The organism is Martinezella calliandrae (assembly GCF_030272695.1).
Taxonomy (GTDB): domain Bacteria; phylum Pseudomonadota; class Alphaproteobacteria; order Rhizobiales; family Rhizobiaceae; genus Rhizobium; species Rhizobium calliandrae.
Genome location: NZ_JARFYN010000014.1, coordinates 55,204 through 111,518, shown reverse-complemented (window position 1 = coordinate 111,518; position 56,315 = coordinate 55,204). Strand labels below are relative to the sequence as shown.

Here is a 56,315-nt window from a genome sequence, read left to right as displayed (position 1 = left end):
TCTTCCAACGCCCGCTCGAACTCGTCGAATTCGTCGGCAGGCTGTTTGGCTGCCACCGCGGCCGGCTTTGCCGCAGCATTCTTGGACCAGGATGCGGCCATGGCGGCGCCGCCGAGGGCGGCTGCGGCGGCCGCCTTGATCGGCTCGGGAGCCGTTTCCTTTGGCGTGCCGAACAGGCTCGCCATTTCCGAGTCGATGTCAAAATCATATTCCGGCGGAACCACGATCGGCTGTTCCGGCTCGATGGGCGGCAGACTTGGAACATGCGAGCCTTCGAAATTCTCGACGCGATCTTCCGTGTCGGAGATTTCGGCAGGATCGAAAGGCAATGCCTGATCGGCATCAAAAACCGGCGCAGCCTTGCGCGCTGCCGGTGCCGCGGCAGTTACGGGCGGCTGAACCGGACGATGAGGAGCCAGCTCTGGACGCGGAGCCTGTCTGACTTCAAGAGCAGCGGCCATCGGGGCTGCGGCGATCGGAGCAGCCGGAGGCTGCGCTACCGGCGTCGCCCGAGAAACGATCGGAGATGTTTGCGGCGCGGCCATCGGAGCGGGCGCTTGCGGCGTGATCGGAGCAGGCTTGCTCGTTTCGGCGAAATCGAGCTCGGCAAGTTCCATTTCGATATCTGCAAGATCGAACTCGAAGTCCTGGCCGGCGAAGGGATCCTCGGCTTCCAGAACAATCGGCTTCGGCTCCTCGCGGTACGGAGCCTTCGCCGTAACAGGAGTAGCTGTAACAGCAGCAGGAGCGCTGACATTCGGCGCAGACGGCGGCGTCAACGGCTGAGACCCGAAAATATCGAAGTCCGGCTCTACCTTGGCGTCTGGCACGACGCCTCTGACAGGAACGGGATAGCGGTCGACATCGGCCAGTAGATCATCGATCTCGGCGGAAAGGGCCGCAGTATCCAGACGGGCCGGCTCTATCGGCTCCGGCGCTCTGGCGATCGGCGCTGCTGGCGGAGCAATAATAGGCTGGGGCTGAGATGGTTGTGGCCGCGGCGCGTCCGGCATCATCGGCAAATTGAAATCGGGCGCCGTTTCGATGGGCGGCTCGGCCTGAACAACGTGCGGGGCGACCGGAGCCTGAGCCGCAGGCGTTGCCTGTTCGCGCACTGGCGGCGGCGTATTCACAGTGAAATTGGCAAGCGGCAACCTGACGGTGGCGGCAGCAGACTGCGGCATCGGCGTCACGATGGGCTTCGGAGCAGGAGCATCCGCCTGCGGCGCAGGGACAGGCTGCGGAGCCCGCACCGGCTGCAAGCTGGGCGCGATCGACATTTCGAGTTCGTCGATCAGATCGCGCGCACCGGCAGCCTGCCTCACTGAGGGCACCGGTTGCGGCAACCCTTCAAACCGAGGTTCGGCGCGCGTCTGTTCGACCGGAGGCGAGAGCTGGGCTTCGCCGGCAAAAGGCTGATCTTCCGGCGAGACCGGAATGTCATCAGCAGGACTCAAACGTGGCGCATCATAGCGCTCGAATTCCCGTAAGAGCTCGTCTTCAAGATCGAAGGCCGGCTCTTGCCGTGGAGCGGGCGCCGCCTGGGCGGCGGGCCGCGGCTCGAAACCGACGATGCGGGCGAGTTCGGCAAGCGGATCATCATCCGCAAAGAACTCGTCGTTTCCGCTTGCGCGATACGCCAATTGTTTTTCTGCCATCACCCAATCCACTCGCAAACGCTACAGTTAATTGCCAGTGCAATGTGGGCAAATGGTGACGTTTATCGCATTTCGTCTGGTGCAGCGGTCCCGGTTATACCAAGGCCCGACTTCAAAACCGACGCGACAGCGTACACCAGCCCAAGTCTGGCAATGCTTAATTCTCGGTTCTTATCGTTAACAAATCGTAATTCAGGTAAATCTTTACCTTTATTCCAATGTCCATGGAAGGAACTTGCCAAATCGTAGAGATAAAATGCTATGCGGTGAGGCTCCTGCGACTGGGCTGCAGCCTCGACGATTCGCGGGAATTCCGCAATCTTTGCGATGAGCTGTAATTCGGCCGGATCAGAGATCGCACCGACGACCGCATTCGCCAGATCCAGCGAGGCAATATCGAGATCCGGGAAGGCTTCCTTGGCCTGGCGAAAAACCGACATGCAGCGCGCATGCGCATATTGCACGTAGAAGACCGGGTTGTCCTTGGACTGTTCAGTCACCTTGGCGAAATCGAAGTCCAGCGGTTCGGAACTCTTCCGGTAAAGCATCATGAATCGCACGGAATCGCGGCCCACTTCGTCGACCACGTCACGCAGCGTGACGAAGTCGCCCGAGCGCTTCGACATCTTCACCGGCTCACCATTGCGAAACAGCTTGACCAACTGGCACAGCAGCACCGTCAGCTTCGCCTGGCCATCCGATATGCTGCGCGCCACAGCTTCCAGCCGCTTGACGTAGCCACCATGGTCGGCGCCGAGAATATAGATCATCTCGTTGAAGCCGCGGTCGAACTTATTCTTGAAGTAGGCAACGTCGGCCGCGAAATAAGTATAGGATCCGTCGGACTTAATCAGCGGACGGTCGATATCGTCGCCCACTTCGGTCGAACGGAACAAGGTCTGCTCGCGATCTTCCCAATCTTCCGGCAACTGGCCCTTCGGCGGCGGCAGAGCGCCCTTGTAGACATATCCCTTGAAGGTCAGGTCGTTGATGGCGGTGCGGATCAGGGCCGCGCCGTTGGCATGCAGCGTCCGTTCCGAGAAGAAGATGTCATGATGGACGTTCAACGCATCCAGATCCGCACGAATCATTGCCATCATCGCGTCGATGGCACGTTCCTTGATGATCGGCAGCCACTGATCTTCCGGCATGCCGCGCAGCTTGGTGCCGAATTCTCTCGCCAACGCCTCGCCGACCGGAACGAGATAATCGCCGGGATAGAGACCGGCGGGAATGTCGCCGACCTGCTCGCCGAGTGCCTCGCGGTAACGGAGGAAAACCGACCGCGCCAGCACATCGATCTGCGAGCCGGCGTCGTTGATATAATACTCCTTGGTAACGTCGTAGCCGGCGAAGCCGAGCAGGTTCGCCAGCGCATCGCCGACGACGGCGCCGCGGCAATGGCCGACATGCATCGGCCCCGTCGGATTGGCGGAAACATATTCAACGTTGACCTTCTGGCCCGCGCCGAGCGTCGAGCGGCCGAATTTTTCGCCTTCCGAGATCATCATCGCCAGTAGGCGCTGCCAATAGCCGACTGAAAGACGAATATTGATGAAACCGGGGCCGGCCACCGAAACCTCGGCAACATCAGCATCTTCGCGCAATTTGGCGATGATGATCTCAGCGAGCGCACGCGGGTTCGTGCCGAGCGGCTTGGACAGCACCATGGCGGCATTGGTGGCGACATCGCCATGGCTGGCGTCTCTCGGCGGCTCCACGCCTATACGGCCGAAGTCGAGTTCAGATCGCTTTTCCTTCACAATATCAATTTGCTCAAGGGCGTTCTTAATTCTGACTTCGAAATCGGTGAAAAGATTCATCATATTATCCACGCATAGCTCGGCCGGGCCCTGTCGGCCCGACGCCGCCGCTGCCTACCGCAAATCGGGAGTCTGGTCAAACAAACGCCTGTGGGCGCTGATCGCATAGGTATCGGTCATACCCGCTAAATAGTCGCCGACATGGCGAGCTTTGGCGGCAACGGCGAGGCCGGCGATATGATCGACCCAATAATGGCTCTGCATCTCCTTGGGATTGTCCATGTAGGCCTGGAACAGATCAGTGACGATCTGTGCGGCCCCGGCGCGGATGCGCATGATATCCGGATGGCGATAAATTCGCTTGAAGAGCATTTGCTTGATCTGCTTGTCGGTCTCGGCCATCTCAGGCGAGAAGGTAGCCATGATGCGGCCGGCCGCGCGAATGTCGGCGACATTGTCGGGCCTGACCTCGTTCAGCGCTTGCTGCGCAACGGAGATCACATCCTCCACCATGCGGGTGATCTGCCGGCGCATGATCTCATGCGTGAAACGACTCGCTTCCAGATGCGGATAGCGTCCCCTCACCTCGGCCATCAACCCCGAGAGAAATGGAATTTCTTCCAGCATGTCGAAATTCAGATAGCCGGAGCGCAGTCCGTCATCAATGTCATGGGTGTTGTAAGCGATATCGTCCGCGATTGCCGCCACCTGTGCCTCCAGGCTGGCAAAGGTCGCGATCTCCAGATCGTGGATTTCACAATAATCGAGGATTGGCTGCGGTACCGGACCGCGCGTGCTTTTGCCATCGGGCGTTAGAAGCGGACCGTTGTGCTTGACCAGTCCTTCCAGCGTCTCCCAGGTGAGATTTAAGCCATCGAATTCGGCATAACGCCGCTCGAGCTTCGTCACGATGCGCAGCGACTGCGCGTTATGGTCGAAGCCGCCATAGGGCAACAGCATCTCGTGCAGCGCGTCTTCGCCGGTGTGGCCGAAGGGGGTGTGGCCGAAATCATGGACGAGCGCCACGCCTTCGGCGAGATCTTCGTCGAGCTTCAGCGCACGCGCCAAAGCCCGGGCGATCTGCGCCACCTCGATCGTATGCGTCAGGCGCGTACGGTAGTGATCGCCATCCTGCGCGATGAAGACTTGTGTCTTATGCTTCAGCCGCCGGAAAGCGGTCGTGTGCACGATGCGGTCGCGGTCGCGCTGGAAATCCGAGCGCGTTGGGCTCGATCCCTCCTCGTAAAGCCGCCCACGCGATTCCCAGGGATTGGTCGCATAAACAGCCCGCTCACCATAACCGAAACCCAATGCATGCCTATCGATCGTCATTCTTTATCCATTCCGGCGTTAGAGCGCCACACGTTCGACTGAGCGCGCAAAGCTCGCCCTAATTCTTCTAATCCAGAGCATCTTCTCCGCATTTTGATGATGCCATTCAAATGCGGAATGCTCTGGCCCATTGACGCCGCTTCACGGCCTTCATACCTATACCAATGAAGAACAGTAAAATGGTGCGTGGTTCGGCCATATAACCATTGCTGTCATCGGACGCACTTTCATGATAAAGGCTATGAATATCAGCCGTTTGAAAGTCGGACGGCCCATTGGTTCTCTCCGGATCTTGACCCCGGCAGGAGGAAGGCATGACTGACACAAGTGTAACCCTATCGGACGCAGCAGCAAAGCGAATCGCCGCGATCGTTAGCGCCGAGACCGGCAAGCGAGCGCTTCGCGTCGCCGTCGAAGGTGGCGGCTGTTCCGGCTTTTCCTACAAATTCGATCTCGCCGACGGCCCGCAAGACGATGATATCGTTGTTGAAAAGGGCAACGCTACAGTATTAATCGATCAATTGTCGCTGGTCTATATGGCCGGCTCCGAGATCGATTTCGTCGACAATCTGCTCGGCCAGTCCTTTCAGATCAAGAATCCGAATGCGGTCGCAAGCTGCGGCTGCGGCACGAGCTTTTCGATCTAGCGTACGTGCTTTTCCACAGATTGATTACCGGTCGCAAGCTGTTGGTTGCGGCCGGTTTGCATTTTGACGGGTGGCCAAGGCCGTTTGCTGCGGATAAAAAGAAAGCGAAAGCAGAGGAGCCGCCCTTTCATGAAAATCGCCACCTGGAACATCAACGGCGTCAAAGCGCGTATCGAGAATTTGTGCCAGTGGCTGAAGGACTCCGATCCCGATATCGTTTGCCTGCAGGAGATCAAAACGATCGATGAGGGCTTTCCGCGCTTCGAGATCGAAGCGCTCGGCTATCACGTCGAAACGAATGGGCAAAAGGGTTTCAACGGCGTGGCGATCCTATCCAAGATGAAGCCCGACGAAGTGACCCGCGGCTTACCAGGCGACGATGCTGATGAACAGGCGCGGTTCATCGAAGCGGTCTTTTCCGTGCCGGAGCACGGAGCGCTTCGTGTTTGCTGCCTCTACCTGCCGAACGGCAATCCCGTCGACACGGAAAAATATCCTTACAAGCTCGCCTGGATGGAACGCCTACGGAAATTCGCGGCCGGCCGGCTGGCTCTGGAAGAGCCGACCATCCTCGCCGGCGACTATAATGTCATCCCGGAGCCCCATGATTGTTTTGATCCGAAGGTCTGGGAGAATGATGCGCTGTTCTTGCCGCAAACCCGCCGGGCTTTTCGCGCACTCGAGCATCTCGGCTTTACCGACGCAGTGCGTGCCACGACGGACGCGACCAAGCTTTATTCCTTCTGGGATTACCAGGCCGGCGCCTGGCAAAAAAACAACGGAATCCGCATCGATCATCTGATGCTATCGCCGGAAGCGGCTGATCGCCTGACCGCGGCGGCGATCGAAAAACATGTGCGCGCCTGGGAAAAACCATCCGACCACGTTCCAGTGATCGCACATTTCGATTTTCAGGCCTGAGATCGGGGATTATTCGGGGCCGGCGACATCCAGTTGATGCGCCATGGAGACGGCGACGCGACGGTCGTCTTCGTTGGCGATTGAGAAGGCCTGTTCCTGAAGATCCTCCATCCACGGACAGTCCTTTGGCTTGCACTTGTCGAGCGCAGCCGTCATGAAGGCGAGACCACGTACGGACTGGCCCTCCTGAAAGAGAATATTGCCGAAAACAGCCATGGCGCCGGGATGGCCGCTCTTACGGGCCTGGTTCAGCCACTTCTTGGCCTGCTGCACATTGGCCGCGCCGCCCTCACCCGCCAGCATCATTTGCGCGAGCTGAAACTGTGCCTCGGGAACGCCGAAGGTCGATGCGACCTGGAAGTAGAGCTGACGTGCCTGATTGAGATCGATCTTGACCGGGCTATTTGCGATGCCGGTCTTGTAATAATTGGCGAGTGCGAGCAGCGCGTTGATGAAGAAGCCGGTATCCTCGGAACCGGGTTCCACACCCTGCTGGGCGATCTCGCTGTAAATCTTGAAAGCCTCGAAATCGTCCTGCGTTACGCCATCACCGTCCGCATACATATTGGCCAGCGCCCAACGCGACCCCGTATGCCCCTTCTCGGCTGCGTAACGATAAGCTTCAACAGCCTCTTCCTTCTGGCCGTTCTTATAGGCCCGGAAGCCGAATTTGAAGAGATCAAAAGGCCCTGACTCCTTGGTGACACCCGCATTGATATCAAATGCCAAGGCCTGGCCTGCGAGTGCCACTGAGGTGGCAAGCGACAGGCTGAGCATCATCATTCTCGCTGATATGAACTCGGACTTAAACATAACAGTCGATTTCTTTCGCTCCATCCGCATTCGCTACAGCGATCCCATCTCCACCATGAGACCTGCGAATGTATTCTCTACCGGCGCGAGAACCCGCGAGATCTCCCCTTAGGGAGGTTCGCGGGGCACCAGCACAATGCCGTTCGCCACAATTCCGAGGGTAGTCTGAAATTATGTCCAAACCAGCATCCACGCTGTTGCGATCGCATGTCACCCTCGAAACAACCCGCCGCTTCGCTGCCCAAAGAGAGAGATTCGAGAAAGACGGTTTTCGGATTCCCACGGGAAATAATGCCTTTCCGGCTGCATCGAGAACGTCGCCGTTCCGATCCCGGATTGCTTTTTCTGCCGAAGTGGAAACTGACCCATCAACCGCTAACGCACTTTCTACCAAGGCCTACCCCGTTGCCCGTATAATCGCTGCTCCCCATTTGTGGCGGGAAATGGACAAATTGGGCGCCGAACACACGCCTGTAATCTGTTGAAATAAAGTGTTGCTGATTCGTCACAAAGAGATTGCCGATCTTGAGGTTTCGTTAACCACGAATCCGTTATGCGAGATGATTTTGCGGGTCGTATCTAAAAATGGCTTGGCGCTAATTTGGCATCAAAACGCCGCAAGACCGAATGAGGGCTCGCGGCGCGGGAATCACCTGAAGCGACGGGAACGGGACCTCAGATCCTACTTGAGTTCAATGGGTTGCGCTCAAAATCTGACTTTCATCGACGTCGACAATGCAGCGACCAGATCGTTGCCGAAGCTATAGGTGGCGTCATTGCCGTAGATAATGCCGTTGGAGGTGATCTCGCCGGATTTGCCGCTGGTCAACAGACCCAGCGCGCCGGCGAAAGTGAACTCCACATGTTCCGTCGCCTTGTAAGAAAGGCCAGCGCCGAGCGTCCAGGTATCCGTGCTCAAACCGTAGCCCTGGCTGGTGCCGCGGTCCCAGCTCAAGCTGAGCGCGCCGCTCCATTTGTCGCTGAACTTGTGGCCGACGCCGCCGGTGATCGTCCAACCATCCTGATAAAGCAGATCGAGCGAGGTGAGTTCGGTCGCGCCGCCCGAATGGCAGGAAATGCCACGTGTGGAGGTCGGACAAAGCGCGATGCTCTGCAGCACGCTCCAATTGGTCCATTTGACCGAACCGAAGGCCAGCCAGTCCGGTGCAATGCCGGTCTGCACCTTCCATTCCAGCGAGTCCGGTGCATCGGCCGAACCGAAGACGGAGGTGGCACGGCCGAAGAACGCGCGGACGGGCGGCAATTCCGTCAAATCGACAGTGCCCTTAAGGTTGTCGTATTTGACCCGGCTATTATAAACGAGACTGGTGCGGAGGGCATATTCGGGGATCTCATAAGCAAGACCCGCACGCCAGCCCCAGCCATGACCGTCGACATCCAGCGAGCCGACACCGTCATAGACGGCGGAAAACGGAGGGGGAACGACGGAGACCAGCCGGGACTTGAAGCCGCTGACTTCTTGGTAGAAACCACCGCCGATCAGGCGCAACTGACCCGGACCGGCATCGAATTTGTAAGAGCAGGTCGCCGCATAATTATGCGTGCGAACCTTCGTCTCGACTTCACTGTTAGCGCCAGCCCAGTTCAGGCCCGGATCGGTGTGACCGCCGAATGGCTCGGAGTAGTCGGCCATGCAGTCGATGGCATCAGTAACGCCGATCTTGAAGCCGATATAGGGGACGGCATAGTTTTCGGTCGCATCGGCCGAGTGCGGGCGGCCATTGAGATTGCCGTCGGTCGGATCGATATCCTTGGCATTCTTCAGTTTGCGATCGGGCATCACGTAGGTGACGCCGGAATCGAAAACATAACGCCCCTTATCGAAAAGCAGATCAATATCGTAGCCGGCGCGATCAAGCCCGCCCGCAAAAGCGGCGCTGGCGAATGATGCGCTCATAATGAATGAAAATGCGCCCCTCAGCGCAATGCGAAATGCCATTGTGTTCCCCCACCTGCGTATTCATTGATCCAATTGTTGCGACGATCACCCGAATTGGCAATGCGACGCCGGCGATCCACAAGGCTGTGGCGTACTGACCGACTTACGTAAGAAAATGATCCGCACGGCAAATCGCAGCCACGTTTAGGCATTTATTTCTTCTCTAATGTTCACCAGAGGCACAGAGTAGATTTTCATTCCTCATAGCAACAATTCTGTTACAATCTGACAACAGTCCTGGTTTTCAAGAAATACTACCAATTTAGGGGTAACACCTCTCGCCTGCGCGAAGCTGGCGAAGGCCGAAAATCACTGGTGTTTTTTGTTGCTCACTATCGAATCAGCGGCGTCCAAAGAAAAAGGGGCACGCAACCTTCGTCGCGTGTCCCTTAAACTCACGTTGTCTGCAATCTCAGCCGGCTTCGCTGACCCTGTCAAGCGCCACCTTAAGACTGGTGAGCTGACCTTCGAGTTCGCTCAAGCGCTCGCGTTCGGCGGCTACCACGTCCGGATTGGCATTGGCGACGAACTTCTCATTCGAGAGCTTGCCGACAATACGGGCGGTCTCCTGTTCGTTCTTGGCGATCCCCTTTTCGAGGCGTGCCTTTTCGGCACCCAGGTCGATAAGGTTGCCGAGCGGCAGGCAGGCGGTCGCTTCGCCGACGATGATCTGCGCCGCGCCCTTCGGCGCGGTGTCAGCGAATGAAATCTCCTCGACACGAGCCAACCGCTTGATGGCCGCATCATGACGAAACAGACGTTCGCGCGTCAGGCTATTGGCACCAACGAGCACCAGCGGCGCAGTAGCAGCCGGCGGCACGTTCATTTCCGAACGGACGGAGCGCAAACCGGATACGAGATCGATCAGCCAATTGATCTCATCGGCAGCGACATCGTCCGCATAGGAGGGTGCCGGCCAATCGGCATGGCAGATCAGACCGTCGCGCTCCCTGCCCTCGCCTGCCGTATGCGCCCATAACTCTTCCGTCATGAAGGGCATGAAGGGATGCAGCAGCTTGTAGGTCTCTTCGAGGACGTATGCCGCACAGGACTGTGCCTCCGCTTTGGCGTTCGCGTCTTCGCCGTTGAATACGGGCTTCAGGAGTTCGAGATACCAGTCGCAAAACTGGTTCCAGATGAAGCGATAGAGCGAGCCGGCGGCATCGTTGAAGCGGAAGGCTTCCAGCGCTTCGGTGACGTCCCGCTCCGTGCGTGCCAGTTCCGTCAGGATCCAACGATTGATGGTCAGTTCGGCTGCTTCCGGCACAAAATGCGGATCGCTGGCTGCGCCGTTCATCTCGGCGAAGCGCGTAGCGTTCCAAAGCTTGGTGCCGAAATTGCGATAGCCGGCGATGCGGGCCGGATCGAGCTTCACGTCGCGGCCCTGCGCCGCCATGATCGCAAGTGTAAACCGCAGGGAATCGGCGCCATACTGGTCGATCAGCTCGAGCGGATCGATGACGTTGCCCTTGGACTTCGACATCTTCTGCCCGTTCTTGTCGCGCACCAGGGCGTGAACATAGACCGTGTGGAAAGGCTCGACGGGATCGCCGTTTTCGTCCTGCATGAAATGCAGACCCATCATCATCATGCGGGCGACCCAGAAGAAGATAATATCAAAGCCGGTGACGAGCACGTTGGTCGGATAGTAGCGCGCCAGTTCGGGAGTCTCGTCCGGCCAGCCGAGCGTCGAGAACGGCCAGAGCGCCGAGGAGAACCAGGTGTCGAGCACGTCTTCGTCGCGCGTCAGGATTTCGCCCGGCTTGAAGTTTTCCAGCAAGTCTTCGACATAGGCCTTCATCGGCCCTTCATGGGCAAGATAGTGCTGGATGGCGGCCTGCAGCGCTTCTTCTTCGCTCTTCTCGACGAACACCTGACCGTCCGGGCCGTACCATGCCGGAATCTGGTGGCCCCACCAGAGCTGGCGGGAAATGCACCAGGGCTGGATATTTTCCATCCAGTCGTAATAGGTCTTGTCCCAGCTCTTTGGAACGAGCTTCGTGCGGCCCTCGCGAACGGAGGCAATCGCCGGTCCGGCGAGCGTCTTGGCATCGACATACCATTGTTCGGTCAAGCGCGGTTCGATCGGAACGCCGCCACGGTCGCCATGCGGAACCGTATGCTTGTGCGGCTCGACCTTATCGAGCAGGCCACCCTCCTCGAGAATGCGGACGATGATCTTGCGGGCTTCGAAACGATCCTTTCCCTCCAGCTCATCCCAGGCGCCGTGCAGCGCTGCCGGATGATCGAGGCCTTCGAGGAAATCCTCATTGTCCTTGATGGTGATGCGGGCATCGGGCGTCAGGACGTTGATCACCCGCAGGCCACGGCGCTTGCCGACTTCGAAGTCGTTGAAATCATGCGCCGGCGTCATCTTGACGGCGCCCGTGCCCTCCGTCGGATCCGGATATTCGTCGGCAACAATCGGGACGCGCCGGCCGACGATCGGCAGGATGACATGCTTGCCGACAATTGCCTTGTAACGCTCGTCGCTCGGATGAACGGCTATGCCGGTATCGCCGAGCATGGTCTCCGGGCGGGTGGTGGCGACGACGAGATAGTCGCGCGTTTCCCATTCCGTCGGCTTGCCTTCTTCATCGAAGGCGACCGGGTGCTGATAGGTGACGCCTTCTTCGAGCGGATAGCGCAGATGCCAGAGATGGCCATTGACCTCATGCTGCTCGACTTCGATATCCGAAATCGCTGTCAGCATTTTCGGGTCCCAGTTGACCAGCCGCTTGTCGCGATAGATCAGGCCTTCCTTGTAAAGCGTGACGAAGACTTCGAGAACGGCCTTCGTCAGGCCTTCGTCCATGGTGAAGCGCTCACGCGACCAATCGCAGGAAGCACCGAGGCGCTTCAACTGGTTGAAAATCAGGCCGCCCGATTCGGCCTTCCATTCCCAGACCTTTTCGATAAAGGCGTCGCGCCCCATGTCGCGGCGACCGGGCTGCTGCTTCTCCATGAGCTGGCGTTCGACGACCATCTGCGTGGCGATGCCGGCGTGATCCATGCCCGGCTGCCAGAGCACGTCCTTGCCGCGCATACGCTCGAACCGCACCATGATGTCCTGCAGCGTGTTATTCAGCGCATGGCCCATGTGCAGCGAACCGGTGACGTTCGGCGGCGGGATGACGATGGCGAAAGTTTCCGCGCCTGGCTTCGCGTTGGCACCGGCGCGAAAGGCGTCGGCCTCATCCCATTTCTGGGCGATCTTCGGTTCGACGGTGGCAGAATCATAAGTTTTGTCGAGCATTTGGGGACCGGATCTGGAGGGTTCGGTGATGCGGGTTGTAAATAGGATGGGCGCGGGCAAGTCAATAAAAAAGCCGCCCCGTAAGCCGGAGCGGCGGATCGTCTACCCGAAGCTCAGGCTATTAGCGGCGGGGGCCGCGAGCCACGCGTTCGATTTCTTCACGCACGAGACGCTCGACCAAAGTCGGCAGATTGTCGTCCAGCCATTCCTGCAACATCGGCCGCAGCATCTCTTGGGCGATATCATCGAGCGACCGGCGCTGGCTGCCGTCGACGGCTGCGGCGAGTTCGCCGAAGGAGCGGGCTACCTGCGCACCGGCGGCGTCCGACATCAGCGACGCCGTAAGCTCAGCCTGCACTTGCGGCAAGTAGCGATCGGCGGCGGCCGCAGCTGGCTGCTGTTGCGGTTGATTGAAAATCGGCATTTCGGCCGGAGTGGGCGCCGCGGGAGCCCGCCGCCCCTCCATCGGTTCGGCCTTCGCGACCGGCACAGCAGCCTCGGCAAGAAGAGCAGCCGCGGGCGGCGCAACAACGGGCGCCGGCGCTTCGGCGATAGCATTGCGCAATGGCACATCAGCGACCGGCTCGACTCGCGCCTCGGCGAAACGTGCCGCCATGGCCGGCGGCAATTCGCGCGGCTGCGGCGCTTCGCGCGCCGGGTTTAGCTGCGCAGCATTCCGTTCGGAGGCGGCGCGAACGCGCGCTGCAACGTCGGCAAGCGACATGGTGCGGGCGGGCGATTCCGATTCGCGCATCGGAACCTGCGTATTGGCTGCTACGAAGCGCGGCTCGGGGACAGCGGCTGCTGCGGGCGGTACGTCATCCAGTTCAGCAGCAGCAAATTCCTCGTCGACCGTCAGGTGGATATCACCATCCTGCTCATCGTCGGCAACGGTATAAACCGCTGGCAGGGAAGGCGAAATAGACTTGCCGGCGCCGGGTTCGTTGCTTTCGATAATCCGGCGGATCGACGCCAGAATCTCTTCCATGGACGGTTCACGCACTACACTTGGCTGAGCCATATTCATCCCCGTTTTCCCAGACAATGACCGGATTCCCGCCAAAGCAGCGCCCGAATCAGCGCCACCCTAGAATACTACCCGTGGGAAAAAAATCACCGCGATAGCACTAAGCTACCTGATGCACAGTTTTGTTACGGTGGCTGCGAATCATCTGATATTGTGGACTTTCTTATTCACATGGCCAATGAAAAACGGGCGCTCGAAGCGCCCGTTTTAAAAGGATCGTTCAGCCGTTTGATCGATCAGAACACGAATTCCGCAGCCTTGGTGAAGCCCGGCAGCGGCTTGATCGAAGCATTGAAGAAGACGTTTTCCGAAAGAGCGCTACGCTCCCGAATAAACACGGTGGCGCGGGCAGCATGCCCATAGCCCAGCACGACGATCAACCGGCCGCCTTCAGCAAGCTGATCGAGAAGCGCCTGCGGCACCTCCTGGACTGAACCATTGACGAAGATGACGTCATAAGGACCGCTGCCGGCATAGCCCTTTTCCAGCTCGCCGGTAACGATGGCTACGTTTTCCTGGCCGAGCGCGGCGAGATTGGCCTTGGCTTGTAAGGCTAGCGCCTCATCGGATTCAAGCGCGACGACCGAGCCGGCAAGGATCGACAGGAGCGCCGAGACGTAACCGGTGCCGCAACCGACATCGAGAACCTTGTCTTCCTTGGTGATCTCACCGAGCTGCAGAAGCTTTGCGAGCGGCGAAGCTTCCATCAGGAAGCGCCCCGGCTTGCCGGAGGCGGCCGGGCTGATCTCAATGTCATTATCGATATAGGCCAGGAGCTTCGACTTTTCCGGCACGAAATTCTCGCGCGGCACCATCAGAAACGCATTCAACACGGAATGGGAGGTGACATCCGTCGTGCGGATCTGGTTCTCGACCATCTTCACGCGTGCTGCTTCGAAATCCATCATATCCTCTCGCGCCCAAAGGCAAAGCCGGGGTTGTTGCTATGCTCAGCGTGTCTTAATCGCGTGCGGCTGCGCTTTCAAGGCGTTGCAGCGGCGGGCGCCTAAATTCGTGATGATACGTCGCCGGGCAACAACAGCCGTTTCTTTCAAACACAGATCAAACCGCCTTCCTTTCGGCGACATCGGCGGGCTCAGCTGCAACGGCAGCGCTCTTGCCGAGATTGCGGCCGAACTCGTGAAACGGCTTCTCAATATAAAGATAGGACAGCCGGGAGACGACGAGCGTGCCGAGGAGGGTCACCGCCAGGAGATAGGCCGCCTGCGCCCATGGCGAGGAAAAGCCGAGGCTTGGGAGCGTGTCGAGCGCAAAAAGCAGAACCAGCATATGCGAAAGATAAAGTGAGTAAGCCATCCCGCCCAGCCACTGTAGCGGCCGGCTGCAGGCAATGGCAGACAGCCGCGCATAGATGTAGCCCCTGTCCTCGCGCGCCGAAACGATTACCAGGATCGCCGTCAGCCAGATGGCAAGCGGCAGATAGGCGACGGAACGCTGTGATATGCACAGGATGATCCCGATCAGCCAAAGCTGCGGCAGCGGCAACGCTTTGACGAAAGGCTCGCCGAGAAAACGGTACTTCATGAAATAGAAGCTGCCGATGCCGATGCCGAAATCGACTAGCCATTTGCCGAGAAAGCTTTGCGGCAGCTTCGGTGAAACCGCAGCGACGACAAGCATGAGAAGAATGAGCGTCAAGATTCGCTGCCAGGACACCGGCCTGAGCGCCAATCCGATCACCAAGGGCGCAACCAGATAAAATTGCCATTCGAGCGAAATGCTCCAGGCCTGGCCGAGAAAGGCGTAGTCGGTCGACGGCAGGCGATCCGGCGGCACCAGCCCATGCAGGCCGGTCAGATGCGCCAGGAGATGCCAGGGCCAATAGGCGAGTGTGTCGGCGGCAATGCCGATGCGCGCAGCTTTCATGGAACCATCGGGAGAATTCATCCAGATGTGCAAGGCTGACGTCGCGACTGCTGCGGAAATGACCAAATAAAAGAGGTAGGCTGGAAAGATTCTGAGCGCTCGGCGGGCGATATAGAGCCGATAGGGCTCCGGCCGCTTGTCAATCAAAGCGGTGATGGCGAAGCCGCTGAGGATAATGAAAACATCCACCGCATACTCATTATAGAATCGCTCCTGAAACAATCGCCCGTGAATGGTGACGGCCGAAGCGACATGGCCAACGAGAACCCAGATCGCCAGCATGCCCCTGAGGGCCTCAAACTCCCTAACGTATTTCATGAACTACCCATCAGCTCGACCAACACGAGCGGGACATAGGGGAGCGATCGGTTTCTGCAATGCAGCAATTCGCTGCAAATGCATAGTTGCGACGTTCGGCTCACAAGGGAGGCGAATCTATTCCGCCGGCGGCGGAAAAAATCTGCAATTTCAGCGACAACCAATCGGTTGTCGCGGACATCATCAGCTTCTGTGGAAGGGAATTTTGGAGGCCTCGCCCGGAATCGAACCGGGATTCAAGGATTTGCAGTCCTCTGCGTAACCACTCCGCCACGAGGCCATCCGATTTGTATAGGCGGGTGATGGCGGGCGTTTAGAACGAATCTTATTGGAGCGCAAGACCTAACGCGGTTGATCATCAAATAACTTGGCTTCCAGCTCGCGGACGCCGTCAAAGCGCCGCAAACCTTACCATTTTATTGACACCTATGAGGCACCCATGGCCCACCACCTGGCGAATTGCGTCATTTTTGCAACAAGGCCTTTTTTTCAAGTAGCGTGCGTATAGTTCGCTAACCTTAGTATATTGTCAAATTAGCGAGACAGGTAAGAGACGGGCCGGCTTTCCCTGCCGGGCTCCCCTTCTATATTGGCCCCTTTTCCATGTGAACGCACGCTGAGCGCATACGGTCTCGCTCATCCCCCTCCCTGGCACAGCCTGTTGCACCATGTTAGGCAGGCAGCAACTCCCTTGAATCTCGCTGTCGCCGTCGTTCAGCGTGTTGCCACGGAAGCCCAGGTCACGTTGAAGGGGAACATTGCCGCCGTCGCAGCGTTGAATGTCGGCAAGGGACGCTGTTGTTCCAACAAAGGAGTCGGTGCTTTGAAATACATTGCTTTGATGGCCCTGGCCGCCTCACTCATCATGGGAACAGTGCTGGCCGCCGTCGTTCCAGCAACGGCAATGCCGTTGACGAATTCGCCCTCGCCTAGCGCTTCCGGTATCGTTCTGGTTCAGGAGCACGGATCCCGGCGAGACCCGAATTGGGACTATGGGCGACGGGAATATTGGCGCAACCGCCACTATCATGACCGCTATTGGCGCGATAGCCGCTGGGACCGCCGCCATTACTATGATGATGACTGGCGCTACGGCCGTGGCGACTACCGTCCGCACCGCGGAGGCGTCTACTTCGAATTCAGGCCGTAACTCCAAGCGGCAGGCGGTGGTCGTTTAGGCGCATCACACCCAGCCTATCATGAAAACGGTCTGGTGCTCATACCCCTAAAACATTCCGGCCGTTGCCGAACAATATTCGGCAACGGCCGGCTTATGTTGCCGGCGACAAGGGCCACCGGTTTGAACCTGTTACAATATTAACGGCAAACGCGTTCCTTGCGGACGACCCAATGACCGTTAACGTGATGGCGCAAGGTCTTCACGACGCAATGGTGATGATGATCGTCCACATGCACAATCGTTGCTGCTTCGGACTGCGTGCTCATGCCGACAAAGGAAGCCAGAGCAACGGCGGAAGCAAGAATCAGGTTTTTCATTTTTGAATCTCTAAAGCATTTGGGGAATATGCTGCGCCAACAGCGCACGACAGCTGACGATGACCTCGGAAGAGCTGGCAAAGCGGGCTCGACATCGTGGGCAAAATGCCACCGGCCTTGGTGGAGAAGATTGGAAAATGAAAAAGCCACATTCCCGATAAGAAGAATGTGGCTCTTGAAAACTGGCTCCCCGGGCCGGATTCGAACCGGCGACCTGTCGATTAACAGTCGAATGCTCTACCGCTGAGCTACCAGGGAATACCGCTTGGCGCGGTGTGAGCGGGGTAATACAAATGCTTTCCCGATTTGCCAAGCGGTTTTTTCAAAAAAATCCATTTCCCTTGTATTATTTCGTCGCCTTACCATCTCCTGTGGATGACTGATCAGGGCAGAGCCGAAAAAATCGCCGATCGCAATGGCAGCGAAAACGCTAGGCGTTTCGGGATAGATCATACCTCGCGCTCGCTCGTCATCGGCTCCATTCGCATTCCCCTTCCGCGGTCAAGACTGGCTCGCCTTGGTATCGGCCTCGCACTGATCTTCGGCGGCTGTCTCGGGTTCCTGCCCGTCCTCGGCTTCTGGATGCTGCCGCTCGGCTTCATTGTATTATCGCATGACCTGCCACTCGTACGGCGCTGGCGGCGGCGCCTTGCCGTGTGGTGGACGAGACGGCGGCGGCCGGCGGACTAGCCTTCTAGCCTATTTGCTGACCAAACGCCTCGCGGGATTGCCGACCACGGTCGCGCCTGCCTCCACATCCTTGGTAACGACTGCTCCTGCGCCGACAATCGCGCCATCGCCGATGGTCACGCCGCCAAGGATGATGGCGCCGCCGCCAATCCAGACATCCCTGCCGATCTCGACCGGCCGCGCAACCTCCAGCCCGGCGCGCCGCTCCGCCAGATCTTTATGGTGTTCGGCACAATATATATGAACGCCCGGCCCGAGCATACTGCCTTCTCCAACGCCGACTGTCGCGGTATCGAGAATGATGCAGCCGGCATTGAAATAGACGTTTGGGCCGAGAGAGATGTTCATGCCATAGGTGCAATGAAACGGCGCTTCGATGAACACACCCTGCGCCACGCGGGCAAATAGCATCGACAGGGCGGGACCGACATTGCCACGCTCGCCGGGCGACATCGTGTTGTGCTGATGCACGGCCTCGCGGGCAATTGCGCGCAAACCATCGAGCTCTGGATCGATGCAGCAATACCATTCCCCTGCTGTCATCTTCTGTCGCTCGCTTTTGCCCATCGTCCGCTCTCCTCCCGAGACTTCTGTCGGTTTGTCGGGACGATCATGCACAGGACATGGGTGGGCGGCAAGGAGAACGTCCGCGCCCTTCAATACGCGGCGATCAAGAGCGTCAACGGGCGAGCGCAGACAGAGTGAGGACGGCTGTGATCAGAAGCAATTGCTTCATTACATAGCGCTCCATCCTGTTGAGGCGCCGGGGCGATGACTCATGCGCAGCTCCTCCCGATATTCAAAATTTGGATAGACCTTATGTTGCACATATAGCGCTGTCTTCTCCTACTTTCAGATGAATCCGCAATAGCCCTTTGAAAGCGTTTGCAGAGACGCGAAACCGCCCGTTGACAAGACATTTTTGCCCCCAACAAACTGTCACACAGCTTGTCTATAACGCCGCAGCCGCGGACTTGCGCAAGACCATCGGTTCCGAGCTTTCAAAAGGAAATAGGGATTATGTCGAAACTTAAATACTGCATTTCGGCGGCTGCCGCCGGCGTCATGAGCTTAGCGCTGGCCCTGCCGGCTGCTGCTGCTCCGATCAAGTTCGATTTCTGGTTCGGCCTGTCGGGCGATCTGGAGCGTGTCGTTCAGACCCTGTGCACGAACTTCAACAATTCACAGACCGACTATCAGGTCGTCTGCACCAGCCAGGGCAACTACGACGCCGCTCTGCAGAACACCATTGCCGCTTTCCGTGCTGGCAAGCAGCCGGCGATCGTGCAGGTTTACGACGTCGGCACCGCAACCATGATGCTTTCGGGCGCCTACTATCCGGTCAGCAAGCTGATGTCGGAAAACGGCTACAAGGTTAATTGGAACGACTATTTCCCCGGCATCGCTCGCTACTACGCTACGTCGAAGGGCGAACTGCTCTCCTTCCCCTTCAATTCCTCGACCGCCCTGCTCTACTGGAACAAGGACGCCTTCGCTAAGATCGGCAAGACCGCCGCTCCGAAGACCTGGGAAGAAGCCGCCGACGACATGAAGGCGCTGAAGGGCGCGGGTTATGATTGCCCGATGGCCATCAACATCTCCGGCAACGAAAGCTGGCAGCTGATGGAACAGTTCTCGGCTATCCACAACGAGCCGGTCGCTACCCAGAACAACGGCTATGACGGCCTCGACGCCCGCCTGACCGTCAACAAGACCAAGTTCGTCAAGTACGTTACCGATCTTAAGAGCTGGTACGACCAGGGTCTCATCAAGATTAAGTCCAAGGACCTCGGCCAGGATATGGTTCAGGCCTTTGCATCGGGCGATTGCCAGATGATCATGACCTCGGTCGGCGACCATGGCACCGTCAGCAAGACGCAGAAGGCCGGCATGAACTGGGATGTTGCTGAACTTCCGGTCTATGCCGGTACCGAGCGGAAGAATTCGCTCGTCGGCGGCGCTTCGCTCTGGGTTCTCGCTGGTAAGTCTTCTGACGAATACAAGGGCGCAGCAGCGTTCCTCGACTTCATCGGCAAGCCGGAGACCGCTCTGTTCTGGTCCACCAACACCGGCTACATCCCGGTCAAGAAGTCCGGCTTCGACTTTATGAAGTCCTCCGGCTTCTACGATAAGGCTCCCTATAAAGGCCGCGAAGTCGCAATCGCCAGCCTGACCGCTTCCGAGCCGACCCCGATCACCCGCGGCGTTCGCCTCGGCAACTTCACGCAGATCCGCGCTGAATTCGGCAACCAGATGCAGGCCATCTTCGCCAATAAGGTCAGCGTCCAGGAAGGCATCGACAACCTCGTCAAGAACGGCAATGCTGTTCTCGATCGTTTCGAAGCCACCTACAAGGGCAAGCAGCTTCCCTGATTCACAGGTTTGCGCAGCAGGCGTCCGCCGGGCCTTCCCAGCGGACGTTTTCTATAAGCCGACACCGGTGCGACGGCCGACCTTGATCCAGCAGGCAAGGTTCGGCGATCTTCGCAATCGAAGGCTTCGCTCGAACGACTGCATCATCCCTTCCGCCATCGGTGTGGCCAAAGGCATAACGCAGCACTGGCAACCGACATCTTCAACGGAAGGGCCGATGGAAAAGCGTACAACCTTCAACAAATGGAGCATCGGCTTCTTCTTCGCCGTGCCGCAGATCCTTCTCATCTTCACCTTCTTCTATTGGCCAGCCGGCGAAGCGGTCTACTGGTCGCTGACACTGCAGCAACCCTGGGGCGGCGGCAATGAGTGGGTTGGGCTCGACAATTTCAGATCCATCCTCGCCAACCCCGACTATTGGAACTCGGTGACGCTGAGCCTGACTTTCGCCGCGATCACCACGACGCTATCAATGGGCGGAGGGCTCATACTGGCCGCTTTGACCGATCGGCAGCTCAAAGGCTCCAAGATCTATCGTGTCGTGCTGATCTGGCCCTACGGCATTGCCGCGCCAGCGCTCGCGATGGCCTTCCGCTTCATTTTGGCGCCGGAGGCAGGCTTCATGGCCGTTGTCAATCATTATTGGCCGGGCTTGTGGGATCCCGGTCTAAACGGCACCGATGCCATGGCCTCGATCATCGTCGCGTTCTCGTGGAAATATATCGCCTATAATTTCATCTTCTTCCTGGCAGCGTTGCAGGGCATACCGCGCTCGCTGATCGAGGCGGCCGCGATGGACGGCTCCAGCGTGCTACGCCGCTTCTGGGACGTACAATTTCCGCTACTGACGCCGACAATCTTCTTTCTTTTGGTGATCAACATCACCGAAAGCTTCCAAGACTCCTTCGGCATCGTCGACATCATGACCGCCGGCGGCCCGGCCAACTCGACCAATCTTATGGTCTACAAGATCTTTTTCGACGGCTTCAAAGGCCTCGACTACTCAGGCGCCGCCGCGCAGAGCATCATCCTGATGCTGCTGATCATCCTGCTCACTATCTTCCAGTTCCGCTTCATCGAGCGGCGCGTACATTACCGCTGAGGCGCGACCATGGTCGAACGTACACCCATTCTCGATATCTTCACCCATATCATCCTGTTTATCGGCTTCGTGGTGGCAGTCGCGCCCTTCGCAATAGTCGCAATCGCCGCCTCACATAATCTCGCCGATGTCAACAATGTCCCTATGTCGTTGATCCCCGGCAGCGACTTCTGGGCTAATATGAAGACAGCCTGGACGACGGCGAACCTTGGGCCGCAACTCCTCAACAGCTTGATTCTAGCCACCGGCGTCGCTGCCGGCAAAGTCTTCATTTCGGCGCTGACAGCCTTTTCGCTCGTCTATTTCCGTTATCCCGGCAGGGGCCTGATCTTTTGGGCGATCTTCATCACCCTGATGTTGCCCCTAGAGGTGCGCATCGTGCCGACTTTTGCGGTCGCGGCCAATGTGCTGTTACCCTATCAGGCGATTCTTGACATCACCGGCATAAGCTGGCTAATCCAGCAGGTAAGCGGCGTTCAAGTATCGCTGAACCTCGGCCTGTTGAATACCTATTCCGGCCTGATCCTGCCGCTCGTCGCGACCGCCACTGGTACGTTTCTCTACCGCCAGTTCTTCCTGACGGTGCCCGACGAGCTGACGGAGGCTGCCCGCATGGATGGCGCTGGCGCGTTGCGCTTCTTCGTCGATATCCTGCTGCCACTATCGCGCACCAATATGGCCGCGCTCGGTACTATCATGTTCCTCTATGCCTGGAATCAGTATCTCTGGCCCTTGCTCATCACCACCGATCCCAACTTCTCCACGGCTATCGTTGGGCTGAAGAGCCTCATCCCAAATGAGGGCGGCATTCCTGAATGGCACATCGCCATGGCCGGCACGCTGATCACCATGCTGCCGCCGCTCGTCGTCGTAGTGCTGATGCAGCGCTGGTTCGTGCGCGGCCTGATCGTGCCCGAGAAGTAATTGAGTTGTCTGCCGCGCTTCCTCGGGGAGTGCGGCAGACTTTCGAGGTCGGATCATCAACGCTGTCGTTCAAGCGAAAATAGACCTGAAAGTCGTGGCGACCGTCCCGACGCCAATGGATGCGTGCGTGCTGACAATGGGTAGATCGACCCTTCAGGCCACCGCAGCCCGCCTTCAGCCTGGACAACAAAAAGCCCGGAAATCGGTAGGAATTTCCGAGCGCTCTTGCTGAAAATTGATTCTGAAAATTAGTTTGCCGCGACCTTGAGGGGCGTGACGGAAGCAATGGCATCGAGCCGCAGGCCGGTGTCCTGGGCGAAAAGGTGAGTATGCTGCTGGGGAAGCTCCAGGCCGACGGCGTCGCCCGTTTGCCCCGTGGTATGGTCAGCGACCGCAACGGCGAAGTTGGAGCCGTTGATGTCGCAATGGATGACCCGGCCGGCGCCGAGTTCTTCGACGAAATCCACCGTGGCGGCAACAGCGCCGGGCGTGCTTGCCGGCACGAGGCGCGCATGTTCCGGGCGGATGCCGAGCGCGACCGGCTGACCGGCGTGTCTCTTGCCGATATTGGCGTCGACGGCGATTGGCAGTCCGTCGAAAATGAATTGCTCGCCATTCGCCGAGAAGGAACCTTCGAGGAAGTTCATGGCCGGCGAACCGATGAAGGAGCCGACAAAACGGGTGCGCGGCGTGTTGTAGACTTCCAGCGGCGTGCCGACCTGCTCGACATTACCCTTGTACATGACCACCAGTTTGTCGGCGAGCGTCATGGCTTCGACCTGATCATGGGTGACGAAAACCGAGGTGGCAGCAAGGCGCTTGTGCAGGCGACGGATTTCGACACGCATCTGTACGCGCAGCTTGGCATCCAGGTTGGAGAGCGGTTCGTCGAAGAGGAAGACCTTCGGTTCGCGGATGATGGCGCGGCCCATGGCGACGCGCTGGCGCTGGCCGCCGGAAAGCTCGGACGGCTTGCGGGCAAGGAAATCTTCGAGGCCGACGATGCGGGCGGTTTCCTTGATGCGGCGGTCACGCTCCTCGCGCGGCACACCGGCCACCTTCAGTGCGTAGCCCATGTTGGCGGCGACATCCATGTGCGGATAAAGCGCGTAGTTCTGGAAGACCATGGCGCAGCCGCGTTCGCGCGGCTCCAGTCGATTGACCACCTTATTGTCGATGATGATTTCGCCCGAGGTTATATCCTCGAGACCGGCAATCATGCGCAGAAGGGTGGACTTGCCGCAGCCGGAAGGGCCGAGAATGACGACGAACTCGCCGGAGCGGAAGTTCAAGTCGACGCCGTGGACGACCTGATTGCGTCCATAGGCCTTGCGGACTTGCTCAATCCGGATCTCTGCCATTTTGCTCTTCCCTGCCTGTCAATTCTGGGCCTGTGAGTTCGCTGGACTGCTAGCGAACTTGCATTACAAAACGGTGACAAGACCCCGCGATTTGTGCAGTGCACAAGCTTTTCAGCAGGGGCAACACTTCGCAGCTATTCGGCCGGATGTGGATTGGGATGATGGCCAGAGGCCTGCGACGGGCGACGGCCGTCGATGATACGTCTGATGATACGGAAATAAAGACTATAAGGCAGGAGCTTCAGGAACTTTGCCTTATAGGTGAAGCTCTTCGGGAAGGTAATTTCGAAGCCCGGCGACTTCAGGCCGGCGGCGATCGACTTGGCGGCGTCTTCGGCGGATACCGATCCCGGCATCGGAAATTTGTTTTTCCCCGTCAGCGGAGTGTCGACGAAGCCGGGCGTGACGAGTTGGATATGGATGCCCATACGCTCAAGCTCGAAATTCAGGCTTTCGGCCATGTTGATCAGAGCAGCTTTCGTCGCCCCATAGGCTGCGCCGGCGGGTAGACCACCATAGCCCGCCGCCGAGGAGACGATGGCGACCTGCCCATGTCCCCTCGCCCTCATATGGCGCACAGCCGGCACCAGGCAGTTGACGACACCATGAAGATTGACAGCAAAGCTGCGATCGAAAACATCATGGTTCAAATCCTCGCCGCGCGCAGGCAGGTAAATGCCAGCATTGAGGACTGCCAGAGCCAGTGGGCCGTGTTGGTATTCGATCGCCGCGACGGTGTGCTCCATATCCTCGGCATTGGTGACATCGCCGTCGAGCACGATGATGCTGCCGGGTTGCTCGCTCGCTTCCGCCTGCAGCTCCAAGAGCTTGTCGTGACTTCGGGCGGTAACGGCAACCTTATAACCCTCGCCCGCAAGCTTCAGTGCCAGCGCCCGGCCAATCCCGGAGCTGGCTCCTGTGATCCAGATCACTCCATGTTCGGGACGGGCAATAAACGGGCGCATGACTTTTTCTCCTTGGCCGGTAACCTGCCCGATGCAGCCTTCGGGCGGTCTTCCGTGGCATTTTAGAAGTAACGCATCATTGTGGCCTCTTTCGGCCGGCCACGGTGGTCAAGGTAGAAATCCGCATCGACGAGGCAGAAGGACGGGGCCTTCAAAGACGCTTTGCGGATCACTTTTATCGCCCAAGTGGAATTTTGCGGCGTCGGAGGGGAGCGTGGAACAGAATTTCTTGCCTATGCCGCCTTGTGAAGGGAAAAGACCGTTCTTACAGTAGCTCCGAACAGAAGGCAGAGATTCCATGACCGTCCATCCCTCCGTCCTAGAAGCGATCGGCAACACGCCACTGATCAAGCTCAAGGGTGCCTCCGAGGCGACGGGCTCGACCATTCTCGGCAAGGCGGAGTTCCTAAACCCCGGCCAGTCGGTCAAAGATCGTGCCGCGCTCTACATCATCCGCGATGCCGAAAAGAAAGGCTTGCTGAAACCCGGCGGCGTCATCGTCGAGGGCACGGCGGGCAATACCGGCATCGGCCTCACGGTTGTCGCCAAGGCGCTCGGCTACCGCACTGTCATCGTCATTCCGGAAACGCAGAGCCAGGAAAAGAAGGACGCGCTGAAGCTTCTCGGCGCCGAGCTGGTGGAAGTGCCCGCCGTTCCCTACAGAAACCCCAACAACTATGTGAAGGTTTCGGGCCGACTTGCCGAACAGCTGGCGAAGACCGACCCCAATGGCGCGATCTGGGCCAACCAGTTCGACAACGTCGCCAATCGCCAGGCGCATATCGAGACGACCGCCAAGGAAATCTGGGCCGATACCAACGGCAAGGTCGACGGCTTCATCTGCTCCGTCGGTTCCGGCGGCACGCTGGCGGGTGTCGCCATGGGACTGCATGCCTTCAACAAGAACATCAAGATCGGCATCGCCGATCCGGAAGGCGCAGCACTCTATGAATTCTACAAGAACGGCGAGCTGAAATCCTCCGGCTCTTCGATCACCGAAGGTATCGGCCAGGGTCGCGTGACGGCAAACCTGGAAGGCTTCAGGCCCGATTTCGCCTATCAGATCAGCGACGCCGAAGCGCTGCCCTATGTCTTCGATCTGGTCGAACACGAAGGTCTTTGCCTCGGTGGCTCGACGGCCATCAACATTGCGGGCGCCGTGCGCCTTGCCAAGGATCTTGGCCCGGGCCACACGATCGTGACCATCCTCGCCGACTATGGCAATCGCTATCAGTCCAAGCTTTTCAATCCGGATTTCCTGAAGTCGAAGGGTCTGCCGCTGCCGGCATATCTGACGACGAATTCCGATATTCCTGTTCCTTACGAGAACCTTGCGTGATCTTATGTCAGTGAATGCCCTCTATCGCGACGATTTCTATCTCTCGACCGCCGAAGCTGTCGTAGCCGCAATTCACGAGGATGGGGGCATCGAGCTCGATCAGACCTGTTTTTACGCCACGTCCGGCGGGCAGCCGGGTGACATCGGTTTCTTCGAGCGCGCAGACGGTTCGAGAATTGCGCTCGGCCAGACCAAGCACGGGTTGACGAAGGATATCATCATCCATGTGCCGCTCGAGGGCGAAGCGCAGCCTGCCGTCGGCGAGAAGCTAGTGCTCCATGTCGACTGGCCGCGCCGCTACAGGCTGATGCGTATGCACACGGCCTGCCACCTGCTCTCGGTCGTTTGCCAATTTCCGATCACAGGCGCGGCCGTCGGCGAAGACGAGAGCCGCGTCGATTTCGACATGAGCGAGACAATCGACAAGGACGAAGTGACGGCGAAGATGATGTCGCTCGTCAACGAGAACCATCCCGTTTTCGTCCAGTGGATCACGGATGAGGAGCTTGCAGCCAATCCGGGTATCGTCAAGTCCAAGAATGTGCGCCCGCCGATTGGCCTCGGTCGCGTCAGCCTTGTCTGCATCGGCGAGAACTCTGCCGTTGACAGCCAGCCCTGCGGCGGCACACATGTGTCGGAGACGCAGGAAGTCGGTGCAATATACATCGCCAAGATCGAGAAGAAGGGCAAAGAGAATCGCCGGTTCCGCATCCGTTTCGGCGCGCCCACCGACGAAGCTTGAGCTGACGATTCTTGGAATAAATTAGGCCCGATATAAATCAGGGAGAGATGATCATGACAGCGGAGAAAAGCCGTTTCGTCGTATCCGCCGATTGGCTGCAGAACGAACTGGGTGCCAAGGATCTGCGCATCCTCGATGCGTCCTTCTATCTGCCGGCGCAGAAGCGCGATGCCGATGCCGAATATGCCAGCGGCCATATTCCCGGCGCCATCCGCTTCGATCAGGATAAGATTGCCGATCATTCCGCCGGTCTGCCGCACATGGTGCCTTTGCCGGAATTCTTTGCGGCCGAGGTCGGCAAGCTCGGCATCAGCGAGACCGATCGCATCGTCGTCTATGATGGCCCCGGCGTCTTCGCCTCACCGCGCGTCTGGTGGCTGTTCCATGTCGCCATGGGCGCCCCAAATGTCTTCGTGCTCGACGGCGGCTTGGACGGTTGGAAGGCGGAAGGACGACCGCTGGAAACCGCCCTGCCCGCATTCGCCCCTGCTACCTTCAGGCCGCAATTCAATGCCGCCCGTGTTGTCCCCTTCAATGAGATGCTTGAGATCGTCGAGAGCGGCTCCCAGCAGATTGCCGATGCCCGCAGTGCCGGCCGCTTCGCTGCCACCGAGCCGGAGCCGCGCGAAGGCATGCGCTCCGGTCATATGCCGGGCGCCAAAAGCCTGCCGTCCGGCAGCTTGGCCGAAAACGGCGAGTTCAAGTCGCTGCCGGAACTGCGGGAGACAATCGAGAAGGCCGGCATAGATCTCGAAAAACCTGTGGTGACCACCTGCGGCTCTGGTATCACTGCCGCCATCATCACGTTGGCGCTGGAATCGCTCGGCCATGGTGCCAACCGGCTCTATGACGGCTCCTGGTCGGAATGGGGCAGCCGGCCAGACACACCTATCGTCACCGGCAAAGACTGAGTGGCGCGGCCCAAGTGAAAACGCCATCATCGCTCAAAGTCCATATCACCCGGCTGGAAATGACCGCGCCGCCAAAGGCGAGCCTGCCCGTGCCCGTCAATATCCAGACGGCAATCATGCGCTCACCTGGCATTCCGCTGCCTTTTTACCGCTATCTCTATCGCCAGGTCGGGGCGCGCTGGCATTGGGTCGACCGGCTTCGCATGCACGACGAGGAGTTGACGGCAGTCCTTCACGACCAGCGCAACGACATCAGCGTGCTCTATGTCAACGGCGCTCCCGCCGGCTTTTTCGAGTATTTCCGTGAGGACGAGGAGACGATCGAGCTCAGCCATTTCGGCCTGATCGAGCACGCCCTCGGCCTCGGCATCGGCAAATGGTTCCTGTTGCAGGCACTCTACGCCATGTGGACGCTGAGCCCGCAACGCATCACAACCACCACCAACAATCTCGACCATCCGCGAGCGCTTCAACTCTATCAGATGTTCGGCTTCTCCCCTGTCTCGACCGGCGAAGGCATCGTGCGGCCGCTGAGCGACAGGGAATTGCTGGAGCTGGCGAAGAAAAGCTAGCCGCAGGAATCGGGTGGCTTCTCCCTCTGTCGCGGCGCATCACATGACGAACCCCAAAGAAGGAGATTTGTCATGTCCACCGTTGCCTTTGTCGCCATGCCCACGGCGGATGCCGAAGCCCTCTGGAATGGCGGTATAGATGCCTATGGTCACCGACCGGAGACAATCATCTCTGACGGCCCCGGCCATCCCTGCCGCCATTGCCTGCGGAACATCGATGCGGGCGAGGAGCTATTTGTTTTCGCCTACCGGCCGTTTCCGGAATTGCAGCCTTATGCCGAGACCGGGCCGATCTTCCTGCATAAAATACCCTGCGACCGTTACGTGGCTGCGGAAGTCCTGCCGCTCATACTGACGACGAGTCCGGATTTCATTGTGCGTGGCTACGGCGAAAACAACCGCATCATCTATGGCACCGGCGCAGTGACACCAGTCGGTGACATCAGGGCCTATGCTGCCGAGCTCTTGAGACGCGAGGGAATCGCCTACGTGCATGTCCGCTCAGCGAGCAATAATTGCTACCAGTGCCGGATCGATCGCACATAACCAAGGGATATGCGCCACTAGCAGCGTAGCAAAAAGCAGGCGCCGGCATATACGGATGCCGGCGCCTCCATCTGACGTGAGAGTGATGCGGATTTACGCAACGTTCAAGACGCTTTCCGGTGCGAAGGCTTCATATCCGAGCGCTTCGGCAACCGGCTTATTCGTGACGCGACCCTTGTGAATATTGAGGCCATTGCGCAGGTGCTTGTCCTCAGCGATGGCGCGCAGGCCGCGATCTGCAAGAGCGAGGCCGTAATAGATCGTGGCGTTGTTCAACGCGTGGGCGGAAGTCACGGGGACCGCGCCTGGCATATTGGCCACGCAATAATGCACGACGCCTTCGACCATGTAGGTCGGGTCGGAATGGGTCGTCGCATGCGAGGTCTCGAAACAGCCGCCCTGATCGATGGCGACGTCGACGATCACGGACCCCTTCTTCATGCCGGACAGCATTTCGCGAGTGACCAGCTTCGGTGCGGCGGCACCGGGGATCAACACGGCGCCGATGACGAGATCGACGGCGAAGACTTCTTCTTCCAACGCCTGGATGCTGGAATAACGGGTATGGACACGGCCGTTGAAGATATCGTCCAACTGGCGCAGGCGAGGCAATGAACGATCGAGAATGCTGACGTCAGCGCCGAGCCCGGCCGCCATTTTGGCGGCATGCAGGCCGACGACGCCGCCGCCGATGATGGCGACCTTAGCCGGCAAGACGCCGGGTACACCGCCAAGCAGGATGCCAAGCCCACCATTGGCTTTCTGCAGCGCGGTTGCACCGGCTTGGATCGACAAACGGCCGGCGACCTCCGACATCGGCGCCAGCAGCGGCAGGCCGCCGCGCTCGTCGGTAACGGTTTCATAGGCGACCGCGGTGACGCCGGAGGCGAGCAGCCCCTTGGTCTGTTCCGGATCGGGCGCGAGATGCAGATAAGTATAGAGAAGCTGGCCATCGCGTAGCTGCGCCCATTCGGAAGGCTGCGGCTCCTTGACCTTCACGATCATGTCGCACTTTTCGAAAATGTCCTTGGCGCTGGCGGCGATCTTAGCGCCGGCAGCAATATAGGCGTGATCGTCAGCGCCGATGCCCGCTCCAGCCTTGGTCTCGACCCAGACTTCATGACCATGGGCGACATATTCGCGGACGGATGCGGGCGTCAGACCAACTCGATATTCATGATTCTTGATTTCTTTCGGACAACCGACGCGCATTTTTTTCTCCCTGAATGCTTATCTGGTTTGCAACTGTTCCATTCGGAATGAGACCACCTCCGCTTTGAAATGTCCTTGCAAAGACAATTTGCAAAATGGCTATTATTCGTGAATTATTGCGCAGAAGAGGAATTTTTCGAAGGATCTTCGAATGGCGAATATAGACACCATGGATCGTTCGATCTTGCGGGTGCTGCAGCAGAACGCCAGGATCACGAATGCAGAGCTAGCCGAAAAGGTGGGCCTATCGCCATCGGCGTGCTCGCGTCGCCTCGACATTTTGGAAAAGGACGGGGTCATCGGCGGCTATCACGCACGGCTGTCGCACAAGGAGCTGGACTACAAGATGATTGCCATCGTGCACATCTCGCTTTCCGGCCAGTTTGCGAAAACGCTGTCGGAATTCGAGGCCGCGGTGAAACGCTGCCCGAACGTGCTCGTCTGTTATCTCATGTCCGGCGAATATGATTATATCCTGCGCGTCGCCGCGCGCGATCTCGAGGACTACGAACGTATTCACCGCGACTGGCTCTCGGCCCTGCCGCATGTGGTGAAGATCAATTCCAGCTTCGCCCTGCGCGAAATCATCGACCGGCCAAATGTCGGTCTTTGAGCCGCGCTACCGCAGATCCAGCAGCAAGGCGCGGTGGTCAGAAACTTCAGGCTCGGCGACGGCGTCGAATGCAATCACCTCCACTGCGGGTGTCACCAGCATATAGTCGGCGAAACGCGGCTCCTTGCGGTAATAGGAGGTTCGCGTATCGCGGTGGCCGCGCGAGGTGATGAGATCGGAAAGCCCCAATGCGCCCAGGGCGTCGAAGGTTACGCTTCCCGGCAGAACATTGAAGTCGCCGCAGACGACCAGTCGCTCATCGCCCTTTCGAACCTGCCCGATGAGCTTCACCAATGCATCCGCCTGGGCATGGCGGTCCGGCGTGTCACCCTTGCCGTCGATGTCGCGCAAGCCGTGGATTTGCGCGATGGTGATCGCAAACCCCTTTTCATAGTCGAAAAGCCGAATGCAATGCGCATTGCGCGACCGCGGATGCGCCCCCCATCCTCCAGCGGAAAATTCCCCATGCACAAAGTCCGATGCCTGGCCGATTACCGGATAGGACTTGCGGACAAAGGTCGCCAGGCCGAATTCGGATACAACTCGCTCCTCGCCATCGAATAGATCGCCCCGCGCGGTCGGGCTGAAGAAGGCGTCGTGCGTGGGTAGGGCTGCGCCGATCTCCTCGAAAAGATTGGCTCGCTGCGGAAGTTCGACGCCATGGTCACGATAGTCAAGCCAGTCGGGGTGCGCGCCTTGGGTGCGCGTGACCTCCTGAAGGCACAGAACATCAGCTTCGGCTTCGACCAAATACCGCATCAGCGGCTCATGCAGCAGGCCACCCCAAACATTTAGCGAAACAATACGCAAAGCTATTTCTCCCTAAAACCCTTCAACTCAACCTGCTTGCCGAGGTTACATATATTTACTTTCGCATAACGCGTCATTCGTCCCCAAATCCAAATTAACCTTTCAAACCTGGAGAACAACAACTTAGGTCGCACTTTAACAATTTCGCTAGCTTTGCCTTAAGTCGCAAAAATTAACGATGGCAGCGGGGAAATTTAACCATTGTTAATTTTATGCCTTCTCAAATTAACCTTTACTTATCAAACACTTCGACGCAAAAGGCACGGCGGGCGACCCGTACGCGTGCCCGATCAACATTGACCTATCTCGGCAGGTCCACGCCTGGGACAGGTGTCCGATATTTCGACACCGGGCATCACCTTCGATCTCGGCGGACCGTTTAGCGGCATTCGCGGCAGCAAAGTCCGGATCGAGTGCCGGGAACTTGGCGCCTTGGAGGGTACCGTGCGATGGCTCAGAGGCGGACTGATCGGCGTTGAATTCGACGGGTCGTCCAACGCGGCAGCACAGGTAGCGGCCTATTTCCGCTTCTATCACAAGGACTTTAGCCCGGTACTGAAACGTTAGGATAAGCCTAGCCCGGATCGGAACGGATGATTTTCAATTTTAACGGTCGTCCTAAGGGCCTTTCAACGAATGCCTGCTATTCGTGTTTTCGGAAACACGTATATAGGGAGGTCAGTCATGCAGCCGATTTCAAAGTCGCTCGCTCAGAGCAATCTGAAAATCAAGACGAGGCGTTCGCCCCGCAAGCGTGTCCGGTTGATGGGGCGCGTTCGATATTTCGCAAAGGCGGTCGCGGGCCGGATCGTCGATATTTCCACCGACGGTATCGCGCTCGACCTGCTATCGCCAATCTATGCCGCCGCCGGCAGCAAGGTTCGCGTCGAGTGCGACGAGATCGGCATATTGGACGGCGTCGTGCGCTGGACCCACAGCGGCCGGATCGGCATCGAATTCGATCCCACCTCCAACGCGTCCGCTCAGGTTGCCTCCTATTTCCGCTTTTTCCACAAGGACATACAGCCGGTTCTCAAGCGTTGACAGCTTCTTTTCCCTGGGCGCCGGGCCCACAATAAGTCTGTCATATTGGTAGTGCACACCTTCAAAAATCATCTTAATCTCCGTCACCCGCATGGTGATCGAGGGGCCATAGATTCGTTGTCGAAGGAGTGTTTCATGTCTTCCATTCTGGAATTGCCCAGCATGTCGCGCCGTTCCTTGCTGCAGGGCCTCAGCGCCACCGCGGCATTGATCGTGCTGCATCCGTTCGCCGCTCGCGCGGCCAGCAATCAGGCGCATCTGCGCCTCATGGAAACGACCGACATCCATGTCAACGTCTTCCCCTATGACTACTACGCCGACAAGCCGAACGACACTATGGGCCTTACGCGTACTGCAACGATCATCGACAATATCCGCGCGGAAGCCACCAATTCGCTTCTGATCGACAATGGCGACGTGCTACAGGGCAATCCGATGGGCGATTACATGGCCTATCAGCACGGCATGAAGGACGGGGACATCCATCCGGTGATCAAGGCGATGAACACGCTCGGCTATGAGGTCGGCACGCTCGGAAATCACGAGTTCAACTATGGCCTCGACTTTATGTTCAAGGTTCTGGGCGGTGCGAACTTCCCCTTCGTCTGCGCTAACCTGACCAAAGGCCAGCTCGCCTCCGACCCGAAGAAGGACGACCTGTTCTTCAAGCCCTATCTGATCGTCGAAAAGAAGATCAAGGACGGCGCCGGCAATGAAAACACGATCAAGATCGGCTTCATCGGCTTCGTGCCGCCGCAGATCATGCTCTGGGACATCAAGAATCTCGAAGGCAAGGCGCAGACGCGCGATATCGTCGAGGCGGCCAAGGCCTGGGTTCCGGTGATGAAGGAAGAAGGCGCCGATATTGTCATCGCCCTCTCGCATTCCGGCATCGACGGCAGCGGCCCGGCCGACAAAATGGAAAACGCCTCGCTCTATGTTGCTGCTGTCGACGGCATCGACGCAATCTTTACCGGCCACCAGCATCTCGTTTTCCCCGGCCCGAAGACCTGGGACGGCATCAAGAATGCCGATCCGGTCAAGGGCACCTTGCAGGGCAAACCCGCCGTTATGGCCGGCTTCTGGGGCTCGCATCTCGGCCTCATCGATCTGCTGCTGGAGAAAGACGGCAACAGCTGGAAAATCGTCGACTTCACCTCCGAAGCTCGGCCGATCTATCACCGCGACGACAAGAAGAAGATCGTTGCCGATGTCGCCGACAATAAGGAAGTGGTCGAAGCAGCCAAGACCGAGCATGAAGCAACACTCACCTACGTCCGCACCCCGGTCGGCAAGACATCGGCGCCGCTCTATTCCTACTTCGCTCTCGTCGCTGACGACCCTTCGGTGCAGATCGTAAGCCAGGCGCAGACCTGGTACATCAAAGACATGCTGAAGGAGACGCAGTACAAGGATCTGCCGGTGCTTTCAGCGGCCGCCCCCTTCAAATGCGGCGGGCGCAACGGCGTCGACTATTACACCGACGTTCCTGCCGGCAATATTGCTATCAAGAATGTCGCCGACCTCTATCTCTATCCGAACACGGTGCAAGCAGTCGTCATCAACGGCGCACAAGTGAAGAACTGGCTGGAAATGTCGGCGGCGATGTTCAATCAGATCCAGCCGGGCGCCAGGGATGCCGCCCTGCTCAACGATAGCTTCCCATCGTTCAACTTCGATGTCATCGACGGCGTGACCTATCAGATCGACATATCGCAGCCACGCCGCTTCGGCGACGACGGCAAGTTGCTGAACCCCGACTCAAATCGTATTCAGAACCTGCAATTCGACGGAAAGCCGATCGATCCGGCTCAAAAATTCCTCGTCGTCAGCAACAATTATCGCGCCGGTGGCGGCGGCAATTTCCCGGAGATTGCTTCGGACAAGGTCGTCTACCAGGCTCCGGACACCAACCGCGACGTCATCGTCCGCTATGTCCGTAACCAGGGCACGATTAATCCGACCGCCGACGGCAACTGGACCTTCAAGCCGCTGCCGGGCACCACGGTCATATTCCAGAGCTCGCCCAGGGCCAGGGATTTTCTTGCCGATGTGAAGAGCGTGAAGATCGAGAATGCCGGCGAAGGCACCGACGGTTTCCGCAATTTCCGGCTCGTGCTCTAAATTTCCAGCTGATACTTCAACTTGACCCTCTCCCCCTACCCGGGGAGAGGGTTTTCACTCTGCCGCCAATTGCTCCTCGTTCGGATGGAACATTTCTACGGCCGCGTTGAAATCCGCCTGATTCGGGCAGTTTGAAAGACGCGCGCTGAAGGCTTCAATCATCCAGGCAGCGGCAGGGCCGGGAGGATTGGCAAGCTTATGGACGGCATAGATCGGATATTCGCTCTGGTCGTACGCATCAAGGTCCAGGCGCACCAACCGGCCCTTCTGCAGGTCTTCCACGATGAGCGACGCCGGTAGCCCACCCCAGCCTAGCCCGCCGCGCATCAATTGATGCTTCGTCGCGATGTCGCTGACGCGCCAGGTCTTATAGGACAGGACGTTGAAATCCTTTCCATTCGTGAGACCCGAGGCATCTGTAACAACCAGTTGCACCTCCTCGCGCACATCGGCAAGTGTCAACGGCCTCCGGATCTGAGCAAGCGGATGATGGGGCGACGCGACCGGAACCATGAAGGAGTGGCCGATGCGCTCGATAACGAGCGAATCATCCTGTTTCAGCACCGCGCCGCCAATACCGATCGTCGACTTACCGCTGGCGACGAGATCCATCATCGTGCCGAGTTCGCCTGTGTCGAGGCGTAGCGATACGAACGGGAAGCGGTCGCGAAACTCGCTGAGCACTTCGACCGTCGCAACTGTCGGCACCATGATGCTAATCGCCACAGCCACTTCCGCCTCAAGCCCGGCTTTCAAACCTTTGACGCGAGCGCGCATCACCTCGAGATCGGAGAGGATGCGGCGCGCATCCTCAAGCATGGCTCGGCCCGCATCCGTCAGCGTCGGTTGGCGGGAGCCGGAGCGCTCGAACAGCGGCACTTCAAGTTGAGCTTCGAGATTGGCGATCGTATAGCTAATGACCGATTGCGCACGGTTGAGGGCGCGCGAGGCGGCCGAAAAGCTGCCGGACTCGGCAACGGTAAGAAAAACCTGCAGCTGGTCTAGGGTCGGATTGGGAAGCATAGGCCATCCATTCTATCGATAATTCCAATCCATATTATCACAGTTTTTTCGATGGCACTGCAGCCTTATTTCTTTTCTCGAACGGCAGCCAGACTTTGCCTGGTTCCCGCAACCCATTGAAAAGGAACATAACCATGTCCTCCATCCTGCTACTGACTTCCAGCCCGCGCAGCGACTCGCTCTCTACTAAGATCGCCAGCGAGCTTGCCGACAAGATCAAGGCCCAGAACCCGGGCAAGACGATCGTGCACCGCAATCTGGCCCTCGCGCCGCTGCCGCATATCGATGAGCTCTTCACCGCCGCCATCCGGACCCCGGTAGAGGCTCGCACGCCCGAACAGGCCGAAGCCGTCAAGGTTTCTGACGCGCTGGTGGACGAACTGCTTGCCGCCGACACCGTCGTCATCGGCACCGGCCTCATCAACTTCAACATTTATTCGTCGCTGAAGGCCTGGATCGATAACGTCGCCCGCGCCGGCCGCACCTTCACCTACACGGAAACAGGCCCGAAAGGTCTGGCGACCGGCAAGAAGGCCTATATCGTTCTTGCTTCCGGCGGTGTTTATTCTGAAGGCCCGGCTGCTCCGCTCAACCATGCCGTTCCCTACCTGCAGTCGGTTCTCGGTTTCATCGGCATCACCGATGTCGAAACGGTGTATGTCGAAGGCCTCGCATTCGGTCCTGAAGCCGTTGAAAAGGCAATCGGCGCTGCCCAGGCCCGCGCATCCGAGCTGGCATTGGCCGCGTAAGCCTCCAAACAGCAAATCCTTAAGAGCGGCCGGTCCCCACTGGCCGCTTTTTATTTCCCGTCGCCCCTTCCCAATTCCTTCACGAAGCTCTTCGCGGCTTCCAGAATTTCGTTGGAAATCTCTTCATCGTCTGCCACGCGTGCAAGGCCAACAGCACCTGTCATGAGGCATGAGGCGATGATGGCATTGCGCCGCGCGTCTGCGGTACCCGGTTGCGGCATGCGCGCCGTCATCGAGTCGATGTTTTTCCGTATACCCTCCGTCGCAATCGCCCGGACAGCTGCGCCGCTGCGGGCAATGTCGGCCATCAACGCAGCATAGGCGCAGCCCTCGCCGCGGTGGTCGCGATGGCGAACGCTGAGATAGCCGTCGGCATAATCTTCCAGCGGCACATCCGCCGGATCGATCCCCTTCCCCTCCATTTGCCGCCGCCACGATTCCACGGCCGACTGAACGGCTTCGGCAACCAGCTCGTCCCGGGAGGCAAAATGTTTGTAGAAACCGCCGACCGTCAGGCCCGCCTCCTTCATGAGATCGGCAACGCCGATACCTTCCAGCCCCTCCTCTCGCAGACGTTTGGCGGCGAGCGTCACGATCCGCTCATGTGTCTTCTGCTTTTCCAACTGCGAATGGCCCATCGAAAAATCTCCTCAGAGCATCTTGACGAATGTAGATTACGATCGTAATCCTTATAGAGAACGATCATAATCCAGATCGCCGTTGAAGCCAATAGGAGATACGAACATGCGCCTGAAGAACAAAGTTGCCATCATCACTGGCGGAAACAGCGGCATCGGCTTTGCGACCGCCCGCCTCTTCCTCGCCGAGGGTGCCAAGGTTGCCATCACCGGCCGCAATCCGAAGACCCTTGCCGCCGCCGCCGAAGAGCTTGGCGGCGACGTATTGGCATTGCAGGTCGACGTCACAGACGTTGTAGCCACTGAGAAAGCCTTTGCCGAAGCGGCTCAAAAGCTTGGCAATTTCGACATCGTCTTCGCCAATGCCGGGATCGCTGGCGAAACCGCTGTTGGAAAGACCACCCTCGAGCAGTTCGAGACGGTAGTGCGCACCAACTTCACCGCCGTCTTCTTCACGGTGCAGGCTGCGTTGCCGCATCTGAACGACGGTGGATCGGTAATCCTCAACGGCTCCGTGCATGCCGTTCTCGGTATCCCCGGCTATTCCGCTTATGCCGGCACCAAGGGCGCCGTCCGCGCAATGACCCGTAACCTGGCATCCGAACTGGCCCCGCGCGGCATCCGCGTCAACCAGGTCACGCCCGGCGCCACCAAGACGCCGATCTGGAATACACGGGCGATGACGGAAGACGCCAAGGACGCCCTGGAAGCACGCTTCGGCAGCCTGAGCCCCCTGGGCCGTATGAGCGAGGCCGACGAGATCGCCAACGCGGCCCTTTATTTCGCATCGGACGATTCCAGGAATGTTACGGCCATCGAGATCACTGTCGACGGCGGCGCGACCAGCGCTCCGTCGGGTGCCAAGCTTTTCCGCACGGCGTAAGGGCAAATACAAGCCACAAAATAATTAGGCCGCCTTCCGGCGGCCTTGTTGTTCCGGATTACTGGTCAAGTCCGGATCAGACCTGGCGAACCTTCTCGCCGTCGCCGAACAACGACGGCCCGTTCTGGTCGATGATCTGCTGCGCCTTGCGGAAGGTCGAATCAAGCGCATCGTCCGACGAGGTGAAAACATCGGCGCGGATGAAATTGCGCACCAGGACCTCGCCGTTCACTTCCTTCTCGATTCGGCCCATCAAGCGGAACTGATTGCCTTCGCGCTGCGGCGTCGCGTAGATCGTACAGCCGTTATGCACCTGCGGCTCAGCCGTGACGGAGGAACCGCCGGCCTTTTCGGCGCTCGTCGTCGCAGCGCCGCCGCCGGTGAAAATAGAGAGAATATTCGACAAGATCGAAGCCATGGTTCGCCTTTAGCATGAAGGACGTGGGGTGGCAAAGTTAAATAATCAGGTTCGCCAGGATGTCGTTTTCGGTGATGTCCTGATAGCCCATGCCCGAGCGCTCGAAATTCTCGACAAGCTGCTTGAAATTGTCGGGGTTCTTGGTCTCGATACCGATCAGGATGGAGCCGAAATTGCGCGCGCTCTTCTTCAGATATTCGAAGCGGGCGATATCGTCGTCCGGACCCAGCAGGTTGAGGAAATCGCGCAGCGCGCCGGGACGCTGTGCCAGGCGCAGGATGAAATATTTCTTCAGCCCGGCATAGCGCATGGCGCGCTCCTTGACGTCGGGCAGACGCTCGAAATCGAAATTGCCGCCGGAGACGACCGTGACAATCGTCTTGCCGCGAATGCCCTCACGATCCATCAGCTCCAGCGCTGTAATCGCCAGTGCGCCGGCGGGCTCCAGCACGACGCCTTCGACATTCAGCATATCGGTGATCGTCACGCAGATGGCATTTTCGGGGATCAGCATGACCTGCTCGGCCGCAAACCCCTTCAGGGCGGCGAAATTGAGGTCGCCGATGCGGCCGACCGCTGCGCCGTCGACGAAATTGTCGACCTTCGCCAGCGTCACCACCCGCCCCGCCTCCATGCTGCGCCTGAGGCTCGGTGCTCCCTCCGGCTCGGCGAAGACGAAGGTGTCCTTGGCAAGGCGATCGGCAAAAAAGCAGGTGATGCCGGCCGCCAATCCACCGCCGCCGACGGGCAGAACGATGCAGTCCGGCACGACGCCATCCGGCAATTGCTCGGCGATTTCAGCCGCGACCGTCGCCTGTCCCTCGATAATATCCGCGTGATCGAAAGGCGGCACCATGACGCCGTCTATGTGCTGCACGTGCTCGCGCGCTGCCTGGTAGCATTGGTCGAAGAAGTCACCGAAGAGTTTGATGGTGATGAACTCACCGCCGAACATGCGGGTCTTGTCGATCTTCTGCTGCGGCGTTGTCACCGGCATGTAGACCACGCCCGGCACCCCGAAATGGCGGCAGACGAAGGCAAAACCCTGCGCATGATTGCCGGCCGAGGCGCAGACGAAGGTCTTGCCGGTACCGCCCGCGGCAATCACCTTGCGGAAGAAATTGAAGGCGCCACGAATCTTGTAGGAGCGCACAGGCGTCAGATCCTCGCGCTTCAGCCAGATTTCCGCACCATAGCGAGCGGAAAGATGCTCGTTCAGCCGCAGCGGCGTTGCGGGAAAGAGGCCACGCATGGCCTCCGTGGCATTGAAAACATCTTGCTTGTCCACGGGCTTAATCCGTTCCTGTTCAATCCACCTTCGCTATGACACAGGAAACCTGAGTTAAGAAAGCCTCTTTGTCGCGCTTTGTGTCCCGTCCGGGCGATTACGACTATAAGCGCACAACTGCCATGTTTGGCGCCACCATGTTACATCAGGTCGCAACACAAGATCTTCGAATTGACAGGAAAGGAAGGCCTGCCTCCAATGCGAGCCAGCCGTCATGACGATGGTTAGAAGCCCGCTCCAATCCGGTCCCCCGGTGCCGGCGGGCTTCGCTTGTTGGGCCAGGCTGGAACACTGCCACGTCGTCAGGCCGGATGCGCGCATCTCATTGTGAAAGCATTGGAAAAATGGCATCCGGCTTTCCAGATATTTCGGGAGAGTTAGTCATCGCGGTTATTTTGGCCTTTTCGCTGGCTTCGTGTGAAACGCAGGGACGAGGATCGACGAGAACAGTCAGCGTGGCGCCGAAACAAGCGAGAGCATTGCTACAGGACGCCCAAAAGACCTGCTCATATCTGGGTAGCGAAAAGAATTTTCTGAAGAATTATTGCCTGGATACATACCTCGAGAATCGTCTGAGAAATTTCCCTACCGAAGAAGCGGCCGCTAAACCCGGCCCATCCAAATCGGCAGGCAAGAATATATAAGCGAACAATCGCTTGACTGAATCGCTCAAGTGCTTGAAGGGAAAGGCATGCGGACGTGGCGAAACTGGTAGACGCAAGGGACTTAAAATCCCTCACCTTCGGGTATACGGGTTCGACCCCCGTCGTCCGCACCATATTGAAAGATTTTATGAAATCGGTTCGCTGCTTGATCCTACCCCGGCGTTAAGTTTGACACACGACACGGCAGCTGCTTTCCTTCATCGGTGGCTCCTGCTCGCAATCATCACCCGTAGCAACGTTTCGATCCATGGCAAAGGTGCTCCCGGTGCTGCGAACTTCACACGGATTTGCCGATCAGTGCGCCAATGCCGGCCGTGACGGCCATCGCTATCGCGCCCCAAACGGCCACTCGCACCATGGGTTTGAACATCTCGGCTCCCCCGGCCCTGGCGCCGACGGCACCTAGCAGAGCGAGGACGACGAGCGACACGCCGAACACTGCAGGAACGAGGATATCCCTCGGCGCAATGAGAGCGGCCAAAATCGGCAGGATCGCCCCTGCGGCAAAAGTTGCCGCGGAGGTCAGTGCAGCCTGGATCGGATTAGCGGAAATCGCATCGGAGATGCCCAGTTCGTCACGAGCATGGGCTGCCAGCGCGTCCCTTACCATCAGTTGCTCGGCAACTTGGATGGAGAGTGTCGGCTCGACGCCGCGCTCCGCATAAATGGCCGCAAGTTCCTTAACTTCCGCATCGTGGTCGGTCGCAAGCTCGCGTTTTTCTCTTGCGAGGTCGGCCCGCTCGGTGTCGGCCTGGGAACTCACGGAAACATATTCGCCGGCAGCCATCGACATCGAGCCCGCCACAAGTCCGGCAATGCCGGTCACCAGGACAGCGCTTGATGACGTCGCTGCCGATGCCACTCCAACCATCAAGCTCGCCGTGGATATGATTCCGTCGTTCGCGCCCAGCACAGCGGCTCGAAGCCACCCGATGCGGTTGATAAGATGATGTTCCACTTGATGACGGCTCATCTGATTTCCTTCTCCAAAGGCCGACAGTCGATGCTGTCTTATACATTAGAGGATCTCAGAATTTCATAGGCTTCTTTCCCTCTGCATCGGAGGGACGAAGACGCAGCTGGTGCAACTGAAGCTCCAGCTATTCCCTCAGTCGGCCCGAAATCCTGATCAGGTCGGCGAGTGTCCCAGCCTGCATTTTTGCGCATGACCTGGCCGCGCCGGACCTTTACCGTGATTTCGCTCACGCCAAGAGCAGTAGCGATCTGCTCGTTCAACAAGCCGCGGAACACCAGCCGCATAAGGTCTTGCTCGCCCGCAGTGAAATCAAGCCAACGGTGTCGAAGGTCGGAGTTAACATCGTCTTCAGCGCGCCGCCAGGTATCATTTCGGATTCCCTGGTGGATGGCATCCAGCAGGTCCTGATCACGGAATGGCTTGGTCGGGAACTCTATGGCGCCATCCTTCATCGCGAAAGAACACCAGTGTGGGAGTTTGTATTTTTCCATCATACGCTATGTATAACTAGATTATACAATCCTATTGACTCCCGAGAATCCGTGTGAGAATTTCGGGCATCGACATGGGCGAAATCCTTGTCGCGATGGTTCAGGCGGAGATTTTCAGTGAAAAACGGAAAAAGCGGTCTGTACGAGGACCTGAAACGTAAAATCCTCACAATGGAACTCGATCCGGACGAAGACTTGGACGAGGTCAGCCTCGGCGAGCGTTACGGCCTATCCCGCACACCGGTGCGGGAAATCTTTCGGCGCCTCGAGGGGGAAGGATACATCGATATCCGGGCCAACCGGGGCGCGCGCGTCAGCCCAATGAACCACCAGACGCTGCGGCACTTCTTTCTCGTCGCGCCGATGATCTATGCGGCCATCGGACGTCTGGCCGTGCAGAACTTCAAGCCCAAGCAGCTTGTCGACCTGAAGGACACGCAGGAGCGGTTTCGCTCTGCGACCAACTCGGGAGACGCCTTGGGCATGGTGCTTGAGAACAACCGGTTCCACGAGATCATCGGTGAGATGTCCGGCAATGCCTATCTGCAGCCGAGCCTCGGCCGCCTTCTGATCGACCACGCACGGATCGGACACACCTTCTTCCGCCCCAGGAACGACGACATGCGCCAGCGCCTTCAGCTCGCGGTCGAGCACCATGACGGCTTCATTGCGGCTATCAACAAGCACGACGAGGATACCGTCGTCGATCTCGTCTTCGAGCACTGGGAATTGTCGCGCGAGAACATGGAGATGTTCATCGCGCCGCAGGGGATGAAGGCTGACGCGCTCGTCGACGTGCCCGCTGAACTGATGGAGAAATCGTTGTGAAGTTCGAAGGCATCTACACCCCTGCGATCACGCCGCTCGGGCAGGACGGGCAGATAGACCGCCCGGCATTTGCGGCAGTTCTCGAGTCCCTTATGGAAGCAGGGGTCCACGGCATTATCGTGGGCGGATCGACCGGGGAATATTACGCCCAAAGCCCCCAGGAGCGCTTCGATCTCGGCGCATACGCCAAGGACGTCATCGGCAACCGGACGCCGTTGATCATCGGCACCGGTGCGACGCGGACGGAGGATTCCGTCGAATATGCAAAGTCGGCAAAGGAGATCGGCGCGGACGCCATTCTCGTATCGTCGCCCCCCTACGCATTGCCGACCGAACGAGAAAACGCCATCCACGCCCTCACCGTCGATCGCGCGGCGAACCTCCCGATGATGCTTTACAACTACCCGGCCCGCATGGGCGTCATGATGGGAAACGAGTATTTTTCCCGGGTCGGCAAATCCAGAAACGTCGTGGCGATCAAGGAAAGCTCCGGCGACATGGCCAACCTTCATCTGCTCGCCCGAAAGTACCCCCACATCGCGCTCTCCTGCGGTTGGGACGACCAGGCGCTCGAGTTCTTCGCCTGGGGCGCCAAAAGCTGGGTCTGTGCCGGCTCCAACTTCCTGCCCCGGGAACACGTCGCGCTCTATGAAGCTTGCGTGCTGGAGAAGAACTTCGACAAGGGTCGCGCGATCATGTCCGCGATGCTGCCGCTCATGGATTTCCTCGAGACTGGCAAGTTCGTCCAGAGCATCAAGCACGGTTGCGAGATCATCGGCCTGAAAGCGGGTCCCGTTCGTGCGCCGCTGCGCGGCTTGAACTCGGACGAGAAAAGAACCCTTCAGACTGTCGTCGCTACCTTGAAGCGCACGGTCGCTCAGATCACCGCGGGAGCCAATTATGCATGAACCGTTGACAGCCGCTGAGTACAGGGCGATCGCCTCGGAAATTTCGCTGCCCTCCAACGCCTTTGTCGATGGGTCGTTTCGTCCGGCGAATGCGGGCAAGACGTTCACGACCACCAATCCGGCGACCGGTGAGATCCTTGCCGAGGTGGCAGCCTGCGACGCGAGAGATGTCGACTACGCTGTCGCCAAGGCAAAGGACGCCTTCGACGACGGCCGCTGGCGCCTGCAGTCGCCCGGCGAAAGGAAGGCAGCGCTCCTCAAGTTCGCCAAGCTTCTCGAAGAAAACCGTCACGAGCTTGCCGTGATGGAAAGCCTCGACAGCGGCAAGCCGATCCGCGAGTGCCAGAGCGTCGACATACCGGACACGATCCACACGATCCGCTGGCACGCCGAACTGATCGACAAGCTTTATGACAACACCGCGCCGGTCGGCTCCAACGCGCTGACGCTCGTCGTGCGCGAACCCGTTGGTGTCGTCGGATGCGTGCTGCCGTGGAACTTTCCGCTTCTGATGCTGGCCTGGAAGATCGGCCCGGCACTCGCCGCCGGATGTTCGGTGATCGTCAAGCCGGCCCAGGAAACCTCGCTCACCACGCTGCGTGCCGCCGAGCTCGCCTGCGAGGCCGGTATTCCTGCCGGCGTCTTCAACGTCGTTACCGGCAGCGGCAAGGATGTGGGCGAGCCGATCGGCATGCACATGGACGTTGACATGGTGGCCTTTACGGGATCGACCCCGACCGGGCGTCGCTTCCTCCGCTATGCGGCCGATTCCAACCTCAAGCGCGTCGTCCTCGAATGCGGCGGCAAGAACCCTGCCGTGGTACTCGAAGACGCCGAGGATCTCGACCTTGTCGCCGAACAGGTCGTCAATGGCGCGTTCTGGAACATGGGCGAGAACTGCTCGGCAACTTCCCGCCTTATCGTGCAATCCAGTATCAAAGACGAGCTCCTCGAGCGCATCGGCGCATATATGCGCGACTGGAAGACCGGCGACCCTCTGGACCCGGAAAACCGCATCGGAGCGCTCGTCAGCAAGAACCATTTCGAGAAGGTGAAGTCCTTCCTCGACGACGTGAAGACCGAAAATCTATCGGTTGCCCATGGTGGCGATACGCAGAAGGGCATCTTCATCGAGCCGACGGTCGTCGAAGGGGTGACGCCGGCAAGCCGGCTATTCAAGGAAGAGATATTCGGGCCGATCCTTTCGGTGACCACCTTTGAAGATCTGTCCGAAGCGATCGCTCTTGCCAATGACACGAACTACGGCCTGACAGCCTCCGTCTATACCGGCAGCCTGCGAAAGGCGATCAGACTGTCGCGCGAAATCCGGGCGGGCGTCGTGACCGTCAACTGCTTCGGCGAGGGCGACGCCACGACACCGTTCGGTGGCTACAGGGAATCCGGTTTCGGCGGGCGCGACAAGTCTGTCTTCGCGCATGACAACTACTGCGAACTGAAGACGATCTGGATCGACGTATCCGACCGATCGGTGGACGAGACGATCCGATGATCACGAAGCCGGTCAAGCGCCTGCCGGTCGAAAACGGCGTCTCGGGCTGGGAGGCGATCAGTCAGCGCTCGTTCCCCGTCCGGACCCTGGAAGGAGACATGACCGCCGATTGGTTGATCATTGGGGCCGGATTTGCCGGGCTCTCCGCGGCCCGACGCCTGCTTCAACTTCGGCCCAACGACAAGATCGTGCTCCTGGAGGCGAGCGAGGCTGGCAAAGGCACGGCGGGACGAAATTCGGGCTTTATGATCGATGTCCCGCACAATCTCTCCTCCGGCAAATATTCCAGCGGCGGCGCGGAAGCTACTCAACTGGAAATAGCCCAGAACCGCGCCGCAATCGCCTTCGCCTCTGAGGTGGCGGCAGAATACGGAATGTGTCGCGAGACGTTCGATCCTGCGGGCAAGATCAATGCCGCGGCAAGCTCTCGCGGAATGAAGCTAAATGTGAGCTTCGGGCAATCGCTGAGGAACGCCGGGGAGAAGCATAGCTTTCTCGATGCAAAGCAGATGCGCGAGATTACCGGTTCCGACTATTACCTTGGCGGAGTGTACACGCCCGGGGCGGTTCTGATCCAACCCGCCGATTACATCCGCGGTCTCGCAGGCGGCCTTTCGGGAAAGATCGACATTTTCGAACACTCTCCTGTTACGTCGCTGAAACGTGAAGGCGGAAGCTGGACGGCGATCTCTCCAAAGGGCCGTGTTACCACGCCGAAGGTCATAGCCGGCGTCAATGGCCACATCGACGACTTCGGCTATTATCGCCAGCGTCTGATGCACATTTTCGCTTACGCATCGATGACAGCGCCCCTACCCGCAGAGGACATCGGTCCCAGGGCGACGGGCCGAGACAAATGGGCCCTTCTTCCCGCCGACGCCATGGGGGCGACCATCCGGAAGATCACCTCCCGCGGCCAGTCGCGCATCGCGATCCGTACGAAATACACCTACGACATGACAGTCGCATTGACAGAGCGGCGGATGGCGAAGATGGCCGAAGAGCATCGACGCTCTCTCGGCGGCAGGTTTCCCGGTTTGAAGGGAATACCATTCGAACATAGCTGGGCCGGACGTCTGTGTCTCAGCCTCAATCACGTGCCTGCATTCGGTGAAGTGGAAGAGGGCTTTTTCTCGGCCTGCTGCGAGAACGGCCTTGGCACCGTGAAGAGCACACTCGCCGGCATGATGGCGGCGGAACTGGCAACAGGCATCACCTCGCCGCAACTAACAAAATACATGGATCACGCCGAGCCTTCGCGGCTCCCGCCGGAGCCGCTCGCCTGGCTGGGCATCAATTCAGTGATCCGTTGGCAGGAATTGCGCGCAGGCCGCGAGGGATGATCCCCCGCCGCGCAATGTGAAGACTGAGCCGTCCGCAGGTCTTCAACGAAAATGGGAACGAAAAACTAGGAGCAAGTGAGATGAAGATTTTGTGGAAAGCGCTTTGCGCAGCCGCCATGGTCGGATTGACCGTATTTTCCGCCCATGCGGAAGAAAAGACCATAACCCTGGGAACAATGTCCTGGGAGGATCTGACGCCGATCACCGGCATTACCAAGAAGGCTCTCGAAGATGCCGGCTACAGCGTCAAGGTGGTGCCGTTCTCTGAATGGGGCATTGCCTATGCCGCTCTCACGAAGGGCGACATCCAGGCTCTCGCTTCGCAGACCGACTACGCCGCACAGGACTACTGGGACAAGAACAAGAAGCGCCTCGAAAAGATATCGCCTGTGTCGCATGGCCTCTATCAGGCTATCGCGGTGCCGAAATACGTCACCATCGACTCGATGGACCAGCTCAATGACAACGCCGACAAGTTCGGCGGCAAGATCATCGGCATCGAGCCGGGATCGGGCCTGATGCGTGACGCCGCCAGCTCGGTCAAAACCTACGGTCTCAAGCTGCAACTCGTCGAAGGCAGCACGGCCGCAATGACGGCAGCGCTGAAGTCGGCTATCGACCGCAAGGAATGGGTCGCAGTCACGATCTGGGAGCCGTCGTGGATGATGCAGAAATACGACGTCAAGTTCCTCAAGGATCCCAAGGGCGTCTTCCCGCCGCCGCAGGGCTACTACTGGATCGGCAAGAAGGGCTTTTCGACGGAGTATCCGCATGCGCGTGAAGTCATAGCCAGCGTCTATCTGCCGCTTGCCGACATCACCGCAATCAACGGCGCCGTCAACGACGGCAAGACCATTGACCAAGCCGTGAAGGACTGGACCGACAGCCACGCCGACCTCCTGAAGCGCTGGGAGAACATCAAGGCTGAGTGACCCTGGACAACGGGCCGCTCCGAAGGCGGCCCGACTTCCGACCCATCAAACACAGAAGCCGGCATAAGCTCGGCCGTGGGGAAACAGATGTACACTGCGATGAACGGTTCAAGCGAAATCCTGATCGACTGCCAGTCGGTCTGGAAGATCTTCGGTGCTCGCGCCCACGAGGCCATCAAAGCCCTCGGCGCACGGGGCCTGTCGAAAAAGCAGGTGCTGCAGGATTTCAACTGCGTCGTCGGCGTCTCGGACGCGAGCCTCCAGGTCCGTCGCGGCGAAATCTTCTGCGTCATGGGCCTCAGCGGCAGCGGCAAGTCTACGCTGGTCCGTCTCCTCAACCGCCTGATCGAACCTAGCCTCGGAAAGATCGTCGTGAAGGGCAAGGAGATCGGAACGCTCAACGCCGCGCAATTGCGCGAAGTCCGCTCTCGGCACATCGGCATGGTGTTCCAAAGCGTGGCGCTTCTGCCGAACCGGACCGTACTGGAAAACGCGGCTTTCGGTTTGGAAGTGCGAGGCGTTCCCAAGGACGAACGCAACAAGACTGCACGCGAAGCACTTGCAAAAGTGGGCCTTGCGGATTGGACCGCGAGGTTCCCTTCCGAACTCTCAGGCGGCATGCAGCAGCGCGTCGGGCTCGCCAGGGCGCTGGCTGCGGATCCCGAAATCATCCTCATGGACGAGCCGTTCAGCGCACTGGATCCGCTTATCCGCCGCCAGCTCCAGGACGAGTTCCGCCAGCTCACGAAATCGCTCGGCAAATCGGGTGTGTTTATTACGCACGATCTGGAGGAAGCCATCCGCATCGGCGATCGCATCGCCATCATGAAGGACGGCGTCATCGTCCAGGTCGGCACCGCAGAGGAAATCGTCACCAAGCCCGCGGACGACTACGTTTCGGAATTCGTTTCCGGGATCTCTCGGCTGCATCTGGTGAAGGCACATTCGGTGATGAAGTCGGTCGCCGAATTCAAGATGCAGCAGCCGGGCTGTAACATCGACACTCTTCTGCGAACCTCGCCCGAGGCCGATATCGGCGCACTCATCGATCTCACGATGCAGTCCGATCTCGATGCGGTCGCCGTCGTCGAAAACGGTTCAGTCGTCGGCGTCGTTACCACCCGAGGCCTATTGCGCGGCGTCGCCGGCACGCAGAGCAACGTGCCGGCAGCGGCTTAGCGGAGGATACGGACATGGATATCTCGGCAATCACCGACAGCTTCGATGCCCGGGTCGATGACGCGCTCGGCTGGATAAGCGACAATGGCGAAGGCTTTTTTGATCTTATCAGGTCGATTCTCGAGGGGACTTACGACGTGATCCTGTGGCTGCTTCAGCTCCCGCCGTTCTATGTAATCGCCATCGTCGCCGCACTGCTCGGCTGGCGCTTGATCAACATGTGGGCCGGCCTTCTTACCGGCGTGGCGGTCGTCTTCTGCGCCGCCATGGGGCTATGGGCCGAAACCATGAGCACGCTGGCCCTGGTCGCGACGTCCACGATCCTTGCGCTCGTCGTCGGCATTCCGGTCGGCATTCTGGCAGGCTTCGCTACAACCTTTGACAAGCTGCTCGAGCCTCTGCTCGACCTGATCCAGACCCTGCCGCCATACATCTACCTTCTGCCCGCCATCGCGCTCCTCGGATATGGCCCCGCGACCGCGATGGTGGCCACGGTCATCGTAGCGATGCCCCCTGCGATCAGGCTCACAGCGCTCGGGATCCGCATGACGCCGCACAATTTCGTTGAACTCGGGCAGGCAAGCGGCCTGACGCCCTGGCAGATGTTCACGAAAATCAGGCTGCCTTTCGCGATGCCCAGCGTCATGGCCGGGATCAATCAAAGCCTGATGATGGCTTTCGGCATGGTGGTTATCGCGGGCATCGTGGGCTCCGCCGGACTTGGCGAAACGATCTACGGAGCCGTGCGAACCCTGGACATTTCCACCTCGATCAACGCGGCGATCGCGATCGTCATCCTTACTATGGTGCTGGACCGGCTGACACAGAGCGCGTCGCCGCGCACGAAGGGAGGCGCAAGATGAGCTTCGATCTTTACCGTTTCTCGCCTGGGGCCTATCTCGCGCCGGCCGTCGATTGGCTGAACATGAACTTCCATCCGATTTTTGCCGCGATCGCGAGCTTTATCGACACGGTGCTGAGCGCCATCGAGGGGGCGCTCCTCCATCCGCCACCCTATGTAGTTATTGCCTTGGCAGTCGTCCTTACGGGTTTCCTCGTCAGCTTTCGCGTGGCGATCACCACGGCGATCTCTCTGGCGTTCTGCTTCCTGGCGGGATTTTGGGCCGCGTCGATGCAAACATTGGCACTCGTGTCCGTCGCGGTCGTCATTTCCGTCTTGATCGCGTTCCCGCTCGGCATTCTTGCCTCCAGGCGCAAGGGTTTCGATGCGGCGATCCGCCCGATCCTCGACATAATGCAGACGGTCCCACCCTGGGTCTATCTCATCCCCGCCGTGATCATCTTCAGCCTCGGCCGGGTTCCGGCGATCATCGCGACGATCGTCTACGGAGTGCCGCCGATGCTGCGTCTCACCACTCTGGCCTTCAATCAGGTGCCAAAGGACCTGCTGGAACTCGGCCAGGCGATTGGAGCCCGCCCGCGATCGATACTGCTCAAGATCGAGATACCCTCGGCAACTCCCACGCTCCTCGTCGGGTTGAATCAATGCATCCTGCTGTCCCTCGCCATGGTCGTGCTTGCCGGCCTCGTCGGTGCGGGCGGGCTGGGGGCCGAGGTCACACGCGGTTTGACCCGGATGGAGATGGGCCTTGGGCTGCGCGCCGGCTTGTCAATCGTCGCAATCGCGATCCTGCTGGACAGACTTTCAAGAAGCGCCCTGCAGCGTCGCAACTTGGCCGACGTCAGCTAGGCGCCTGATTGGAGGATATCGTTCCATGCGCCACAGCTTTTTCTGCATAGACTCCCACACATGCGGCAACCCGGTGCGGCTTCTCGTTGGCGGCGGCCCGCTGCTGCCTCATCTTCCTATTGCCGAGCGGCGCCAAATTTTTGTCCGTGACCACGATTGGATCCGACGGGCGCTAATGTTCGAGCCCCGTGGCCATGACATCATGTCGGGGGCCATTATCTATCCAGCATTCCGGCCGGACTGCGATTTCGCCGTCATTTTTGTCGAGGTCAGCGGGTGTCTCCCGATGTGCGGCGCGGGCACGATCGGCCTTGTCACCGCGGCGATCGAGGAAGGGCTTGTCACGCCAAGAATACACGGCAAGCTCTCGATCGAGACGCCCGCTGGAAAAATTGAGATCGAGTACGACAAACCAGGAGCGCGCGTCGAATCCGTTCGACTGTTCAATGTTGTGAGCTACCTGCACGCCGCCGACATTGCGGTCGACGTTCCCGGTGTCGGTAGGCTCGTCGTCGATATCGCCTATGGCGGCAACTTCTACGCGGTCGTCGAGCCACAGCCTTCGTGGCCGGGTCTGGAAGGAATGTCCGCAAGCGCTCTGGTCAACCTCAGTCGTGCGCTTCGCGATGCTCTTGAACCGGTTTGCAGTCCAGTCCATCCCGAGGACGAGACCATAGGCGGCGTTCATCACGCAATCTGGTGTGATGGGTCTGTCAGCGGCAAAGCCGATGGCCGCGGCGCGGTGTTCTACGGCGACAAAGCGATCGACCGTTCGCCCGGAGGAAGCGGAACATCGGCTCGCATGGCGCAACTCTACGGGAAAGGCCGCCTGAAGGCTGGCGACGTCTATCGCCAGGAGAGCCTGATCGGCACCGTATTCGAGGGCCGTATCGAGTCCGAAACCAGCATGGGTCACGGCGTTGTCGGGCTCGGGAGCGGCGTTTCCAGCCCTTCTCGCCGAAGCCATGGTCAATGATGCGATCAGTCGCGGCATTGCGCCCGATTTGGCGCTGAGAGCCGCTCAGTCTGTCCTCATCGGAACGGGCCGTCTTCAGGAATTCCACGCCGCCTCCCCCGCTGAGACCGTGAAGACCTTTGTGGACTACGCCGGCACGACCGCAGCCAGAATCAAAACGATGCGGGAGAAGGGCTTCGATGCTATCGTTGGTGCCGGATTGCAAGCGGCTTTCCGAAAAGCGTTCGAACTTAGGACCTTATAAGGTCAAGGGGCCAAGCATGACCACCGTCGATGCCAAAACCGTGGCAGGTCGCCTGAATATCGGGTTCGTGCTCGCACGATCCTTCACCCTTTCGGCTTTCGCGATGTTCGTCGACACACTGCGGCTGGCAAGCGACGAAGAGGACCGGTCCGGAAGGCGGTTCGCCGATTGGCAGGTCCTTGGCAGCACCCGGCATCTCATCGCATCAAGCTGCGGGGTGCAGGTCGCGCCGACAGCAAATTTCGTCGATCCGGAGAGGTTCGATTACATCGTCGTGGTCGGTGGTCTGTTGAACAATCCGTCGCCCGTAGACGACGATACGATTGCCTATCTTAGAAAAGCCGCGGCCAAGAAGGTGCCGCTCATCGGCGTCTGTACCGGCACTTTCATCCTCGCGGAAGCAGGCTTGATGAAGGGCCATAGGACCTGCGTCAGCTGGCTCCACTATGAAGCCTTCCGCGAGCGCTTCCCCGATCTCGAAGTCAGGGCCGATCGTATATTCAATCTGGACCGGACACGGGGGTCCTGCGCCGGCGGGGCGAGTGCTGCCGATATGGCGGCGGCGATTGTGAGAAGACACATCGGGAGAGCGGCCGAACGAAACGCGCTGGAGGTGCTTCAGATCCAGAAGGCTCGCTCGGCCCTCGATATCCAGCCGCGCAAGCCGCTTGCGATCGAGTGCGAGGATCCTCGCTTGCGGGCCACGATCATCACCATGGAACGTCACGTCGCCAACGTCATTCCGCTGCAGAAACTGGCGGATGCGGTGGGGCTTTCCAGGAGACAACTTGAGCGGCTGTTTCAGGAGCAGACGGGCAGCTCTCCGGGACATATCTACAAAAAACTGCGCCTAGAGCGCGCCAAGCAGCTGCTCGTTCAAACTGAGGCTCCGTTGATAGAGATCGCTCTCGAAGTTGGTTTCGAGAGCGCGTCCTATTTTACAAAGGCATTTCGCATGACTTTTGGAAGGACGCCTAGTCAGGTCAGAGCTGAAGCACCCCATTGATAGGCGAAAGAATCAAGGGGCGTGGAACGCATACCTAGTGATATGTGCACATTATCCCTCGTTGTCGTTCGCTGATCCGCGTCGTCCGCATCACATTGAAAATATTTATATAAATCCCGCTGGTTTATTTGCGCGACCTGCATTCCGCGAGGGGCGATTGGGCTTGTTTATCTATGGCTTCGGGTCCGGCTCAATAGGTCGGGAAGCACGACGTTGCGGCAATCGTCACCGGCACCGATGGCAATAACGGGATCGCGATCGTATACGTGTAGGATGCAGTAACATTCTGTCCGCATGCGTCTTTATTCACTGAAAACACGCTGGGATCGATCTTAAGGCCATAAGCCTGTTCGACGGCGTATGCCTGGATCGAACCTGTATCCGGACAGGTGGTGTGCAACAGGCTCGCACAGCGGGCACTGAGGTCAACGGCGTGCTGCAATCCCAATCGGGTCCATAGAAAAAGCCCGAATTGTCCGATCGAAAATACCATAATGATGAAGAGGGGTGCAGTCAGAGCAAACTCGACTGCGGTTGTCCCCTCGGCATTCCTCGCGAGACGGCGGATCATTGAATCCTCGCTGTTGCGGTTGACTGCAGGGCAAACGATGCGGGCACGAAGGGAAGCGCGATATAGGGCACATAGGTCGCGGCGGCCGAAGAGGATACATATGTGCCCGCTCGCGATCCGTCCGAACAGACGTCGGAGCAAGCCGTGCTGGAGATGCCTTGATTGCCGGGGCAACCGCAAAATTTCGACGGGGCAGGTGTCGCCGAGATGACGGCCGAGCCTGTACTTCTAGTGATGACATTCGACATGCCGGAACTATCGAAGCCGCGAGCCAAAGCATATTGCAGACCTCGCTGCGCCGCGTTCTCCACCTGCGTCTGCTGCAGCAGTGCGGATGAGTAGTCAACAAGACCGAATGCCATCGCGATCAACACCGGCAGGATGATAGCCAAGTCGATGGCGGCCGTGCCGTGCTCTTCATTGAGCAGATCTCGACAGAGCCTTCTCCAAGCCCACTTCGATATTGTCCGAGTGCATGAACCCAACCGCCGTTCGGCGACGAGCATGGCAGAGAGCGAAACTTCAGTTGGTACTGGTGTACTTGCAGCCATCACGCATCACTCGACCAATTTGCCGGCGGCGCCGCCGATGGCGCGAGTCGGATAACCGCTGCAATCGATGGATAGGTTGGAATTGCCGGTGAAGGTAACCGTATCCGCTATGATCTTGATGCATGCATTTGTCGCGGTATTACCCCCCGAATAGCTGACGGCCGCCTTTGGCAGATAAATCGATCCCGCCAAGCTCTGGGTCGCACCGCCATTGAAGCTGAAGGCCGTGCCCACGGGCGTATTCCGGTCGCCGTAAATGACAATGCCGGCCGTGTTTCCCGTAGTCGGTGGCGTCAGATCAAGGATCGCCCCACCGTTGATCGACGCGGTGCCGTAATTGCTTCCCGTACTGGAGGTGAAGATGATAGTGACACTGTGGCCAATCAAAGTCGCGCCGCCATTGACCTTCAGACTCGCGCGATCGAGAATGTAGATCCCGGGGTTCAGGTTCAGGACCGCGCCTGCGTTTACCGTAATGTCGCCGCAATAGACACCTGGATCGAGTGTCGTCTTTCCCTTGATATTTTGTTTGCCGTTGGTCGTGCAACCTGAATAGGTCGGTATCTGAACGTCGGCATAGGGGTCTGTGACAGGCCAAATTCCGGTCGCCGTTCCCTCATCCGCCTTAATGCCGCCAAGACCGCTGATGCCACCGACAGCTCCGACGGATAGCGCCTGTATCAGCGCTGAACCGCCGACATTGACCGCCGTGGCGCTTGCAGAATTCGAGATGAGGCTGCAGTTCTTCAATGTCACCGAAGTTGATCCCTGAGCCGACGCGGCAGCGCTTGCCGTCTGATCAAGCGCCAGCACGCAGCCGTTAGCCGCATTCGCCATGGCGACAGATCTCGTCGTAACGACGAAAGCCTGCTGCCAAAGCGCGGAGAACAGCAAGTCCATCGGTTGTTGCGCCACAACTTCGATCGCGGAATTATTGCCAGCGTAAGATCCCTGTGTCGGAGGGCGGTGCATCGATATCACCACGTCATTCTGACCATTAATAAGCCCATAGGTTGCCGTTATCGCATTGACCTGGGACACGACCGGCCCGTCACCGCTGGTGGTATAGGCCGCCGCACCGCTAACAGCCGCGGCGTCGGTCGCTGATTGCATCTTCTGCTGCTTGTAGGTCCACAGCCCATAATCCGTGCCGAGCCCAATCAAACCGATGAGAACCGGGAGCGACAAAGCGAAAACGATCAGGTAAGCACCGGACGAATCGTGGATGAACTCCACGATTTTCTTCCGGCAGCGCGAGCCACTAGGAAGTCGAAGCATTGCCTCCCCCTTGAATTATACGGAAAATCCGATGGGGAACTGTGCAATCAATTCTTTATTTTTGTCTTTTGAAGAAAGTTCGAATTGAATGGAAAATACAGTAAAGATGGACTGCCCCTGAGACGGAGAAATTGCGGGCATCAGTCTTCAGCCCGATAAGACCCCGCTTAGGTATCTATAAAAACCAAGCGGCAGCCGACACTTCTGACTAAAAATCCTCGAAGTGATCCGTGCGGGTTCGACCCCGTCCGCATCAGATATTCAAATAGCGGCGGGGCTCCTGCCCCTCGGTCCGAAGCCCACAAGAAACAAGGCGGCCCGTAGGACCGCCTTGTAATTCCTCTGCCTGAGAACAGATGCTTAGTGAACGAGATTGTGAATGCCTTGTTCGGATACCACCAGCCGTCGTTATGGCGGCGATAGCCCGGACTCCGTATTTATAGCCGTGATAGCCGTTCCAACAGCTGGGGCGGTAGCGCGGCGGGGGGCGGTGGTGCGGGTGGTGTCCGTTGTTATCCCAATGCCCGGCGGTCCGGCTGGTGATATTGCACCATCTCGATAGCGGTGCTTGCTGCCGGCTTGGGCTGATAGAGCGGTGCAGCGACTGAGGGAACGACCGATGCAAGGCCCATGACCAGCGTCAGCGCACCAGCGCCGATGATGCCGAAAATTTTGCTCATGACAGCTCCAATTCTAAAACCTACGGCCCCTCTTTGAACCAGCATTGATGATCGGACCATGAATGCTACCTGAAATAGCGATCACATCGCTGGCATTGGCGTTGCCGCCCTGTTGCCCATTGCAAGGACCCGGAGTGCGGCATGCAAAAAGGCGCAGCTTTCGCCGCGCCTTTTCTTTGTTCGAAACGCAAAGTCAAATTAGGCGACGAGCTTCGCCGCGATTTTGGCGACGTGGGCGCCCTGGTACTTTGCAGCTTCCAGTTCTATTTCCGAAGGCTGACGCGAGCCGTCGCCGTTGGTGATCGTGGAGGCGCCGTAAGGCGAGCCGCCCTTGACTTCTTCCGTGCCCATCTGGCCCTGGAAAGCGTAGGGAAGACCGACGACTGCCATGCCGTGGTGCAGCAGGGTCGGGATGAAGCCGAGGATCGTCGACTCCTGGCCGCCGTGCTGGGTAGCCGAAGAGGTAAATACCGAGCCGACCTTGCCGACGAGCTTGCCGCCGAACCAAAGGCCGCCGGTCTGATCCCAGAAATTGCGCATTTGCGACGTAACTGTGCCGAAGCGGGTGCCGGAGCCGACGATGATGGCGTCGTAATCGGCCAGTTCTTCCGGCGATGCGATCGGTGCTTCCTGGTCGAGCTTGAAGTAGGAAGCCTTGGCGACTTCTTCCGGTACCAGTTCCGGTACGCGCTTGACGATGACTTCGGCGCCGGTGGATTTCGCGCCTTCAGCGACGGCATAGGCCATCTTCTCGATGTGACCATAGGAGGAATAATAGAGAACCAGAACCTTAGCCATAAACGTCTCCCGTTGTTGGACGTGTTGATTTTCGAGCTGTCTTGTACCAGCCCGAAAACGAAGGCGCAGCCCCTACAGGCCGAACGCACTGTTCACCCGATGTAGACGAAAATTCACTTGCAGTTGCTTTTTTTGACAGCCGCCAGGGAAACGAAAACGACAGTTTGCATTCGCCGCAAACGGCGCTACCTATTTCTGACGTTTTTCGAACGCGCCGCCGGCGCTATTCCACGGATACTTCCATGACCAATGAAACCATTGT

At 58.7% G+C, this 56,315-nt stretch carries 56 protein-coding genes and 3 tRNA genes (2 of these 59 only partly in view); 31 read left to right on the top strand and 28 right to left on the bottom strand.

Going from position 1 to position 56,315, the window contains the following annotated elements; translation table 11 throughout:
- From PY650_RS13355 to PY650_RS13345, 3 genes are all read right to left on the bottom strand, one after another.
- Positions 1 to 1,658, bottom strand: the 5' portion of a protein-coding gene (locus PY650_RS13355) for an SPOR domain-containing protein (protein WP_285879741.1). 1,234 nt of this gene lie to the left of the window's left edge; only the first 1,658 of its 2,892 coding nucleotides appear in the window; its start codon is at positions 1,656 to 1,658; its stop codon lies beyond the left edge, outside the window.
- Between the two features lie 62 nt (positions 1,659 to 1,720).
- A complete protein-coding gene (gene argS / locus PY650_RS13350; RefSeq protein ID WP_285879740.1) occupies positions 1,721 to 3,481 on the bottom strand; it encodes an arginine--tRNA ligase in 1,761 nt (586 codons plus the stop codon).
- A gap of 54 nt (positions 3,482 to 3,535) precedes the next feature.
- Entirely contained in the window at positions 3,536 to 4,753 is a 1,218-nt protein-coding gene (locus tag PY650_RS13345) for a deoxyguanosinetriphosphate triphosphohydrolase (protein ID WP_285879738.1), read from the bottom strand.
- Between the two features lie 314 nt (positions 4,754 to 5,067).
- Between PY650_RS13345 and erpA the strand changes: the two genes are divergently transcribed.
- Both erpA and xth read left to right on the top strand, forming a co-directional pair.
- A complete protein-coding gene (gene erpA / locus PY650_RS13340; protein ID WP_285879737.1) occupies positions 5,068 to 5,400 on the top strand; it encodes an iron-sulfur cluster insertion protein ErpA in 333 nt (110 codons plus the stop codon).
- Between the two features lie 129 nt (positions 5,401 to 5,529).
- Entirely contained in the window at positions 5,530 to 6,321 is a 792-nt protein-coding gene (gene xth / locus PY650_RS13335; RefSeq protein ID WP_285879735.1) for an exodeoxyribonuclease III, read from the top strand.
- 9 nt (positions 6,322 to 6,330) lie between these two features.
- Here xth and exoR read toward each other — a convergent pair whose 3' ends face one another.
- The 7 genes from exoR to PY650_RS13300 form a co-directional block, all read right to left on the bottom strand.
- On the bottom strand, positions 6,331 to 7,134 hold the full coding sequence (exoR, locus tag PY650_RS13330; RefSeq protein WP_285879734.1) for an exopolysaccharide production regulator ExoR: 804 nt from the start codon (positions 7,132 to 7,134) through the stop codon (positions 6,331 to 6,333).
- 706 nt (positions 7,135 to 7,840) lie between these two features.
- Positions 7,841 to 9,094, bottom strand: a complete 1,254-nt coding sequence (locus PY650_RS13325) for an OmpP1/FadL family transporter (protein ID WP_285879733.1) — start codon at positions 9,092 to 9,094, stop codon at positions 7,841 to 7,843.
- 412 nt (positions 9,095 to 9,506) lie between these two features.
- Positions 9,507 to 12,350, bottom strand: a complete 2,844-nt coding sequence (locus PY650_RS13320; protein WP_285879732.1) for a valine--tRNA ligase — start codon at positions 12,348 to 12,350, stop codon at positions 9,507 to 9,509.
- 121 nt (positions 12,351 to 12,471) lie between these two features.
- On the bottom strand, positions 12,472 to 13,371 hold the full coding sequence (locus PY650_RS13315; RefSeq protein ID WP_285879778.1) for a PopZ family protein: 900 nt from the start codon (positions 13,369 to 13,371) through the stop codon (positions 12,472 to 12,474).
- 242 nt (positions 13,372 to 13,613) lie between these two features.
- Positions 13,614 to 14,285, bottom strand: a complete 672-nt coding sequence (locus tag PY650_RS13310) for a protein-L-isoaspartate O-methyltransferase family protein (RefSeq protein WP_285879731.1) — start codon at positions 14,283 to 14,285, stop codon at positions 13,614 to 13,616.
- A 154-nt stretch (positions 14,286 to 14,439) separates the two neighbouring features.
- A complete protein-coding gene (locus tag PY650_RS13305) occupies positions 14,440 to 15,582 on the bottom strand; it encodes an acyltransferase family protein (RefSeq protein ID WP_285879730.1) in 1,143 nt (380 codons plus the stop codon).
- A gap of 206 nt (positions 15,583 to 15,788) precedes the next feature.
- Positions 15,789 to 15,862: transfer RNA gene (locus tag PY650_RS13300), tRNA-Cys, on the bottom strand.
- 411 nt (positions 15,863 to 16,273) lie between these two features.
- Here PY650_RS13300 and PY650_RS13295 point away from each other — a divergent pair.
- The gene (locus tag PY650_RS13295; RefSeq protein WP_285879729.1) at positions 16,274 to 16,732 is read left to right on the top strand and encodes a hypothetical protein; all 459 of its coding nucleotides are present in this window, start codon (positions 16,274 to 16,276) and stop codon (positions 16,730 to 16,732) included.
- Positions 16,733 to 16,899: 167 nt separating this feature from the next.
- Here PY650_RS13295 and PY650_RS13290 read toward each other — a convergent pair whose 3' ends face one another.
- On the bottom strand, positions 16,900 to 17,079 hold the full coding sequence (locus PY650_RS13290) for a hypothetical protein (protein WP_285879728.1): 180 nt from the start codon (positions 17,077 to 17,079) through the stop codon (positions 16,900 to 16,902).
- A 183-nt stretch (positions 17,080 to 17,262) separates the two neighbouring features.
- Positions 17,263 to 17,337 (bottom strand) — tRNA-Asn (locus PY650_RS13285).
- Positions 17,338 to 17,454: 117 nt separating this feature from the next.
- Here PY650_RS13285 and PY650_RS13280 point away from each other — a divergent pair.
- A complete protein-coding gene (locus PY650_RS13280) occupies positions 17,455 to 17,769 on the top strand; it encodes a hypothetical protein (protein ID WP_285879727.1) in 315 nt (104 codons plus the stop codon).
- A gap of 9 nt (positions 17,770 to 17,778) precedes the next feature.
- Here the strand turns inward: PY650_RS13280 and PY650_RS13275 are convergent, their stop codons facing one another.
- A complete protein-coding gene (locus PY650_RS13275; protein ID WP_285879726.1) occupies positions 17,779 to 18,336 on the bottom strand; it encodes a sugar O-acetyltransferase in 558 nt (185 codons plus the stop codon).
- 453 nt (positions 18,337 to 18,789) lie between these two features.
- On the opposite strand from PY650_RS13275, the gene PY650_RS13270 reads away from it, so the two are divergent.
- The 3 genes from PY650_RS13270 (at position 18,790) to PY650_RS13260 (ending at position 22,168) form a co-directional block, all read left to right on the top strand.
- Positions 18,790 to 20,142 carry an extracellular solute-binding protein gene (locus PY650_RS13270; protein ID WP_285879725.1) on the top strand — a complete coding sequence of 451 codons (1,353 nt, stop codon included), beginning with the start codon at positions 18,790 to 18,792 and terminating at the stop codon, positions 20,140 to 20,142.
- 217 nt (positions 20,143 to 20,359) lie between these two features.
- Positions 20,360 to 21,244, top strand: coding sequence for a carbohydrate ABC transporter permease (locus tag PY650_RS13265; RefSeq protein WP_285879724.1), 885 nt, complete (start codon positions 20,360 to 20,362; stop codon positions 21,242 to 21,244).
- Between the two features lie 9 nt (positions 21,245 to 21,253).
- Positions 21,254 to 22,168, top strand: a complete 915-nt coding sequence (locus PY650_RS13260; RefSeq protein WP_285879723.1) for an ABC transporter permease subunit — start codon at positions 21,254 to 21,256, stop codon at positions 22,166 to 22,168.
- Between the two features lie 248 nt (positions 22,169 to 22,416).
- Here the strand turns inward: PY650_RS13260 and PY650_RS13255 are convergent, their stop codons facing one another.
- The gene (locus PY650_RS13255) at positions 22,417 to 23,529 is read right to left on the bottom strand and encodes a sn-glycerol-3-phosphate import ATP-binding protein UgpC (protein WP_285879722.1); all 1,113 of its coding nucleotides are present in this window, start codon (positions 23,527 to 23,529) and stop codon (positions 22,417 to 22,419) included.
- A 134-nt stretch (positions 23,530 to 23,663) separates the two neighbouring features.
- Positions 23,664 to 24,494, bottom strand: a complete 831-nt coding sequence (locus PY650_RS13250) for an SDR family NAD(P)-dependent oxidoreductase (RefSeq protein WP_285879721.1) — start codon at positions 24,492 to 24,494, stop codon at positions 23,664 to 23,666.
- A 298-nt stretch (positions 24,495 to 24,792) separates the two neighbouring features.
- Here PY650_RS13250 and PY650_RS13245 point away from each other — a divergent pair, with 298 nt between their 5' ends.
- The 5 genes from PY650_RS13245 (at position 24,793) to PY650_RS13225 (ending at position 28,604) form a co-directional block, all read left to right on the top strand.
- Positions 24,793 to 25,833 (top strand): cysteine synthase A, encoded by a 1,041-nt coding sequence (locus PY650_RS13245; RefSeq protein WP_285879720.1) that lies wholly within the window; start codon positions 24,793 to 24,795, stop codon positions 25,831 to 25,833.
- A gap of 4 nt (positions 25,834 to 25,837) precedes the next feature.
- Positions 25,838 to 26,575, top strand: a complete 738-nt coding sequence (locus PY650_RS13240) for an alanyl-tRNA editing protein (protein WP_285879719.1) — start codon at positions 25,838 to 25,840, stop codon at positions 26,573 to 26,575.
- Positions 26,576 to 26,628: 53 nt separating this feature from the next.
- Positions 26,629 to 27,486, top strand: coding sequence for a 3-mercaptopyruvate sulfurtransferase (sseA, locus tag PY650_RS13235; RefSeq protein ID WP_285879718.1), 858 nt, complete (start codon positions 26,629 to 26,631; stop codon positions 27,484 to 27,486).
- 59 nt (positions 27,487 to 27,545) lie between these two features.
- Positions 27,546 to 28,058 (top strand): GNAT family N-acetyltransferase, encoded by a 513-nt coding sequence (locus PY650_RS13230; RefSeq protein ID WP_285879777.1) that lies wholly within the window; start codon positions 27,546 to 27,548, stop codon positions 28,056 to 28,058.
- A 72-nt stretch (positions 28,059 to 28,130) separates the two neighbouring features.
- Complete coding sequence (locus PY650_RS13225) at positions 28,131 to 28,604, top strand: DUF1203 domain-containing protein (protein ID WP_285879717.1); 474 nt, start codon at positions 28,131 to 28,133, stop codon at positions 28,602 to 28,604.
- 93 nt (positions 28,605 to 28,697) lie between these two features.
- Here the strand turns inward: PY650_RS13225 and ald are convergent, their stop codons facing one another.
- Entirely contained in the window at positions 28,698 to 29,816 is a 1,119-nt protein-coding gene (ald, locus tag PY650_RS13220; protein ID WP_285879716.1) for an alanine dehydrogenase, read from the bottom strand.
- Positions 29,817 to 29,967: 151 nt separating this feature from the next.
- Here ald and PY650_RS13215 point away from each other — a divergent pair, with 151 nt between their 5' ends.
- A complete protein-coding gene (locus tag PY650_RS13215) occupies positions 29,968 to 30,429 on the top strand; it encodes an Lrp/AsnC family transcriptional regulator (protein ID WP_285879715.1) in 462 nt (153 codons plus the stop codon).
- 6 nt (positions 30,430 to 30,435) lie between these two features.
- On the opposite strand, the gene PY650_RS13210 is transcribed toward PY650_RS13215, so the two are convergent.
- Positions 30,436 to 31,239, bottom strand: a complete 804-nt coding sequence (locus PY650_RS13210) for an endonuclease/exonuclease/phosphatase family protein (RefSeq protein ID WP_285879714.1) — start codon at positions 31,237 to 31,239, stop codon at positions 30,436 to 30,438.
- A 330-nt stretch (positions 31,240 to 31,569) separates the two neighbouring features.
- Between PY650_RS13210 and PY650_RS13205 the strand changes: the two genes are divergently transcribed.
- The 3 genes from PY650_RS13205 (at position 31,570) to PY650_RS13195 (ending at position 34,407) form a co-directional block, all read left to right on the top strand.
- Complete coding sequence (locus PY650_RS13205; protein WP_285879713.1) at positions 31,570 to 31,806, top strand: hypothetical protein; 237 nt, start codon at positions 31,570 to 31,572, stop codon at positions 31,804 to 31,806.
- 117 nt (positions 31,807 to 31,923) lie between these two features.
- Positions 31,924 to 32,283: a PilZ domain-containing protein gene (locus tag PY650_RS13200; protein ID WP_285879712.1), complete on the top strand. Its 360-nt coding sequence runs from the start codon at positions 31,924 to 31,926 to the stop codon at positions 32,281 to 32,283.
- A gap of 135 nt (positions 32,284 to 32,418) precedes the next feature.
- Positions 32,419 to 34,407 (top strand): bifunctional 2',3'-cyclic-nucleotide 2'-phosphodiesterase/3'-nucleotidase, encoded by a 1,989-nt coding sequence (locus PY650_RS13195; RefSeq protein ID WP_285879711.1) that lies wholly within the window; start codon positions 32,419 to 32,421, stop codon positions 34,405 to 34,407.
- A gap of 54 nt (positions 34,408 to 34,461) precedes the next feature.
- Here the strand turns inward: PY650_RS13195 and PY650_RS13190 are convergent, their stop codons facing one another.
- Positions 34,462 to 35,430: a LysR family transcriptional regulator gene (locus PY650_RS13190; RefSeq protein ID WP_285879710.1), complete on the bottom strand. Its 969-nt coding sequence runs from the start codon at positions 35,428 to 35,430 to the stop codon at positions 34,462 to 34,464.
- 134 nt (positions 35,431 to 35,564) lie between these two features.
- Here PY650_RS13190 and PY650_RS13185 point away from each other — a divergent pair, with 134 nt between their 5' ends.
- Positions 35,565 to 36,179 carry an FMN-dependent NADH-azoreductase gene (locus PY650_RS13185; RefSeq protein WP_285879709.1) on the top strand — a complete coding sequence of 205 codons (615 nt, stop codon included), beginning with the start codon at positions 35,565 to 35,567 and terminating at the stop codon, positions 36,177 to 36,179.
- Positions 36,180 to 36,229: 50 nt separating this feature from the next.
- Here the strand turns inward: PY650_RS13185 and PY650_RS13180 are convergent, their stop codons facing one another.
- On the bottom strand, positions 36,230 to 36,817 hold the full coding sequence (locus PY650_RS13180; protein ID WP_285879708.1) for a TetR/AcrR family transcriptional regulator: 588 nt from the start codon (positions 36,815 to 36,817) through the stop codon (positions 36,230 to 36,232).
- Positions 36,818 to 36,923: 106 nt separating this feature from the next.
- Between PY650_RS13180 and PY650_RS13175 the strand changes: the two genes are divergently transcribed.
- Positions 36,924 to 37,700 (top strand): SDR family NAD(P)-dependent oxidoreductase, encoded by a 777-nt coding sequence (locus tag PY650_RS13175; protein ID WP_285879707.1) that lies wholly within the window; start codon positions 36,924 to 36,926, stop codon positions 37,698 to 37,700.
- 76 nt (positions 37,701 to 37,776) lie between these two features.
- Here PY650_RS13175 and PY650_RS13170 read toward each other — a convergent pair whose 3' ends face one another.
- Together PY650_RS13170 and ilvA are read right to left on the bottom strand one after the other, a co-directional pair.
- Positions 37,777 to 38,118, bottom strand: coding sequence for an HlyU family transcriptional regulator (locus PY650_RS13170; RefSeq protein WP_285879706.1), 342 nt, complete (start codon positions 38,116 to 38,118; stop codon positions 37,777 to 37,779).
- Between the two features lie 37 nt (positions 38,119 to 38,155).
- A complete protein-coding gene (gene ilvA / locus PY650_RS13165) occupies positions 38,156 to 39,406 on the bottom strand; it encodes a threonine ammonia-lyase (RefSeq protein ID WP_285879705.1) in 1,251 nt (416 codons plus the stop codon).
- Positions 39,407 to 40,099: 693 nt separating this feature from the next.
- On the opposite strand from ilvA, the gene PY650_RS13160 reads away from it, so the two are divergent.
- Positions 40,100 to 40,184 (top strand) — tRNA-Leu (locus PY650_RS13160).
- A gap of 164 nt (positions 40,185 to 40,348) precedes the next feature.
- On the opposite strand, the gene PY650_RS13155 is transcribed toward PY650_RS13160, so the two are convergent.
- Complete coding sequence (locus tag PY650_RS13155) at positions 40,349 to 41,044, bottom strand: VIT1/CCC1 transporter family protein (RefSeq protein ID WP_285879704.1); 696 nt, start codon at positions 41,042 to 41,044, stop codon at positions 40,349 to 40,351.
- A 38-nt stretch (positions 41,045 to 41,082) separates the two neighbouring features.
- Positions 41,083 to 41,499, bottom strand: coding sequence for a response regulator transcription factor (locus PY650_RS13150; protein ID WP_285879703.1), 417 nt, complete (start codon positions 41,497 to 41,499; stop codon positions 41,083 to 41,085).
- A gap of 156 nt (positions 41,500 to 41,655) precedes the next feature.
- Here PY650_RS13150 and PY650_RS13145 point away from each other — a divergent pair, with 156 nt between their 5' ends.
- The 11 genes from PY650_RS13145 to PY650_RS13095 all read left to right on the top strand — a co-directional run bounded on the left by PY650_RS13145 (position 41,656) and on the right by PY650_RS13095 (position 52,175).
- Positions 41,656 to 42,366: a GntR family transcriptional regulator gene (locus PY650_RS13145; protein ID WP_285879702.1), complete on the top strand. Its 711-nt coding sequence runs from the start codon at positions 41,656 to 41,658 to the stop codon at positions 42,364 to 42,366.
- Positions 42,363 to 43,274 (top strand): dihydrodipicolinate synthase family protein, encoded by a 912-nt coding sequence (locus tag PY650_RS13140; protein WP_285879701.1) that lies wholly within the window; start codon positions 42,363 to 42,365, stop codon positions 43,272 to 43,274. Before PY650_RS13145 ends, PY650_RS13140 begins: the two co-directional genes overlap by 4 nt.
- Positions 43,267 to 44,784: an aldehyde dehydrogenase gene (locus PY650_RS13135; RefSeq protein ID WP_285879700.1), complete on the top strand. Its 1,518-nt coding sequence runs from the start codon at positions 43,267 to 43,269 to the stop codon at positions 44,782 to 44,784. The genes PY650_RS13140 and PY650_RS13135 overlap by 8 nt, the downstream gene beginning before the upstream one ends.
- Entirely contained in the window at positions 44,781 to 46,127 is a 1,347-nt protein-coding gene (locus tag PY650_RS13130; RefSeq protein ID WP_285879698.1) for an NAD(P)/FAD-dependent oxidoreductase, read from the top strand. Before PY650_RS13135 ends, PY650_RS13130 begins: the two co-directional genes overlap by 4 nt.
- Positions 46,128 to 46,207: 80 nt before the next feature.
- The gene (locus PY650_RS13125; protein ID WP_285879696.1) at positions 46,208 to 47,059 is read left to right on the top strand and encodes a glycine betaine ABC transporter substrate-binding protein; all 852 of its coding nucleotides are present in this window, start codon (positions 46,208 to 46,210) and stop codon (positions 47,057 to 47,059) included.
- 87 nt (positions 47,060 to 47,146) lie between these two features.
- Positions 47,147 to 48,238, top strand: coding sequence for a quaternary amine ABC transporter ATP-binding protein (locus tag PY650_RS13120; RefSeq protein WP_285879694.1), 1,092 nt, complete (start codon positions 47,147 to 47,149; stop codon positions 48,236 to 48,238).
- A 14-nt stretch (positions 48,239 to 48,252) separates the two neighbouring features.
- On the top strand, positions 48,253 to 49,101 hold the full coding sequence (locus tag PY650_RS13115; protein ID WP_285879692.1) for an ABC transporter permease: 849 nt from the start codon (positions 48,253 to 48,255) through the stop codon (positions 49,099 to 49,101).
- Positions 49,098 to 49,949 carry an ABC transporter permease gene (locus PY650_RS13110; RefSeq protein WP_285879690.1) on the top strand — a complete coding sequence of 284 codons (852 nt, stop codon included), beginning with the start codon at positions 49,098 to 49,100 and terminating at the stop codon, positions 49,947 to 49,949. Before PY650_RS13115 ends, PY650_RS13110 begins: the two co-directional genes overlap by 4 nt.
- Before the next feature lie 25 nt (positions 49,950 to 49,974).
- Positions 49,975 to 50,925 (top strand): 4-hydroxyproline epimerase, encoded by a 951-nt coding sequence (locus PY650_RS13105; RefSeq protein WP_285879689.1) that lies wholly within the window; start codon positions 49,975 to 49,977, stop codon positions 50,923 to 50,925.
- Complete coding sequence (locus PY650_RS13100; protein ID WP_285879687.1) at positions 50,915 to 51,169, top strand: pyrroline-5-carboxylate reductase family protein; 255 nt, start codon at positions 50,915 to 50,917, stop codon at positions 51,167 to 51,169. Before PY650_RS13105 ends, PY650_RS13100 begins: the two co-directional genes overlap by 11 nt.
- A gap of 16 nt (positions 51,170 to 51,185) precedes the next feature.
- Positions 51,186 to 52,175, top strand: a complete 990-nt coding sequence (locus tag PY650_RS13095; RefSeq protein ID WP_285879685.1) for a GlxA family transcriptional regulator — start codon at positions 51,186 to 51,188, stop codon at positions 52,173 to 52,175.
- Positions 52,176 to 52,365: 190 nt separating this feature from the next.
- On the opposite strand, the gene PY650_RS13090 is transcribed toward PY650_RS13095, so the two are convergent.
- From PY650_RS13090 to wrbA, 5 genes are all read right to left on the bottom strand, one after another.
- Complete coding sequence (locus tag PY650_RS13090; RefSeq protein WP_285879684.1) at positions 52,366 to 52,746, bottom strand: TadE/TadG family type IV pilus assembly protein; 381 nt, start codon at positions 52,744 to 52,746, stop codon at positions 52,366 to 52,368.
- Positions 52,743 to 53,297 carry a TadE/TadG family type IV pilus assembly protein gene (locus tag PY650_RS13085; RefSeq protein WP_285879683.1) on the bottom strand — a complete coding sequence of 185 codons (555 nt, stop codon included), beginning with the start codon at positions 53,295 to 53,297 and terminating at the stop codon, positions 52,743 to 52,745. Before PY650_RS13085 ends, PY650_RS13090 begins: the two co-directional genes overlap by 4 nt.
- A 6-nt stretch (positions 53,298 to 53,303) precedes the next feature.
- On the bottom strand, positions 53,304 to 54,533 hold the full coding sequence (locus tag PY650_RS13080; protein WP_285879682.1) for a TadE/TadG family type IV pilus assembly protein: 1,230 nt from the start codon (positions 54,531 to 54,533) through the stop codon (positions 53,304 to 53,306).
- 554 nt (positions 54,534 to 55,087) lie between these two features.
- On the bottom strand, positions 55,088 to 55,255 hold the full coding sequence (locus PY650_RS13075; RefSeq protein WP_285879681.1) for a hypothetical protein: 168 nt from the start codon (positions 55,253 to 55,255) through the stop codon (positions 55,088 to 55,090).
- Between the two features lie 198 nt (positions 55,256 to 55,453).
- On the bottom strand, positions 55,454 to 56,053 hold the full coding sequence (wrbA, locus tag PY650_RS13070) for an NAD(P)H:quinone oxidoreductase type IV (protein ID WP_285879680.1): 600 nt from the start codon (positions 56,051 to 56,053) through the stop codon (positions 55,454 to 55,456).
- Positions 56,054 to 56,295: 242 nt separating this feature from the next.
- Here wrbA and PY650_RS13065 point away from each other — a divergent pair, with 242 nt between their 5' ends.
- Positions 56,296 to 56,315: the 5' end (the start) of a competence/damage-inducible protein A gene (locus PY650_RS13065; protein WP_285879679.1), read on the top strand. The gene runs 754 nt beyond the window's last position; 20 of the gene's 774 nt are visible here — the first part of the coding sequence; its start codon is at positions 56,296 to 56,298; its stop codon lies off the right edge, out of view.

Bases quoted from the DNA above. Each gene is read 5' to 3' on its own strand.
- PY650_RS13255 (WP_285879722.1), bottom strand. From the start codon at position 23,529: ATGGCAGAGATCCGGATTGAGCAAGTCCGCAAGGCCTATGGACGCAAT.
- PY650_RS13245 (WP_285879720.1), top strand. From the start codon at position 24,793: ATGACCGTCCATCCCTCCGTCCTAGAAGCGATCGGCAACACGCCACTG.
- xth (WP_285879735.1), top strand. From the start codon at position 5,530: ATGAAAATCGCCACCTGGAACATCAACGGCGTCAAAGCGCGTATCGAG.
- argS (WP_285879740.1), bottom strand. From the start codon at position 3,481: ATGAATCTTTTCACCGATTTCGAAGTCAGAATTAAGAACGCCCTTGAG.
- sseA (WP_285879718.1), top strand. From the start codon at position 26,629: ATGACAGCGGAGAAAAGCCGTTTCGTCGTATCCGCCGATTGGCTGCAG.
- PY650_RS13265 (WP_285879724.1), top strand. From the start codon at position 20,360: ATGGAAAAGCGTACAACCTTCAACAAATGGAGCATCGGCTTCTTCTTC.
- PY650_RS13305 (WP_285879730.1), bottom strand. From the start codon at position 15,582: ATGAAATACGTTAGGGAGTTTGAGGCCCTCAGGGGCATGCTGGCGATC.
- PY650_RS13155 (WP_285879704.1), bottom strand. From the start codon at position 41,044: ATGAGCCGTCATCAAGTGGAACATCATCTTATCAACCGCATCGGGTGG.
- PY650_RS13275 (WP_285879726.1), bottom strand. From the start codon at position 18,336: ATGGGCAAAAGCGAGCGACAGAAGATGACAGCAGGGGAATGGTATTGC.
- PY650_RS13115 (WP_285879692.1), top strand. From the start codon at position 48,253: ATGGATATCTCGGCAATCACCGACAGCTTCGATGCCCGGGTCGATGAC.
- PY650_RS13215 (WP_285879715.1), top strand. From the start codon at position 29,968: ATGGCGAATATAGACACCATGGATCGTTCGATCTTGCGGGTGCTGCAG.
- PY650_RS13270 (WP_285879725.1), top strand. From the start codon at position 18,790: ATGTCGAAACTTAAATACTGCATTTCGGCGGCTGCCGCCGGCGTCATG.
- PY650_RS13195 (WP_285879711.1), top strand. From the start codon at position 32,419: ATGTCTTCCATTCTGGAATTGCCCAGCATGTCGCGCCGTTCCTTGCTG.
- PY650_RS13105 (WP_285879689.1), top strand. From the start codon at position 49,975: ATGCGCCACAGCTTTTTCTGCATAGACTCCCACACATGCGGCAACCCG.
- PY650_RS13315 (WP_285879778.1), bottom strand. From the start codon at position 13,371: ATGGCTCAGCCAAGTGTAGTGCGTGAACCGTCCATGGAAGAGATTCTG.
- PY650_RS13310 (WP_285879731.1), bottom strand. From the start codon at position 14,285: ATGATGGATTTCGAAGCAGCACGCGTGAAGATGGTCGAGAACCAGATC.
- PY650_RS13100 (WP_285879687.1), top strand. From the start codon at position 50,915: ATGGTCAATGATGCGATCAGTCGCGGCATTGCGCCCGATTTGGCGCTG.
- PY650_RS13250 (WP_285879721.1), bottom strand. From the start codon at position 24,494: ATGCGCCCGTTTATTGCCCGTCCCGAACATGGAGTGATCTGGATCACA.
- PY650_RS13135 (WP_285879700.1), top strand. From the start codon at position 43,267: ATGCATGAACCGTTGACAGCCGCTGAGTACAGGGCGATCGCCTCGGAA.
- PY650_RS13120 (WP_285879694.1), top strand. From the start codon at position 47,147: ATGTACACTGCGATGAACGGTTCAAGCGAAATCCTGATCGACTGCCAG.
- PY650_RS13130 (WP_285879698.1), top strand. From the start codon at position 44,781: ATGATCACGAAGCCGGTCAAGCGCCTGCCGGTCGAAAACGGCGTCTCG.
- erpA (WP_285879737.1), top strand. From the start codon at position 5,068: ATGACTGACACAAGTGTAACCCTATCGGACGCAGCAGCAAAGCGAATC.
- PY650_RS13170 (WP_285879706.1), bottom strand. From the start codon at position 38,118: ATGGCTTCGATCTTGTCGAATATTCTCTCTATTTTCACCGGCGGCGGC.
- PY650_RS13320 (WP_285879732.1), bottom strand. From the start codon at position 12,350: ATGCTCGACAAAACTTATGATTCTGCCACCGTCGAACCGAAGATCGCC.
- PY650_RS13175 (WP_285879707.1), top strand. From the start codon at position 36,924: ATGCGCCTGAAGAACAAAGTTGCCATCATCACTGGCGGAAACAGCGGC.
- PY650_RS13110 (WP_285879690.1), top strand. From the start codon at position 49,098: ATGAGCTTCGATCTTTACCGTTTCTCGCCTGGGGCCTATCTCGCGCCG.
- exoR (WP_285879734.1), bottom strand. From the start codon at position 7,134: ATGTTTAAGTCCGAGTTCATATCAGCGAGAATGATGATGCTCAGCCTG.
- PY650_RS13190 (WP_285879710.1), bottom strand. From the start codon at position 35,430: ATGCTTCCCAATCCGACCCTAGACCAGCTGCAGGTTTTTCTTACCGTT.
- PY650_RS13185 (WP_285879709.1), top strand. From the start codon at position 35,565: ATGTCCTCCATCCTGCTACTGACTTCCAGCCCGCGCAGCGACTCGCTC.
- PY650_RS13095 (WP_285879685.1), top strand. From the start codon at position 51,186: ATGACCACCGTCGATGCCAAAACCGTGGCAGGTCGCCTGAATATCGGG.
- PY650_RS13260 (WP_285879723.1), top strand. From the start codon at position 21,254: ATGGTCGAACGTACACCCATTCTCGATATCTTCACCCATATCATCCTG.
- ald (WP_285879716.1), bottom strand. From the start codon at position 29,816: ATGCGCGTCGGTTGTCCGAAAGAAATCAAGAATCATGAATATCGAGTT.
- PY650_RS13200 (WP_285879712.1), top strand. From the start codon at position 31,924: ATGCAGCCGATTTCAAAGTCGCTCGCTCAGAGCAATCTGAAAATCAAG.
- PY650_RS13180 (WP_285879708.1), bottom strand. From the start codon at position 36,817: ATGGGCCATTCGCAGTTGGAAAAGCAGAAGACACATGAGCGGATCGTG.
- PY650_RS13125 (WP_285879696.1), top strand. From the start codon at position 46,208: ATGAAGATTTTGTGGAAAGCGCTTTGCGCAGCCGCCATGGTCGGATTG.
- PY650_RS13345 (WP_285879738.1), bottom strand. From the start codon at position 4,753: ATGACGATCGATAGGCATGCATTGGGTTTCGGTTATGGTGAGCGGGCT.
- PY650_RS13325 (WP_285879733.1), bottom strand. From the start codon at position 9,094: ATGGCATTTCGCATTGCGCTGAGGGGCGCATTTTCATTCATTATGAGC.
- PY650_RS13230 (WP_285879777.1), top strand. From the start codon at position 27,546: ATGACCGCGCCGCCAAAGGCGAGCCTGCCCGTGCCCGTCAATATCCAG.
- PY650_RS13090 (WP_285879684.1), bottom strand. From the start codon at position 52,746: ATGATCCGCCGTCTCGCGAGGAATGCCGAGGGGACAACCGCAGTCGAG.
- PY650_RS13240 (WP_285879719.1), top strand. From the start codon at position 25,838: ATGTCAGTGAATGCCCTCTATCGCGACGATTTCTATCTCTCGACCGCC.
- PY650_RS13075 (WP_285879681.1), bottom strand. From the start codon at position 55,255: ATGAGCAAAATTTTCGGCATCATCGGCGCTGGTGCGCTGACGCTGGTC.
- wrbA (WP_285879680.1), bottom strand. From the start codon at position 56,053: ATGGCTAAGGTTCTGGTTCTCTATTATTCCTCCTATGGTCACATCGAG.
- PY650_RS13225 (WP_285879717.1), top strand. From the start codon at position 28,131: ATGTCCACCGTTGCCTTTGTCGCCATGCCCACGGCGGATGCCGAAGCC.
- PY650_RS13280 (WP_285879727.1), top strand. From the start codon at position 17,455: ATGACTGATCAGGGCAGAGCCGAAAAAATCGCCGATCGCAATGGCAGC.
- PY650_RS13290 (WP_285879728.1), bottom strand. From the start codon at position 17,079: ATGAAAAACCTGATTCTTGCTTCCGCCGTTGCTCTGGCTTCCTTTGTC.
- PY650_RS13150 (WP_285879703.1), bottom strand. From the start codon at position 41,499: ATGAAGGATGGCGCCATAGAGTTCCCGACCAAGCCATTCCGTGATCAG.
- PY650_RS13085 (WP_285879683.1), bottom strand. From the start codon at position 53,297: ATGGCTGCAAGTACACCAGTACCAACTGAAGTTTCGCTCTCTGCCATG.